The sequence below is a fragment of the Lactobacillus delbrueckii subsp. bulgaricus genome, from assembly GCF_046938665.1.
GTDB classification, from domain to species: domain Bacteria; phylum Bacillota; class Bacilli; order Lactobacillales; family Lactobacillaceae; genus Lactobacillus; species Lactobacillus delbrueckii_C.
This window is the reverse complement of the sequence record NZ_JBKZCD010000006.1, coordinates 1-57,671: the sequence shown is the minus strand read 5'-3', so window position 1 is coordinate 57,671 and position 57,671 is coordinate 1. Positions and strand designations below refer to the sequence as shown.

The 57,671-nt window shown below is 48.6% G+C and carries 53 protein-coding genes and 1 other annotated feature; of the genes, 29 read left to right on the top strand and 24 right to left on the bottom strand.

Going from position 1 to position 57,671, the window contains the following annotated elements; genetic code table 11:
- Positions 1-103 precede the first annotated feature (103 nt).
- Positions 104-406, bottom strand: a complete 303-nt coding sequence (locus tag ACLUXO_RS04975) for a hypothetical protein (protein WP_412136580.1) — start codon at positions 404-406, stop codon at positions 104-106.
- 36 nt (positions 407-442) lie between these two features.
- Positions 443-1,651: a YncE family protein gene (locus ACLUXO_RS04970; protein ID WP_412136579.1), complete on the bottom strand. Its 1,209-nt coding sequence runs from the start codon at positions 1,649-1,651 to the stop codon at positions 443-445.
- A 611-nt stretch (positions 1,652-2,262) separates the two neighbouring features.
- Here ACLUXO_RS04970 and cbpB point away from each other — a divergent pair.
- The 3 genes from cbpB to ACLUXO_RS04955 all read left to right on the top strand — a co-directional run bounded on the left by cbpB (position 2,263) and on the right by ACLUXO_RS04955 (position 6,028).
- Entirely contained in the window at positions 2,263-2,760 is a 498-nt protein-coding gene (gene cbpB, locus ACLUXO_RS04965) for a cyclic-di-AMP-binding protein CbpB (RefSeq protein ID WP_412136578.1), read from the top strand.
- Positions 2,761-2,892: 132 nt separating this feature from the next.
- Positions 2,893-4,707, top strand: a complete 1,815-nt coding sequence (locus tag ACLUXO_RS04960) for a heavy metal translocating P-type ATPase (RefSeq protein WP_412136577.1) — start codon at positions 2,893-2,895, stop codon at positions 4,705-4,707.
- A 60-nt stretch (positions 4,708-4,767) separates the two neighbouring features.
- Positions 4,768-4,816 (top strand) — a sequence feature (sodium ion sensor (DUF1646 type); this cis-regulatory element may regulate processes involved in with the transportation of sodium ions).
- Positions 4,817-4,867: 51 nt separating this feature from the next.
- The gene (locus tag ACLUXO_RS04955) at positions 4,868-6,028 is read left to right on the top strand and encodes a cation:proton antiporter (protein WP_412136576.1); all 1,161 of its coding nucleotides are present in this window, start codon (positions 4,868-4,870) and stop codon (positions 6,026-6,028) included.
- 91 nt (positions 6,029-6,119) lie between these two features.
- On the opposite strand, the gene ACLUXO_RS04950 is transcribed toward ACLUXO_RS04955, so the two are convergent.
- Positions 6,120-6,776, bottom strand: coding sequence for a CPBP family intramembrane glutamic endopeptidase (locus ACLUXO_RS04950; RefSeq protein ID WP_412136575.1), 657 nt, complete (start codon positions 6,774-6,776; stop codon positions 6,120-6,122).
- Between the two features lie 92 nt (positions 6,777-6,868).
- Here ACLUXO_RS04950 and ACLUXO_RS04945 point away from each other — a divergent pair, with 92 nt between their 5' ends.
- Positions 6,869-7,969: a YdcF family protein gene (locus ACLUXO_RS04945; protein WP_412136574.1), complete on the top strand. Its 1,101-nt coding sequence runs from the start codon at positions 6,869-6,871 to the stop codon at positions 7,967-7,969.
- A 205-nt stretch (positions 7,970-8,174) separates the two neighbouring features.
- Entirely contained in the window at positions 8,175-9,269 is a 1,095-nt protein-coding gene (locus ACLUXO_RS04940; RefSeq protein ID WP_412136573.1) for a BMP family lipoprotein, read from the top strand.
- 263 nt (positions 9,270-9,532) lie between these two features.
- On the opposite strand, the gene ACLUXO_RS04935 is transcribed toward ACLUXO_RS04940, so the two are convergent.
- The 6 genes from ACLUXO_RS04935 to ACLUXO_RS04910 all read right to left on the bottom strand — a co-directional run bounded on the left by ACLUXO_RS04935 (position 9,533) and on the right by ACLUXO_RS04910 (position 14,584).
- Positions 9,533-10,750 carry an MFS transporter gene (locus ACLUXO_RS04935; protein ID WP_412136572.1) on the bottom strand — a complete coding sequence of 406 codons (1,218 nt, stop codon included), beginning with the start codon at positions 10,748-10,750 and terminating at the stop codon, positions 9,533-9,535.
- A 127-nt stretch (positions 10,751-10,877) separates the two neighbouring features.
- Entirely contained in the window at positions 10,878-11,312 is a 435-nt protein-coding gene (locus tag ACLUXO_RS04930; RefSeq protein ID WP_412136571.1) for a hypothetical protein, read from the bottom strand.
- Positions 11,313-11,327: 15 nt separating this feature from the next.
- Positions 11,328-11,993 (bottom strand): hypothetical protein, encoded by a 666-nt coding sequence (locus tag ACLUXO_RS04925; RefSeq protein ID WP_412136570.1) that lies wholly within the window; start codon positions 11,991-11,993, stop codon positions 11,328-11,330.
- Between the two features lie 127 nt (positions 11,994-12,120).
- Positions 12,121-12,873, bottom strand: coding sequence for a LytR/AlgR family response regulator transcription factor (locus tag ACLUXO_RS04920; protein ID WP_412136569.1), 753 nt, complete (start codon positions 12,871-12,873; stop codon positions 12,121-12,123).
- Positions 12,874-12,885: 12 nt separating this feature from the next.
- Positions 12,886-14,124 carry a GHKL domain-containing protein gene (locus ACLUXO_RS04915; protein ID WP_412136589.1) on the bottom strand — a complete coding sequence of 413 codons (1,239 nt, stop codon included), beginning with the start codon at positions 14,122-14,124 and terminating at the stop codon, positions 12,886-12,888.
- Positions 14,125-14,173: 49 nt separating this feature from the next.
- Entirely contained in the window at positions 14,174-14,584 is a 411-nt protein-coding gene (locus ACLUXO_RS04910) for a hypothetical protein (RefSeq protein WP_412136568.1), read from the bottom strand.
- Positions 14,585-14,630: 46 nt separating this feature from the next.
- On the opposite strand from ACLUXO_RS04910, the gene ACLUXO_RS04905 reads away from it, so the two are divergent.
- The 4 genes from ACLUXO_RS04905 (at position 14,631) to ACLUXO_RS10500 (ending at position 18,108) form a co-directional block, all read left to right on the top strand.
- Positions 14,631-15,671, top strand: a complete 1,041-nt coding sequence (locus tag ACLUXO_RS04905; protein ID WP_412136567.1) for a serine/threonine protein kinase — start codon at positions 14,631-14,633, stop codon at positions 15,669-15,671.
- 95 nt (positions 15,672-15,766) lie between these two features.
- Complete coding sequence (locus tag ACLUXO_RS04900) at positions 15,767-16,357, top strand: DUF4352 domain-containing protein (protein ID WP_412136566.1); 591 nt, start codon at positions 15,767-15,769, stop codon at positions 16,355-16,357.
- A gap of 183 nt (positions 16,358-16,540) precedes the next feature.
- Positions 16,541-17,638 (top strand): BMP family lipoprotein, encoded by a 1,098-nt coding sequence (locus tag ACLUXO_RS04895; protein WP_412136565.1) that lies wholly within the window; start codon positions 16,541-16,543, stop codon positions 17,636-17,638.
- Between the two features lie 347 nt (positions 17,639-17,985).
- The gene (locus ACLUXO_RS10500) at positions 17,986-18,108 is read left to right on the top strand and encodes a DUF7675 family protein (RefSeq protein ID WP_459539848.1); all 123 of its coding nucleotides are present in this window, start codon (positions 17,986-17,988) and stop codon (positions 18,106-18,108) included.
- 167 nt (positions 18,109-18,275) lie between these two features.
- Here the strand turns inward: ACLUXO_RS10500 and ACLUXO_RS04890 are convergent, their stop codons facing one another.
- The 3 genes from ACLUXO_RS04890 to ACLUXO_RS04880 form a co-directional block, all read right to left on the bottom strand.
- The gene (locus ACLUXO_RS04890) at positions 18,276-18,575 is read right to left on the bottom strand and encodes a type II toxin-antitoxin system RelE/ParE family toxin (protein ID WP_412136564.1); all 300 of its coding nucleotides are present in this window, start codon (positions 18,573-18,575) and stop codon (positions 18,276-18,278) included.
- Positions 18,562-18,825: a type II toxin-antitoxin system RelB/DinJ family antitoxin gene (locus tag ACLUXO_RS04885; RefSeq protein WP_412136563.1), complete on the bottom strand. Its 264-nt coding sequence runs from the start codon at positions 18,823-18,825 to the stop codon at positions 18,562-18,564. The genes ACLUXO_RS04890 and ACLUXO_RS04885 overlap by 14 nt, the downstream gene beginning before the upstream one ends.
- 365 nt (positions 18,826-19,190) lie before the next feature.
- Complete coding sequence (locus tag ACLUXO_RS04880) at positions 19,191-19,679, bottom strand: S24 family peptidase (protein ID WP_412136562.1); 489 nt, start codon at positions 19,677-19,679, stop codon at positions 19,191-19,193.
- Between the two features lie 312 nt (positions 19,680-19,991).
- Between ACLUXO_RS04880 and ACLUXO_RS04875 the strand changes: the two genes are divergently transcribed.
- From ACLUXO_RS04875 to ACLUXO_RS04845, 7 genes are all read left to right on the top strand, one after another.
- Complete coding sequence (locus ACLUXO_RS04875) at positions 19,992-20,813, top strand: hypothetical protein (protein ID WP_412136561.1); 822 nt, start codon at positions 19,992-19,994, stop codon at positions 20,811-20,813.
- Positions 20,814-20,953: 140 nt separating this feature from the next.
- Complete coding sequence (locus tag ACLUXO_RS04870) at positions 20,954-21,922, top strand: helveticin J family class III bacteriocin (RefSeq protein ID WP_412136560.1); 969 nt, start codon at positions 20,954-20,956, stop codon at positions 21,920-21,922.
- Positions 21,923-22,325: 403 nt separating this feature from the next.
- Positions 22,326-23,411, top strand: a complete 1,086-nt coding sequence (locus tag ACLUXO_RS04865) for a BMP family lipoprotein (RefSeq protein ID WP_236155175.1) — start codon at positions 22,326-22,328, stop codon at positions 23,409-23,411.
- Positions 23,412-23,494: 83 nt separating this feature from the next.
- Positions 23,495-25,039: an ABC transporter ATP-binding protein gene (locus ACLUXO_RS04860; RefSeq protein WP_412136559.1), complete on the top strand. Its 1,545-nt coding sequence runs from the start codon at positions 23,495-23,497 to the stop codon at positions 25,037-25,039.
- On the top strand, positions 25,032-26,171 hold the full coding sequence (locus tag ACLUXO_RS04855; RefSeq protein ID WP_412136558.1) for an ABC transporter permease: 1,140 nt from the start codon (positions 25,032-25,034) through the stop codon (positions 26,169-26,171). The genes ACLUXO_RS04860 and ACLUXO_RS04855 overlap by 8 nt, the downstream gene beginning before the upstream one ends.
- A complete protein-coding gene (locus ACLUXO_RS04850; protein ID WP_412136557.1) occupies positions 26,171-27,127 on the top strand; it encodes an ABC transporter permease in 957 nt (318 codons plus the stop codon). The genes ACLUXO_RS04855 and ACLUXO_RS04850 overlap by 1 nt, the downstream gene beginning before the upstream one ends.
- Before the next feature lie 206 nt (positions 27,128-27,333).
- Entirely contained in the window at positions 27,334-28,734 is a 1,401-nt protein-coding gene (locus tag ACLUXO_RS04845) for an MFS transporter (RefSeq protein WP_412136556.1), read from the top strand.
- A 40-nt stretch (positions 28,735-28,774) separates the two neighbouring features.
- Here the strand turns inward: ACLUXO_RS04845 and ACLUXO_RS04840 are convergent, their stop codons facing one another.
- On the bottom strand, positions 28,775-29,272 hold the full coding sequence (locus ACLUXO_RS04840) for a hypothetical protein (protein ID WP_412136555.1): 498 nt from the start codon (positions 29,270-29,272) through the stop codon (positions 28,775-28,777).
- Between the two features lie 128 nt (positions 29,273-29,400).
- Positions 29,401-30,243: an aldo/keto reductase gene (locus ACLUXO_RS04835; RefSeq protein ID WP_412136554.1), complete on the bottom strand. Its 843-nt coding sequence runs from the start codon at positions 30,241-30,243 to the stop codon at positions 29,401-29,403.
- 222 nt (positions 30,244-30,465) lie between these two features.
- Here ACLUXO_RS04835 and nagB point away from each other — a divergent pair, with 222 nt between their 5' ends.
- The 7 genes from nagB to ACLUXO_RS04800 all read left to right on the top strand — a co-directional run bounded on the left by nagB (position 30,466) and on the right by ACLUXO_RS04800 (position 38,910).
- Positions 30,466-31,170 carry a glucosamine-6-phosphate deaminase gene (gene nagB, locus ACLUXO_RS04830; RefSeq protein WP_412136553.1) on the top strand — a complete coding sequence of 235 codons (705 nt, stop codon included), beginning with the start codon at positions 30,466-30,468 and terminating at the stop codon, positions 31,168-31,170.
- Positions 31,171-31,678: 508 nt separating this feature from the next.
- A complete protein-coding gene (locus ACLUXO_RS04825) occupies positions 31,679-32,326 on the top strand; it encodes a deoxynucleoside kinase (RefSeq protein WP_260268679.1) in 648 nt (215 codons plus the stop codon).
- A gap of 21 nt (positions 32,327-32,347) precedes the next feature.
- The gene (locus ACLUXO_RS04820) at positions 32,348-33,046 is read left to right on the top strand and encodes a deoxynucleoside kinase (protein WP_412136552.1); all 699 of its coding nucleotides are present in this window, start codon (positions 32,348-32,350) and stop codon (positions 33,044-33,046) included.
- A 244-nt stretch (positions 33,047-33,290) separates the two neighbouring features.
- Positions 33,291-34,748, top strand: coding sequence for an ABC transporter substrate-binding protein/permease (locus tag ACLUXO_RS04815; RefSeq protein WP_412136551.1), 1,458 nt, complete (start codon positions 33,291-33,293; stop codon positions 34,746-34,748).
- 19 nt (positions 34,749-34,767) lie between these two features.
- Positions 34,768-35,514 carry an amino acid ABC transporter ATP-binding protein gene (locus ACLUXO_RS04810; protein ID WP_412136550.1) on the top strand — a complete coding sequence of 249 codons (747 nt, stop codon included), beginning with the start codon at positions 34,768-34,770 and terminating at the stop codon, positions 35,512-35,514.
- A 217-nt stretch (positions 35,515-35,731) separates the two neighbouring features.
- Positions 35,732-37,042: an NCS2 family permease gene (locus ACLUXO_RS04805; protein ID WP_412136549.1), complete on the top strand. Its 1,311-nt coding sequence runs from the start codon at positions 35,732-35,734 to the stop codon at positions 37,040-37,042.
- Positions 37,043-37,329: 287 nt separating this feature from the next.
- Positions 37,330-38,910, top strand: a complete 1,581-nt coding sequence (locus ACLUXO_RS04800) for an ATP-binding cassette domain-containing protein (RefSeq protein WP_412136548.1) — start codon at positions 37,330-37,332, stop codon at positions 38,908-38,910.
- A gap of 80 nt (positions 38,911-38,990) precedes the next feature.
- Here ACLUXO_RS04800 and ACLUXO_RS04795 read toward each other — a convergent pair whose 3' ends face one another.
- From ACLUXO_RS04795 to ACLUXO_RS04780, 4 genes are all read right to left on the bottom strand, one after another.
- Positions 38,991-40,529, bottom strand: coding sequence for a ClC family H(+)/Cl(-) exchange transporter (locus ACLUXO_RS04795; RefSeq protein ID WP_412136547.1), 1,539 nt, complete (start codon positions 40,527-40,529; stop codon positions 38,991-38,993).
- A 71-nt stretch (positions 40,530-40,600) separates the two neighbouring features.
- A complete protein-coding gene (locus tag ACLUXO_RS04790; protein WP_412136546.1) occupies positions 40,601-42,298 on the bottom strand; it encodes an ABC transporter ATP-binding protein in 1,698 nt (565 codons plus the stop codon).
- A gap of 281 nt (positions 42,299-42,579) precedes the next feature.
- Positions 42,580-43,263, bottom strand: a complete 684-nt coding sequence (locus ACLUXO_RS04785; protein ID WP_412136545.1) for a zinc metalloproteinase — start codon at positions 43,261-43,263, stop codon at positions 42,580-42,582.
- Between the two features lie 214 nt (positions 43,264-43,477).
- Complete coding sequence (locus tag ACLUXO_RS04780) at positions 43,478-44,293, bottom strand: AraC family transcriptional regulator (RefSeq protein ID WP_412129264.1); 816 nt, start codon at positions 44,291-44,293, stop codon at positions 43,478-43,480.
- Positions 44,294-44,440: 147 nt separating this feature from the next.
- Here ACLUXO_RS04780 and ACLUXO_RS04775 point away from each other — a divergent pair, with 147 nt between their 5' ends.
- The 5 genes from ACLUXO_RS04775 (at position 44,441) to ACLUXO_RS04755 (ending at position 50,409) form a co-directional block, all read left to right on the top strand.
- On the top strand, positions 44,441-45,748 hold the full coding sequence (locus ACLUXO_RS04775) for a glycoside hydrolase family 32 protein (protein WP_412136544.1): 1,308 nt from the start codon (positions 44,441-44,443) through the stop codon (positions 45,746-45,748).
- 11 nt (positions 45,749-45,759) lie between these two features.
- On the top strand, positions 45,760-47,697 hold the full coding sequence (locus tag ACLUXO_RS04770; protein ID WP_412136543.1) for a sucrose-specific PTS transporter subunit IIBC: 1,938 nt from the start codon (positions 45,760-45,762) through the stop codon (positions 47,695-47,697).
- 58 nt (positions 47,698-47,755) lie between these two features.
- Positions 47,756-49,948 carry an alpha-galactosidase gene (locus ACLUXO_RS04765; RefSeq protein ID WP_412136542.1) on the top strand — a complete coding sequence of 731 codons (2,193 nt, stop codon included), beginning with the start codon at positions 47,756-47,758 and terminating at the stop codon, positions 49,946-49,948.
- 87 nt (positions 49,949-50,035) lie between these two features.
- Complete coding sequence (locus ACLUXO_RS04760) at positions 50,036-50,245, top strand: galactokinase family protein (RefSeq protein ID WP_412136541.1); 210 nt, start codon at positions 50,036-50,038, stop codon at positions 50,243-50,245.
- Complete coding sequence (locus tag ACLUXO_RS04755; protein ID WP_412136591.1) at positions 50,242-50,409, top strand: hypothetical protein; 168 nt, start codon at positions 50,242-50,244, stop codon at positions 50,407-50,409. Before ACLUXO_RS04760 ends, ACLUXO_RS04755 begins: the two co-directional genes overlap by 4 nt.
- Before the next feature lie 391 nt (positions 50,410-50,800).
- Here the strand turns inward: ACLUXO_RS04755 and ACLUXO_RS04750 are convergent, their stop codons facing one another.
- The 4 genes from ACLUXO_RS04750 to ACLUXO_RS04735 form a co-directional block, all read right to left on the bottom strand.
- Positions 50,801-51,583, bottom strand: a complete 783-nt coding sequence (locus ACLUXO_RS04750; RefSeq protein ID WP_412136540.1) for a hypothetical protein — start codon at positions 51,581-51,583, stop codon at positions 50,801-50,803.
- A gap of 11 nt (positions 51,584-51,594) precedes the next feature.
- Positions 51,595-52,104 carry a hypothetical protein gene (locus tag ACLUXO_RS04745; RefSeq protein ID WP_412136539.1) on the bottom strand — a complete coding sequence of 170 codons (510 nt, stop codon included), beginning with the start codon at positions 52,102-52,104 and terminating at the stop codon, positions 51,595-51,597.
- Positions 52,094-52,723, bottom strand: coding sequence for an ATP-binding cassette domain-containing protein (locus ACLUXO_RS04740; protein WP_412136538.1), 630 nt, complete (start codon positions 52,721-52,723; stop codon positions 52,094-52,096). Before ACLUXO_RS04740 ends, ACLUXO_RS04745 begins: the two co-directional genes overlap by 11 nt.
- A 101-nt stretch (positions 52,724-52,824) precedes the next feature.
- Positions 52,825-53,493, bottom strand: coding sequence for a beta-carotene 15,15'-monooxygenase (locus ACLUXO_RS04735; RefSeq protein WP_201330883.1), 669 nt, complete (start codon positions 53,491-53,493; stop codon positions 52,825-52,827).
- A 268-nt stretch (positions 53,494-53,761) separates the two neighbouring features.
- Here ACLUXO_RS04735 and ACLUXO_RS04730 point away from each other — a divergent pair, with 268 nt between their 5' ends.
- The gene (locus ACLUXO_RS04730) at positions 53,762-55,126 is read left to right on the top strand and encodes an ISL3 family transposase (protein ID WP_412136537.1); all 1,365 of its coding nucleotides are present in this window, start codon (positions 53,762-53,764) and stop codon (positions 55,124-55,126) included.
- Positions 55,127-55,273: 147 nt separating this feature from the next.
- On the opposite strand, the gene ACLUXO_RS04725 is transcribed toward ACLUXO_RS04730, so the two are convergent.
- Positions 55,274-55,822, bottom strand: a complete 549-nt coding sequence (locus ACLUXO_RS04725; RefSeq protein WP_412136536.1) for a hypothetical protein — start codon at positions 55,820-55,822, stop codon at positions 55,274-55,276.
- A gap of 247 nt (positions 55,823-56,069) precedes the next feature.
- A complete protein-coding gene (gene gndA / locus ACLUXO_RS04720) occupies positions 56,070-57,455 on the bottom strand; it encodes an NADP-dependent phosphogluconate dehydrogenase (RefSeq protein ID WP_412136535.1) in 1,386 nt (461 codons plus the stop codon).
- Between the last annotated feature and the right edge of the window lie 216 nt (positions 57,456-57,671).

Sequence of the window (57,671 nt, the reverse complement as noted above, 5' to 3'; positions counted from 1 at the left end):
CACATAATTCATATTTCGTTCACAGTCTTCTGACATTTTACCATTTCTTAACGTATTAAAAAACACAAAAAACCAGTCTTTCACTTTATATTTTTGTAAAAAGCTACTTCAACCCGGCCTTACGCTCCTGGCTGTAGCAGAACAAAAGCGGAATTGAAGGCAGGAAGCCGACGAAGAACATGGCGATCAAGCTCATCCGCAAAACGTAGCTTGGGGAATGCCACTTATCCAGCTTGGCAGTCGCCAGCACGTAGGCCGCGTACAAAACGACCAGAACCAGGCCCCACAAGAAGCTGGCGTAATGAGTGACCTGGTAGAGGTAGAGCAGGCCGCTGGCCGGGATCAGGCAGGACCAGCCGGAAATCTGCACGTCGATGATGATTTTCTTAGCAAGTTGGCTATCCATTTTTTATTATCTCCTTTATTTGATGTTCGCTATTTATCAGTTATTGTCCAGCAGGGCGTTAATATTGACCGACAGGGTCCGGTCCATGACCGTGATATCCTGGCGGGCATACTGGCTGGAGGCCGATTCAAAGAGGCAGAGCAGCTGGCCCTTATAGACTGTGATCTGCTCTAAGTAAGGCGGCATCCTGACCACCTGCTCGGCATTTGACTCGTCGAGGTTGTTCACGGCCGTGATCGGGAAGATGTAGAGCTTGGAATCCTGGCTGCCATATGACTGGCTGAGGAAGATTTTATCCCCGTAGATGGCCAGGCCCTGGATCTGCTTGTTCATACTGGTCGTCCCGTCCGGGTCAGACCAGGAAACGGACTCATTGATGCTGGAAATCTCACTGGTGGTGATGGTGTTTTTGTACTGGCCGGACCGGGCCAGCTTGTAGCTGGCGACCTTGCCATGGCCATTTTCATTGAAGTAGCCGACAAAGAGCTGGTCATCATAATAAGTCAGAGCTGAGGCCTTGGCGATTGAGTTGATTGGAATCTCATGGTCATAGACTATCTGGTCACTGGTCTTGGCGCTGGCCACGTATTCGATCAATTTGGCCAAGGAGAAGGACATCAAGGCTGACTGCCCGTCCTTTGACCCGGTCAGCCAGATCTGCATCCCCTTAGGGTCGTAAGCAATCCCGCCCAGGTGCTGCCGGCCGGGCAAGCGGACCGTTTTCAAAAATTTCCCCGTCTTTTTGTCTAAAACATAAATGACCGAAGCATGCCGGTGCTGGCCGTCATAGGCCGTGATCAAAAGATAATTGTAGGCCACGGCGATCCCCTGGGGGGTCATGGCGCTGGCTGAAGTGATCTTTTTCGCCTGGTAGTCATAGCTCCACGTTGAGATGAGGCCCGGGATGACCACGTCCTGGCCCACCGTCGTCCTTTTCGGGGTCTGGTAGGCGGCCTGGTAGACGAAACTGTAATTGTCCCGGATCGCCTTCCGGTAGGCCGCCAGCTTGTGCCAGGCCGGACTGGTGCTGGTCCCGTCCTTGGCCTTGGTCAGCTTGGGCCGGGCCGCCAGCATGGCCTGCTTCATCTGCCACTGCCTGTAAGCCGGATAGGCCCAGTAATAGCCCCAGGCTGCCAGGCCTGCCAGCAGGATCAGGTTAAAAATCAGCAGACGCAGCTTCCGGTGAAAATGGTGCTTCTTCCGGCTGACTAGTTTCTTTCCGCTTTTTCTGTCTTTTTTGCCCATTGGCCCTCCTTCCGGCCTTTTTTCTAAAATTTTTCCCCTAAAAAAGAAAATTCCCCTCTATCTTAACAAGCCTGGCCAGGGGCGAAGCAATTTTTTCGGCTTTTTTTGAACTTTTTCGCTAAATATCATAGTTTGTTCACATTTCCAGTATAATATAATGATTGTAGCAAGCGAGAGCTTGTTACTACACTCAACTTTTTGTTTTTCATTCATACTCCTCCAAAGTAAATGAAAAATATCGACTGACTCCATAGTCGATTCATATCTATCCCTTTCGGCTCACGTGCGTTGCGTGAGCTTTTTTGTTGCCTGAAGGGACCTTTTTCGGTCTTTATAGATCCGCAAACAATTCTTTACTCTTTGTTAAGGAATTCCAAACCCTTTATTGAGAATTACCCTGTATGATAAACAATGTAACGAGCTGGTAGAACTCGTTACAAATACTCCCACTTTTTTATTTCATTCATTCTTACTCCTCCAAAGTAGATGAAAACCAATTAGGCCTGCGCGAGCAGGCCTTTTCTTTTTTCTTTTCTTTTTCCCAAATAGTTTTATACTTAAATTATGTCAAAACAAAAATTAGCATAGAAAAAATATAAGGAATTAGGTTGATGATTTCAGCAGCTATTCAACGCGTTCTCGCGGAAAAGTCCGGCTCCTTTTTGATTCCGGCCAGCAAGATTGCCATCGTTGAAGAAGACAATCCCCTTTACCATGCCTTCTTGATCTTAACCAAAGTCAAGTACGCCAAGATTCCCGTCTTGAACAAGAAGGGCCAGATCACTGGCCTCTTAAGCCTGGCCATGATCACCGACAAGATGCTGGACCTGGATGGCATTTCCGTTAAGCCTTTGAACAAGTATAAGGTCAAGGATGTCATGGAGACTGACTTCGTTTCCATCAACTTTACGGAAAAAGACATCGAGACCCAGCTCCACCTGCTCGTTGACAACAACTTCCTCCCCGTCGTCGACGACCAGGGGGTCTTTCAAGGGATGATCACCAGGCGAGAATGGTTCAAGGCCTTCAACTACCTGGCCCACACTTTTGACGACCACTATGTCACAGTTGACAAGAAGCAGATCCTTAAATTAGAAGCCGGGAATTAACAATACAATCATAAGCATTTTCAGTGTAAGAAATCCAATTTGTGCTAAAATATATCTAATAAGATATATTGTCTTTTTAGATAAAAAAGTGTGTGTCCACACTCCTTATTTTTACTATTAGGAGGAATAATCATGAAACGCCAATGGAAATTCATTGTCGTCCTGGTTCTCGGGGCGATTGGGCTGATCACTGACAATGTCCTGCACATTCCGGGAATCGCGGAGGTCTTGTTCGACATTGCCGGTGCCTACGTCAGCATCTCCTTAGCCAAGGAAATGTTTGGGGACTTGAAAGAAGGGCACTGGGGCATCGACGTCCTGGCCCTGATCGCAGTCATCTCCATGATGATTACCCGGGACTACTGGGCTGAATGGATGATCCTGGTCATGTCTACTGGTGGCGAAAGCCTGGAAGACTACGCGACCGGCCAGGCCAACCGGGAACTGCGGGCCCTTTTGGACAAGAACCCGCGGGTAGCCGGCAAGCTGGTTGACGGCAAGGTAGTTGAAGTCAAGGTTGACGACCTGCAGATCGGCGACCAGGTCTTGATCAAGCCAGGTCAGCAGGTGCCAGTCGACGGGACCATCATTGAAGGCAGCTCTGCCTTTGACCAGTCATCTCTGACCGGGGAATCAGTTCCGGTGGACAAGACGGTCGGCGACGACTTGATGTCCGGTTCCCTTAACGGGGAAACCGCCGTAACCATGGAAGTCAAGAAGCTGGCCAAGGACTCTGAATACCAGTCCATCGTTGAACTGGTTAAGTCTTCTGCTGCCCAGCCGGCCAAGTTCGTCAAGATGGCGGACCGCTATGCCGTGCCATTTACTATCATTTCATTGATTATCGGGATCGCTGCCTGGGTAACGACCGGGGACTTCACCCGCTTCGCGGAAGTCATGGTCGTGGCCTCCCCATGTCCGCTCTTGATCGCCGCTCCAGTTGCCCTGGTAGCGGGGATGAGCTCCATGTCCAAGCACCACATCATCGTCAAGTCCGGTCCAACCTTGGAACAATTAGCCAAGGCCAAGACTTTTGCCTTCGACAAGACTGGTACTTTGACCCAGAACCAATTGGTCATCCAAGACGTTCTGCCGGAAAACGGCTTTGACAAGGAAACCATCCAAAGCTACGCGGCCAGCCTTGAGCAGCAATCCGGCCACATCATCGCCAACTCCCTGGTTCAAGGGACTGACAAGAACTTGATCCAAGCCGTAAGCGACCTGCAGGAATCAACTGGTAACGGGGTCAGCGGGACCGTTGACGGCAAGAGCGTTATGGTCGGCAAGCTTTCCTACGTGGCGCCTGACGCTAACGTAAACAAGGCCAAGACTACTGCTGTCTACGTTTCAGTTGACGGCAAGTACGCCGGCTGCATCACCTTCAAGGACCAGCTGCGGCCGGAAACTCCGCAAACTTTGGCCCGCCTGCGCAAGCAAGGCGCAAAGCACATCATGATGCTGACCGGGGACAACAAGGATGTGGCCCAAGCTATTGCTGACGTGGCCGGCGTCGATGACGTCCGGGCTAGCCTTTTGCCAGCCCAGAAGATTGAAGCCATCAAGAACGTGGCGCCTGAAAACCGCCCAGTCGTCATGACCGGGGACGGGATCAACGACGCGCCAAGCTTGACGGCTGCTGACGTCGGCATTGCCATGGGGGCCAAGGGGGCTACCGCGGCCAGCGAAAGTGCTGACGCGGTCATCATGGTCAACGACTTGAGCAAGATCAACGATGCCGTGGCCATTGCCAAGCACACCATGAAGGTAGCTGAAATCGACGTTATCACTGCCATCGTGGTCGTTATCCTTCTGGAACTGGTGGCCTTCACTGGTCTTATTCCGGCCTTCTGGGGCGCTGTTTTGCAGGAAGTGGTCGACATGATCACCATCTGCCTGGCCCTTTTGGCTAAGACCGAACCGAAGAATCCAAAACAAACGGGTTTATAAAATTTGTCTTTTCTCCAATTTCTTGCTAAAGTATTATTAGTTAACATAACATTTTTCAGAGGTTGGAGTTTCAAAACTTTCAAGAATTTGCTTCTTTGGGTCAAGAAGCTTTTTCTTGGGAGTTTTTTGTTTTCCAGCCCTTTTTGAAACGGAGGTCAATATGGAATTTATTGGACAACTGATACTGGTCTTGCTGATGACGACCCTGCTGGGGCAAGTCTTTGCCCGCTTCAACTGGCCCCCGGTCATTGGCCAGCTCTTATCGGGGATCCTGCTGGGACCGGCTCTTTTGGGCTGGATCCACCCTAACGAAACGATAACTCTCTTCTCCGACATCGGGGTTATCATGCTGATGTTTTTAGCCGGGATGGAAAGTGACCTGGACTTGCTGAAGAAGTACTTTAAGATCAGCTTCACGGTGGCCACGGTCGGGGTTATCCTCCCTATCCTCTTTATCGGCGGGGCCTCCCTGCTCTTCGGGATGCAGTTCCTGGAAGCCCTCTTTATCGGGATCGTCTTCGCGGCCACCAGCGTCTCCATTTCCGTGGAAGTCCTGCGGGCGACCGGGAAGCTGCAGACCAAGGCCGGGACGGCGATTTTGGGGGCAGCGGTGGTCGATGACATTTTGGCGGTGATCGTCCTCAGCCTCTTCACCACCTTCAGCCATGAAGGCGGCAAGTCAGGCCTGACCAACAACTTCTTCCTGAACCTGCTCTTTGAAGCCCTCTACTTCGTCTTCGTCTGGCTGGTTTACAAGTTCATCGCGCCGAAGTTCATGCAGCTGGCGGAAAAAATCAATGTCAGCTACTCTGTGGTCATCGCCTCTTTGATCCTGTCTTTGGGCATGGCCTACATTGCTGAATTAGTCGGCTTGAGCGCCGTGGTCGGGGCCTTCTTCGGCGGCCTGGCCATCCGGCAGACCAAGCAGGAAGCGGAAGTCAATTCCTCAGTCTCCGCGATCGGCTACTCAGTCTTCATTCCAACCTTCTTCGTCAACATCGGCCTGTCGATGACTTTTGCCTCCATCAGCCAGGACTTCCTCTTCATCGTGGTCATGACCATCCTGGGCGTTCTGTCTAAGTACTGGGCCGGTAAGTACTCATCTGAAATCTTCGGCCTTAAGCCGCTGGAAGGCAGCATTGTCGGGGCCGGGATGGTTTCCCGGGGGGAAGTGGCCTTGATCGTGGCCCAGATCGGGATTGCCCACCACCTTTTCCCAAAGGACATTTACTCCAGCTTGATTCTGGTCATCATCTTGACGACAGTTCTCTCACCAATCATGCTCAACCACTACATCAGAAAAGACGAAGCGCAAAACTAAAAAGCAGCGAAGCCAAGCTTCGCTGCTTTTCGTATCTCCAAACAGATTTCTCTTTTTCTCTTTTTGTTGTATTGTTGTTTTTCCTTTTGGCCTAGCCTAAAATGCTGAGCATGTTCCACATGATGTGGGTGGCCATGGAATAGCGCAGGTCCTTGGTGGTCATGTAGACCCAGGCCAGGACTGCCCCCATCATCCAGTAAACCAGGAGATATGGTGACCAGAAGGGATTGTGGGCAAAGGCAAAGAAGAAACCGGAAACCAGGATCCCCGCCCACTTGGCGACCTTGCCGGCATGGTTAAAGAGGAGGTTGAAGAACATCCCTCTGAAGATGATTTCCTCCATAACCGGGGCAACTAAGACCACCATGATATTGTAGGTCGGGCCCGCCGTCTGCTGGAGGTCATCCAGGTTCTGCTGGTTGACTGAGACCCCGCCGCCGATCAGATTCATCAAGAGGATGTAGAGCAGCTGCATCAAGAAGAAGCCCCCGACTGCGGTGGCCAGCTTCCGCCAGTCCCAGTGGAAGTCCTGGCTGAAGCCCCAGTCATTGTCATCATCCAGCTGCCCCTTATAGAGCCAGAAGCTGAACCAGAAGACCAGGACAGTCGAGAGGGCCAGGATGAAGGCCTCAGCCGACCCGAAGCCAAAGATGTCCGGGTAGAAGTAAAACTCCTGCAGGGTCGTGTACAGCGCGAACACGATTGCGATTTCGATCAGGTAAAAGAGATAATGCCCAATTTTTTTCACGTTTGTCACCTTGTTGTCTCAAAAAAATTCTTATCCTCTATTATAATAAAGTTTGACCAATTTTCTAAACGATATGGACGAGGACCTAAAAAATGCCATCCGGATTAAACACACTGCTATTTCTATTCAGCCAGAACCGGGCTTTCAGCTACTTTACCATTTTAGTGGCGATTGCCGCGGTAACCTTTATTTTTTCCTGGCTGAGCGACCCGCGCCGCTTGATCAACGGGGTCTTTTTCACCTTTTTCATCGCTTCGCTGGGGGCCTGGTTCACCTTCTTGGTCTATGCCACCAACCTGCCCAGCTTCCGCAAGGTCTACCTCTGGGTTTTAGCGATCTTGGCAGTAACCGTGGCCGTCATCGTCTCCTTCTCCTGGATCCTGCTTTTATGGAACTCCTATGTGGTCTTGAAGCATGAAAGCCATACCCTGCCCAACCTCCTGACCTTGATCCTGGCCGGGGCCATGCTGGGCCTCTGGGTCTTCATTTTCATCGGCCACTTCGCCCGCAGCACGCCGACCGGCCTGCGCCTCATCCTGGACATTTTCCCAACGGTCGCGGTCTACCTGGCAGCCGTCATGTACAACTTCCTGGTCAACCTCCTGCTCTACCAGATCGTTCCCCGCCGCTACCCGCAGAACTACCTGATCGTTTTGGGAGCGGGCCTGATCCATGGGGACCAGATTTCCAACATCCAGGCGGCCAGAATCAACCGGGCCATCCAGTTTGCCTACCACCAGCAGGAAAAGGGCCAGCCCTTGCCCAAGTTCATCATGTCCGGGGGCCAGGGTCCAAATGAGAAAATTTCTGAAGCAGCAGCCATGGCCGCTTATGCCATCAAGCGGGGGGTCCCGAAGGAACTGATCCTGCTGGAAGACCAGTCCAGAAATACCGAGCAGAACATGGAATTTTCCCAGATCGTGGCCTACAACGACTATGGCAATGACAACTTCAAGGCCTGCTTCTTTACCAGCAACTACCATGTCTTCCGGTCAGCCATCTACGCTAAAAAGGCAGGGCTGGATGCCAACGGGATCGGTTCTTACACCCGCCCTTACTACCTGCCCAACGCGGTTTTGCGGGAATTCGCCGGCATGTTCGTCATGAACCGCCTCCGCCACTTCACCGTGATGGCCCTGATCGTGGCCGGCTACATCGCCTTGGCAATTTGCAAACTACTAAATGTCTTTTAACTTTTTAAAAATTACCTGGAAAAATCCGGGTAATTTTTTATTTTTTCTAGTATGCCCTTCCCGCTTAGAGCCATATATCTTGAGGGCTTTTTGGCAAAAAAGAGAATCCCGTCAAATCAACACTTTATCTTGTGGGTGTCCTTTTGACACGACTACCAAATATTGATAAGATCGTAATCGTGTTAAATTTAAGGGGGATTTTATCGTGAAGAAAATCAAATTCAAGCAAGTTCTGGCTACTGGTACTGTTTTAGCAGCAGGGATTGCCCTGACTGCCTGCTCAGGGGCCAAGCAAAATGGCGGCGGCTCCAACAAGAAGAGCTCAGCCAGCGTGGCCTTGATCACTGACATCGCCGGGGTTGACGACCACTCCTTCAACCAGTCCGGCTGGGAAGGGATGGTAGCTTACGGCAAGTCCCAGGGCTTAAAGCGGGGGACCAACGGTTACCAATACTTTGCTTCCGGTTCAGCTTCTGACTTCACGCCAAACATCAACCAGGCAGTTTCAGCTGGCTACAAGACGATTTTTGGCGTTGGCTACTCACTTAAGGGGGCAATTGCTTCAGCGGCCAAGAAGCACACTGACAAGAACTTCGTTATCATTGACGACGTGATCAAGGGGCAAAAGAACGTGGCTTCCGCCAACTTCAAGTCTCAAGATGCTTCCTACATGGCCGGGGTAGTTGCGGCCCGGACCACCAAGACCAACGTGGTTGGCTTTATCGGCGGGGTTCATGGGGACATTGTCGACTTGTTTGATGCTGGTTTCACCAAGGGTGTCCAAGACACGGCCAAGAAGATGGGCAAGAAGGTCACGATTTTGAACCAATACGTCGGCTCATTTACAGCCGCTGACAAGGAAAAGTCAATTGCCAAGGCCATGTTTGCCAAGAAGGCGGACGTGATCTTCCACGCTTCCGGTTCAGCCGGCCAAGGCTTGTTCAGTGAAGCCAAGTCAGTCAACGAAGAACTGCCTGCTAACTCCAGCAAGAAGGTCTGGGTCATCGGGGTTGACTCTGACCAATCAAACCTGGGCAAGTACAAGTCCAAGGATGGCAAGAAGTCAAACCTCTGCTTGACCAGCGTTATGACTGGGGTCAACGTAGCGGTTAAGGACATTGCCACTAAGGCAGCCAAGGGCAAATTCCCAGGCGGCAAGCAGCTGGTTTACGGCTTGAAGCACAACGGGGTCTACTTGACCCGGGGCTACGTGGCTGACTCAATTTGGAAGCAGGCACAAACTGCCCGCAGCCAAATTCTGGCTGGCAAGATTTCCGTCCCAAGCCACCCAAGCAAGTAAGCAAACAAAAGAGTCTGGGAAAAAAGACTCTAACGAATAAAAAAGGCTTCTAGAAGTGAAAAACTTCTGGAAGCCTTTTTGCTATGTATCTCAAATCACTCATCTTACTAAATACTGGAGCAGAGAGCTGCTAAAGATCTCTTTTTGTCATGTATTGAGAATCTTCCAGCCAATCAAAAAAGATGAAGCTCGAAATATTACATCGAGTTTCACCTTTTTCAATTATCTAAAGTCCAGTTTTTTCCCAGACTCTTTTTTGCGTATCAGGCGTTTTTTTCGCGGCCAGACTGGAGCAAGACCAGGCAGAAGATCACGAGGAGGATAATGGCGCCAGCTGAGAAGTAGAGGGCCACACTGCTCTTTACCCGGCCTTCAAAGAAGCCCAGGACCAGGGCCATGATCAAGGTCAAAAAGATGCCCACGAAGCAGAGCAGGGCCGTGCTCCGTCCCTGGTAGGCGGCGGGAGTTTTCATGATCCGGCTGGTTTCCAGGTAGGTGTAGACGGGGATGCCGGTACCAAAAATGCTGCCAAGCAGGAGGCCGAAAACAAAGGGAGAAAGTTGGCGGCCTGCCCCGCCGCTTAGGTAGGTTGCCCCGGCAGAAAGGACGATCAAGGCAAGGACAGAGAGCTTTTTAAGACCAGCAGGCAGGCTGACCACAGCCCGGTTGAGGCCAGCACCAACAGCCACGGCCAAGATGATGCCCAGGCCAATCACCAGGATCGACTTGAATTTGGGATCATAGCGGCCGATTTTTAAGATTACCAGGCTCATGACCAGTTGGTTCCGGCAGGTAAACAGGACTTCAGCAGCAAAGATCAAGGCGATACCTTTTTTAAAGACGATGCTGACTGATTCACGGATGTCGCGGACCAGGATGGAAAAGCTGAAGCTGGGCTTAGAGTCAACAGCAACCTGGTCAGCCGGTACCCGCAGCCAGATTAAGAGGGCCAGCAGGTAAAGGGCAACACAAAGGTAGAGATAGTTGGGCAAAGCCACAAAGCTGAGGGTCACGAAAACCAGCAGATAACCGACAATTGAAGCGATAGAGTTCAGCGAGCTGATCCCCTGCTGCACCAAGGGGATGGCCTCCCGGTTCTCCTTGCGGACGATATAGACGGTTCTGGCGGCGTTGTCGAACTCACTGATAACAGAAATAACAATGTCGACAACAATCAAGACGCCGATGAAGGCCGCCTTGTCCAGGTCAAAAATCAGTGGCGGAAGCAGGCAGGCTATTCCAGAAAGCAAGGTGGTGAAAAAGAGAATCCGCCAGGCACCATGCTGGTCAACGAAGCTGCCGATAGCCAAGGCAAAGGCTACGCTCACGGCAACGCTGATGTTGTTGACCAAACTGTTGACCGCGGGGCTGGAGACGTACTCCTGGACTATGAAGGACAGGGCCACGCTATAGATGCTGGCGGCCAACATGATCATTCCTTGCGAGGAATTAAAGGGCAGGGTCGGAATTTCTTTTTTCATTGTTCATTCACCTTGTTTTCACTTTTCATTCTTTACTGAAAGTATACTCCTTTTTCGCTTAAATGGTATTTTTTCTATAAATTGGATATAAAAAGTGCTGGGCAGAAGCTCAGCACTTTTTCATCTATTAAGCTTTTCTCCCAGCTTTAACGGCCCAAGTGACCAAGACCAGGCCAGCGAGAAACATTGCCTCTGGCAGCAGCATGCTGGATAAATTAAAAGTCGCATCCCGCAAAAAGTAGAAGGCCAGCAAGGCACTGATGATCAAGACGGCCGCGAAATCGCGCCAATCTGCACTCGTGAAACGTCGGTGGTCTTTGTTAACAAATATCATGACCAGGCCAGCAAGACCCAGCAGCAAATAGAGAGCCGCAATCACAAAAAGTACCAGCGCCGTTTCAAATTCCTTTCTGATTAGTACCCCTTCAACTAGGAGCAGACTCCCGCTTGCCAGAAAAATTACCGCTAATTTCCGCCAGCTAAAAGTCACCGGCAGCTGCTTAAAGCCGCTCAGCAGCATCCCGCCGCCAATCAACAAATTTACCAAAAACAAGCTATTCATTTCTTTCCTCCACCTTTACTTCAAAATGTGCAAAGAATATTGACAGGAAAAATTGAAGTCCAGATAAATTCTATTCTTACGGTGCTTATTGTTATAAGCAACAAGGTCTGATGCAGCACGGTTAAATCTGTTTGCTACACCTTGAACACCCAACGATGCCAAGTTTGCTGCTAACGTATACCATGGTGAAATATAAGCAACAGCATCGCCAACTGCACTCCAAAAGATGGAATCATTTCCACGATCATTAGCAATCTTTCTGAAATGAGCGGCGCCTCTCTTCACAGCTTCATTTGAAGTAAAGTAATATCTCTTTCCCCACCAAAATGTTTTAGTCGTGTAATTACTGTTGTGAACTGCAAAAGAAAAATACTTGACAGGCGTATAAATTTCTTTAGATTCCGTATCAATTTTCATTGAATTCGACGCAATCTGTTGATTAACTCTAGCTATTTGATCATTGATGACTTTAACATCTTCACTAGACAGCTTTTCCCTAGCTTTTTGTTCATCGAATACAAACCGATTTCCTTTGACGCTCACGTACTCATCGGCTTTATGAACATCATCTATAGTAACTTGATCATTCTTTTCAGTATCTGCATGCACAACCGTGGTATTAATACACCCTAAAAATACTCCTATACATGCTACAAAAAATAGTTTTTTAAACAAATTCATAATGTGCTCCTCCTTGCGAAACTACCTTTACATCCGAACTATCCTTTCGGCCTAATCAGAATTATAGTTTCAACGTAAAAAAGAAGGGCAAGAAATTCAAATCCAGTTATTTATCCGTCATAAGCGGTCAATTCTGCTTCAGCTGTCGCAGCTGACGGCTGCAGCTGCGCGCGTATTTCAGCCTCTCCCCGTCAACTAAAGAGATAGTCCTGGCGCGCAAGTCTATCTCAGCAATATTTTTCGGATTAACTAAGCATGATTGGGAGATTTTCAGCAAAAAATCACATTCCTGATCAAGCTGCTTAAGATTGCCGACAAACTCCGCCCGCAGATTTTTCGCGACCAGCTGCAGCTTATGTGGAAATGGCGTCGTCGCGACGTAGTAGACATCATCAGTGTTGATATTTCTAAGCTGCCGGCCGACTTTATAGGTAAAAGTCTGCTTTTTAATCAAATTAAGTTGCGTCAATCTTTCCATTGCCAGGCGCAAAGTCGCCACAACCCTCTCCTGCAGACTGTCCAAATCAGCATTTTTGACGATATAGTCCAGCGTACCGATTCTTCGCTGAAAAGTCTGTAAGGCCAACTCCGAATGCGTGGTTACAAAAATGATCTGTCCCTGTGAATCAAGACGCAAGAGCTCTTCAGCCAAGTCCAAGCCATCCATTTCTGACTTGGCAAATTCAATATCCAGAAAGTAGATTCCCCGCTGAACCTGCCGGTCAGCCGCGTAAGCCAAAGCTTCTTGCGGGGATCCCATTGCTGAAACAGAAACGCTTTGTCCGTAATCCTCCGCTAAAAATTCTCCCGCTAATTTAACGACCTTTGTCAAAGCCTGAGCCTGAAGCAGGTCATCATCACATACCAAAATTTCAGTCATCTTTCCCCCTAATTATGCGACAGTCAGCCCAAAAATGAACTTGTCTCCTTCAATTCGATACTCAACAAACAAATTCGCGTATTTCTTCTGCAGTTCTTGTACATTGCTTAAACCCAAACCGGCATGCCCTTGCTTGCTGGTAAAATTCTTTTGGCCAAAGGCCGGCAGATCAGCTTTTTGCTGGTCTCGCAGCTTGTTTTTTATGGTAAATTCAAAGGAATTTCTCTGATCGCGATAAAACAAAATCTCAACAATAGGGCTCTGACCACTTGCTTGGTAAGCCTGGCTTTCCTCAATAGCATTGTCAAAAGCAATCCCAATGATTCTGATCAAATCATATACATCAATCCCTGCTGGTATTTCGATCATCTGCCGGGCTTCGAAAATATAGCGAATTTGCAAGCGGCGGAGTTTCTGCAGCTTGGCGATCACCAAGCTCTGCAGCTGCAGGTCAGCAATCCGGTCAACGTCCTTGAACTGCCATAACTCTTCTCTTTCCAAAATGTCATCAGAATACTTTTTCAAGCTGGTCAAAGCCGCTGAAGCCTGGTCATTCTTTAAAGAAAGCTCCAAGCTGCGCAGCATGTTTTGATAGTCATGCTTAAAGCGCCGCAATTCTTCCTCGCTATTTCTGACGCTCTGCAGATAGCTGCGCAAATTCTCTCTTTCCTGGTCAGCCAGCTGCCGTTCATAGTCCCGCTGGTTGGCCAATAAAACCAACAGGGTCAAGCAACCCTGCAAAAGCAGCAAGATCAAAAGGCTGGCCTCTGACCAGCCAAAAAGCCACAAGCTAAAATCCCAAGCTAAAAGACTAGAAAGCAGATAGATTTTCAACAGATAATCCAGCTGCTTGTGCCTTTTTTCATTCAGCCGCCGCCAGCCTTCTGCCACTAGCGCCAGAACAGCATAGGTGAGCAAGACCAGGAGCAGACTGCCCCTTCCAGCTTTGAGAAACGATTGTAAAAGCAACAGATTTGCCAAAGACACGCTCAAGCCATAAAACAGAAGCATTTGCCAGTTTTGCCGGTGATAAAAGTAAAAAGCCGACAGCAGCAAAACAATGTTTGCCAGATACAAGGCGACCTGCTGGTCTGCTTCTTTCGCGAAAATGAATTCAAAAGTTAAGACACCCAAGCCCGCGGTCGTCAGCAGGTCTTCTTTTTCCCAACTTACATGCATTAATCTAGCCAAACTTGTCAGCTCAAACAAAGCTGAAACAGTGGCTAAAGCAATCAATACCAGCTCTTCCATTTTCACCCTTTCCTCCTCCAACAACTAATCTTTGCCACATCTTACCCCCTTACTCCTCCTCGTTCAAGCTCTGGTAGCCATATTGGGCCAGCTGCTGGTCAGTATCAATCACTGACATCCCCCGGACCAAGCAGTAGATCAAGACTGCATCCCGCTTCACATTGGCATAAAGCGCCCCGTTGTCGCTCAAAGACAAGAGACGGTTAGTTTCTTTCAATGACAGCTTCAAGCTGAGGGCCAGGGACAAAACCTTGTTTCTCGTCGGCATTCGCCGCCCTTTCAAGATCTGATAGCCATAGCTGCGCTCAATCGCGGCCTCATTGAAGAGGTCACTCTTCTTAACCCCCTTGTCTTCGATCAGCTTGTTCAAGTAGCCGGCAAAATTGTAATCTGCCACTTGATCTAGTACATTAGAAATATGGTCTGCTTTTAAAGCAGCAAGCAATTTATCGGTTTCCATTTTTTACCCCCGTTGTTACCATTATGGCAGAAAGATTTTATATAAGATGAAGCAAGGAAAAATAAGCGACTATGTAAATCCTATTCCGATTAAAGTAACGGATGACAAGGCAATTTTCAAAGTTGAAAAGCTGGTCCCGACTCCTTACATCGAACGAATTCTTCCTTTAGAATACGCTCCTTTATATGAGCAGCTGGCCCAGCTGGACACTGCGATTCCCAAGATTGTCTGCCTGGAAAAAAGCGACCGCCTGACCGTCGTTGAAGAATATATCACTTCTCCCCGCCTCGACCAGTACTTGGAGAACCACCAGCTCACTTCCCCTGAAATCCATGACTTGATTTGCCAGCTCTTGGACGTCCTGGAAGTCTTGCACAGGCAGACGCCCCCGATCATTCACCGGGATATCAAGCCGGAAAATATTTTTTATGATGGCAAAAAGCTGATTCTGGCCGACTTCGATATCGCCCGGAACATGCAGGAAGACGCTGACCGCGACACCCGCATCCTGGGGTCAGTGGGCTACGCGGCCCCGGAACAGTTCGGCTTCAGCCAGAGCGGGCCAGCCAGCGACTTCTATGCAGTCGGGGTGCTGATGAACGTCCTTTATACCGGCTGCCTGCCCAGCGTCCGCCTTTATAAAGGGCCAGAACGGGAAATCATTGAAAAAGCTACCCATATCAACAGCCAGAAGCGCTACCAAAGTGCCCGGGAATTCAAGGAGGCGATTACTGGCTTAGGCCGGTCCAGCTGGCTTTTGCCAGGCTTCCGCAGCCATCAGCCCGCCCGCATGCTTACAGCCGCTTGTGTCTACTTATTGCTGCTGTTTAGTTCCTTTAGTATGGACGCCAAGAGCGACTCAGCAGCTGACAGTTTCCTGCTCCGCCTGTCCTTTTTCATGGTTCTTTTCTTGATCGTCCTTTTTGCCTGCAACTACCGCAATATCAAGAGCATGTGCCTTTTCCATTCATCCAAGTCCAAATTTACCCGGGCCTGCGGGATCATCATCAGCTACCTGCTCGTGGCCACGGTTTTGACCACGGCTTTAGCCGCCTTATCGGTAGCGATTTCATCTTTTGGCCTCTAGTGGGCTGCCTGCCCACCAATCCTTCTCTTTAAAAGTCTACACTTAAACTGTCGCTGGTTTATGTGAGAGTAAAAAAATTTGAAGGAATAGGAATCATGGCAAAGCAAATCAAAGATGAGAATGGGAATGTGTACGTACAAAAGAAGAAGTTCTATAAGCGCTGGTGGTTCTGGCTGTTAGTCGTGCTGGCTGTCGTTTTCCTCGGAAGCGGGGCCCTTGGCGGGTCAAGCGACAGCAGCTCTGACTCAGCCGCCAAGTCCCAGACCAGCTCTAAGAAAAAAGCTGAAGCCAACCCTTTGAACAAGGTTTACTCAGTCGGCCAAAAAGCATCTTACAAGGGATATGAAATCAAGGTTAACAGTGTCAAGTTCAGTCAAGGCAGTGAATACAACCGGCCAGACAGCGGAAAGCAGTTCGTGATCATCAATATTACGATTACCAACCACACCGATGAAAGCCAGGACTACAATCCGTTTGACTTCAAGCTGAACGCGGACGGCAACAACACCGACCTCGACGCATTTGACACGGATGTTGACAACACTCTGGACGCCGGCTCCTTGGACAAGGGCGCTTCAGTTTCAGGAAATTTGGTTGGCGAAGCAAAGACTTCCGCCAAAAAGCTGCAGCTGCAATACAAAACCTCAATTTGGAACGATAATACGGTTAAATTCAAGCTCAAATAAACCGCGAAAGCAAAGCCTGCGAGAGCCAGGTTTTGCTTTTTTGTTAACCGCTATCAAAAAACAGTTCGGAATTTCGCTTATATTGTTGCTTTTTTCTGTTTTTACACTATAATAAACTAAGATAAAAATAAACATCTTTCGCGATTGTCACACAAACATTCGTGTTGTAACGGAGGAAATCACGTGTCTGTTTCTAAATTTAAAAAGTTAGCAACCATCGCTACTGCTGCTGTTTCAGTTTCAGTTCTGCTGACTGCCTGCCAAGGCAAGAAGTCATCATCTTCAACTGGTACTAAGACCACCAAGCACAGCATCGCGCTTATCACTGACAACAACGCCATTGACGACCACTCCTTCAACGAAGCTGCCTGGAATGGTTTCAAGGTCTTCGGTAAGAAGCACGGTCTGAAGCAAGGCAAGGGTGGCTACCAATACTTTGAATCTTCATCAGCCGCCGACTTTACTCCTAATGCCAACGAAGCTGCCAGCTCCGGCTTTGAAACCATCTTCGGTGTTGGCTACCAACTGACCAGCGCTATCAAGTCCGCTGCCAAGAAGAACCCTAAGAAGAACTTCGTGATCATCGACGACGTGATCAGCGGCCAAAAGAACGTTGCTTCAGTTACCTTCGAAAGCAACCAGGCATCATACCTGGCAGGTATCGCTGCTGCTTACACTACCAAGACCAACCACGTAGGTTACATCGGTGGTGCCAAGTCAGCTACCCTGGAACTGTTCGAAGCCGGCTTTAAGCAAGGTGTTGAAGCAGGTGCCAAGGCTTTGGGCAAGAAGATCAAGATTGATGACCAATACATCGGTAACTTCACTTCAACTGACAAGGCCAAGTCAATCGCTCAATCAATGTACGCCAGCGGCGCGGACATTATTTACCACGCAGCCGGCAACGCTGGTAACGGGGTCTTCACTGAAGCCAAGGACATCAACAAGAACCGCAAGGCTTCCAAGAAGGTTTGGGTCATCGGTGTTGACGTTGACCAATCAAACCTGGGTAGCTACACTTCCAAGGACGGCAAGAAGAGCAACTTCGTTCTGACTTCAGTTCTGAAGGGTCTGGACGTTGCTGTTGAACGTATCGCTGAAAAGGCATACCAAGGCAAGTTCCCAGGCGGCAAGCACTTTGTCTACACTCTTGAAGGCAACGGTGTTTCTGTAACCAAGGGCAACATCGACTCCAAGACTTGGAGCAAGGTTCAAGCAGCCCGCAAGCAAATCTTGAACGGCAAGGTTAAGGTTGCTGAAAGCGTAAGCGACTTGAAGTAATCTCAAACAACAATTTTTTCAAAGGTACTCATCATCGATGGGTGCCTTTTTTCGTATTGGCTGCCATATAAGAAAATTAAGGGTCACTACTTCTACTACATTGGCTATGGCGCCTACATCAAAGCAAGAAATGTTTCTTTCATTAACGATATGCCACAATATTCAAATGGTGAAAAAGCCATGGTTGCTGAAATCACATATCCTTTCATATTCAATAGCAAAAGTCTTGGTAAAAAATACAAGGACGGTGATTATGTAACGGTTGATGGCATACGGCAATTTACTTGTGAGGATGGATATGAATTTAGAGATGCTGACCAGCCGGTACCAAGCGCACATTCTTCCACATTTCTTATAGCACAGTTTATAACCTTTGGACTGACTACGATAAGCTAACAGTGGAACAGAAAGCAGTCCTCAAAGATGAAGAACCGTTTTGGTTTGAGTTTTTTGAACGCAGAAGAAAATAAAAAACAGCATCCCTCCTGTGTAGGAAAGATGCCATTAGCAGCCTACTAGTAGGGGATGCAAAATAGCAAAAAGAAAACGAGATCTCTAAAACAGGGATCTCGTTTTTACGTCTGTTAAGTAATTGTATTAATGGTTGTGCAACTAATCTAGGATCTTCTCTTGTACTCTATGTATGTATTTTTCTAGACAGGGAATCATGATCTCCCAGATCGAGTAAAATTAATACTACTTCATCTGTTGTTTGGTCTATGCGATAGATTAACAACCAATCATCATTGTATTGTCGATGGACATGTAGTTCCCTCAGTTCGCCGATTAGCACATGATCTTTATGCGACTTTAAGAAATCAGTATCATTCTTGACAATTGCAGCTACACAGTCATCGACCAATGACATTTGATAATGCTTTTTCTTGTATGCTTTATAAGCACGATAAAAATGATTAGTTGGCTTAATTTTCATCATTCATTGCCTTGACGAAACTTTCTACGGAATCATATTCACCAACAAAGTTTCCTTCCTTGGCATCTTTAATAGCTTGACCAAGTTCAGTGTCTTCCATAGTCAAATCGAGTGGGATAGAGTAGCTGTGTTGAACCTTCTTCAAATACATTTTAATTCCAGTAGATAAATCTAAGCCATAGTAGTTAAAAATGGCGGTCACTTCTTTTTTATCTTCAGAGTCCATTTTGAAATTAACTTGTGAACTAGCCATAATATTTTCCTCCTTCTAATCTTATATATATTATACGGCGATGCCTGTGAAAAGTAAAGCAACATATATACCAACACGGGTGATCGCTACATATGACATATAATATAGATAAAAAACGAGATTTCTAGAACAGAGATCTCGTTTTGCGTCTGGTTAAGTAATTGGATTAATGGTTGTGCAAATAATCTAGGATCTTAGAAACAAGCTCACTAGTCAAGCACTTGGAATTATTGGTGATGATCTGCTTGAGAAACGCATCATCACTGGTTATATTCTTCAGAAGTTCGTTGTGTTTAGGAATCGGAAATGTGCCTGCTTCGTACAGTGCAATGGTGCTGACTGTTATTCCTGTCAGCGCCGCTAAATCAAGTGTACTGGATAACCTTGCCTAAGATCTGGTCTCCTTGGCCTTCATCAAGAAAAATTGGATCGAAGTCAATGTTCATAGGCCAGAGAATCAGCTTGTCTTTATCGTATGAGATTCGCCGCAATATTATCTGTTTTTGCTTCTTCCCCTCCAAAAGTACGGCTACAATATCACCGCTTTTGATTTCTGCCCGAAGCAGGACGACAGCACTTGTTCCTTTAGGCATTTTAGGCTTCATTGCGTCATCTTGACAGCAAACTGCTACCAATTTGCCAACAGGTAGTTTACCACTAGGAAAATGCGCTGAACGGAAGCCTTGGATATTTTCTTTTGCATCGATCCTGTCACTGTCTACGACATTGCCGATAATAGGAATATTGTCTACAAAGCCTTTAATGACAGGGCCTTTTTTGCTACTGTCAGCCGCATCACCGGATGTTCTTTTTTGCATCAGAGCAGAGCTAGGAACATGGAAATATTCCGCCATTTGTTCTATCCGGTTGACTCAGCGATTGGGACAAAATTGACCATAAAGGCCACCATTCTGAAGTCGAAGGCTTACATGAAGATCATGTTTATCTCACCGTTGCCTATCACGCATTAGATTCAAACGGCGATCCTTGCACTGCGTACAACAAACTCTACGAAATTTACTGGTAAAAACTAATTAACTAACTTTCCTGATTCGTTAATTTTGCCAAGAACACAAAGGTACTCATCATTCGATGGGTGCCTTTTTTCTTCGCCCTTGCGTTATAATTATATTAAGAAAGCGCTTTTACAAAAAGAGGTGACAATCATGTTCAAAAGACTACGTAACACACTGTTTGCTTTAGCTACCCTACTAGGATTTTCTACTTTAATTGCAAACACTGTGCAGGCCGCATACGATACGCCCTACTTAAAAGGCCAAGTCGTTTTGAAGTTAAATTGGAACAGCTATGTCTATGACCGTTATGGCAACCGAATGCCTTGGTTTAACGGACTTTATGGTCCCCTCGGTTACCTAAAGAAGGACAGTTATGTCTACACAACCAGAAACAGAATTGTACGGACTAACAAAGACGTCCGCTATTATTTCCTCCATAGTACAAAATATCATACCTATGAAATTGACAAAAAATACTGGCTGCCTTATAAGAAAATCAATGGACACTACTTTTACTACATTGGCCATGGAGCCTATATTAAAGCTAGAAACGTTTCAGAGATCAACAACCATTCTCAATATTCAAATGGCGAAAAAGCCATGATTGATGAAACTACATACGCATTTAAATTTAACAGCAAAACCAAGAAGATCACCAATCTTAAAAAGAAATATAAATACGGTGATTATGTCATGGTCGACGGCCTTAGACAATTCACCGCTGATGATGGATCTCCTTGGCGGGATGCCGACCAACCATACTATGCGCGTTTAAAAGGTAGCGGTCATGGCTACACAGGAACGTATATCCTTTTGGGCGATTTACGAGATAAAGATAGCGATATGTTTTTTTGGGATATCGAAGAAGATAACCATCCTAACTATCGAATCAACATACTCGATATCAATTGGCAAGAAAGTAATAAAACAGCTGAGAAAGCTAAGGCACAAAAGAGTAAGCAAGACAACTGATCCATAACTAGCAAGTCACCTTATCGTGACTTGTTTTATTCTTTCGAACATATGTTGCCTAGGTGAAAACTTTGTGCTAAAATCATATTGTACCTGGCAGAAGCCAATGTACAAATTTGTAAATAGGAGGACTAATTTTTATGGTTAAGTTTAAAGAAACCACAAGCATTTCGCTCAAGAAGACAGTAGAGCTGAATCCACACCATCATTCAGCCGTTCAAAAAGCTAATGTTGGTTCAACTTACATTTATTGTCTTCAGTTGAGAAACAAGCAAGAAGACACCTATGTCGTACGCGGTAAAACGGGTGATATGACTGATACCATCTTACACTTAAGCGATGTCGCAGCGGGACACACGCAAACTTGGGAATATGCTGGTATGGCGAACAAATGGTTTATCGGTGTTAAGAAATATAAGAGGAAAGAAACTAATATCAAATGGGATAAGCAAATCGCCCGTGTCGATATTAAAGCACAGAAAGGAAGCCACAGCAGTCATTTAGATTTTCCGCGTTTGGCTTACCTCAACCGTGCGGGCAGTCATCCATATCCCGGGGAGAATTTTGTCAGAGCGGAAGCCGCCGTATCACCAAACCATCAAAAGTTTCTCTTAGCAACCATTGACAATTCTGGCAACGGCTACTTCACGATCTACTCTCTGAATGTGATCAACAAGGCCCTGGACCAAGTTGCCTCACTTAGCGATGGCAATAACTACGTCAATATGGGTAACATCGCCTATCTTGAGTCGTTCTACTACCCTAACTTAAGCAGTTTGATCAACTCTTACCAAGGTTTTGATATGGATGATTACGGCAACATCTATATCTCTAGTCAATTGGCTCCAAAATATAAAAACAAAAAATGGACAACCCACCACAAACAGATCATCAAGATTCCAGCCAACAAGCGCTCCTTTGCAGACCAGTGGATCAGCGTCAACTTGAGCGATTGGGGTAAGATCGACCACAAGGGCTGCCACTCTGAAGTCGAAAGCTTGCAAGTCATTGGTGAAGACCATGTCTATCTCACCGTTGCCTATCACGCATTAGATTCAAACGGCGATCCTTATACCAAGTACAACAATCTCTACGAAATTTCCTGGTAAAAACTAATTAACTAACTTTCCTGATTCTTTAATTTTTGCCAAGAACACAGAGGCACTCATCATTCGATGGGTGCCTTTTTCTTAACTGTTAAAACTGTAGCAAAAAAGGCAACCTCGCGGCTGCCTTAGATTAGCTAACTTTCCTGATTCTCTAATCTGCTACTAATTGTATCACAACTGCCTAAAACTTCCCAGTCCGGGAACCGGTCTATACAAAGCTGCTGCTTTGTTCGTGAATCAACCGTTTTCTTAGCCTCTGAAAAATTTTTTCTCCAAATCCGTCCAAAAAAACGAATATTCGCCTATCTATCCTCTTGCTTTTTTCCAAACTAAATGCTATCTTTAATACATAATCGTTCGTCTATAAAAAAGAAAAGAAGAAAAAGAAAGAAGTAATTTCGCTATGCGCTTTAATTACAAGAAATTGGTTGCCGCTGGGGCAGCCACCCTGTCAATCGCTGCTGTATTGACTGCCTGCTCCGGCAAGAAGTCCAACACCTCCGTCAACAAGGACACCAAGCACGGTATCGCCTTGATCACTGACGGTAACGGTGTTGACGACCACTCCTTCAACCAAGCCGCTTGGTCTGGTTTCAAGGACTACGGCAAGGAACACGGCCTCAAGCAAGGCAAGGGCGGTTACCAGTACTTTGAATCATCATCTGCTGCTGACTTCACCCCTAACCTGACGCAAGCTGCCCAAGCCGGCTACCAAACCATCTACGGTGTCGGCTATATGCTGACTGACTCAGTTAAAGCCGCATCCAAGAAGTACCCTAAGAAGAACTTCGTCTTGATCGACTCAGTTATCACTGGCCGCAAGAACGTTGCTTCAGTTACCTTCAAGAGCAACGAAGCTTCTTACCTTGGCGGTCTGGCTGCTGCCTACACCACCAAGACTAACAAGGTCGGCTTCATCGGCGGGGCCAAGTCCAGCGTCCTGGAACTCTTCGAAGCCGGCTTCAAGCAAGGTGTCAAGGATGGTGCCAAGGCCTTAGGCAAGAAGATCACCGTTTACGACCAATACATCGGCAACTTCACCTCAACCGACAAGGCCAAGTCAATCGCCCAGTCAATGTACACTGACGGCGCTGACATCATCTACCAAGCTGCCGGCAACGCCGGTAACGGTGTCTTCACCGAAGCCAAGACCCGCAACAAGGCAACCACGGCTGCCAAGAAGGTCTGGGTCATCGGTGTTGACGTTGACCAGGCAAACCTGGGTAACTACACTTCAAAAGACGGTAAGAAGGCCAACTTCACGCTGACCTCCGTATTAAAGGGGCTGCGTTTCGCATGCAAGGACATCGCTGACAAAGCCTACAAGGGCAAATTCCCTGGCGGTAAGGTAATTTCCTACGGCTTAGCTCACGATGGCGTCTCTGTCACTAAGGGGAACCTTGATGCCAAGACCTGGAAGGCAGTACAAGCTGCCCGCAAGCAAATCCTGGCTGGTAAAATTAAAGTTGCAACTGCTCCAAGTAAGTAGCACAATATATAGTAGTCAATCTGAAACACTCCGCAATATTACGGGGTGTTTTTTGTAAAAGTAATTACAGAAAGTTTTGTCATATGGAAAAAGAGATCAAAAACATCATTGAGATGCGCCATATCGTGAAAGACTTTAACGGTTTTAAAGCCAACAACGATATCAACCTCACGCTCCGCAAGGGCGAAATCCTGGCGCTTCTTGGCGAAAACGGCGCCGGCAAGTCTACTTTAATGAGTATTCTTTCCGGCCTGCTCGAACCAACCTCTGGTGAAATCTACGTGCGGGGCGAGAAAGTCAACATCTCCGGCCCAAACGTCGCTACCAGCCTGGGGATCGGGATGGTGCACCAGCACTTTATGCTGGCCCAGGCCTTCACTGTCCTGGAGAACATCATCTTAGGCCACGAAACCACCAAGGGCCTGGCCCTGGACTTCAAGACCGCCAGAGAAAAGATCCTGGCCCTGTCCAAGCAATACGGCCTGGCCATCGACCCTGACGCTAAGATTTCTGACATCACCGTCGCTCAGCAGCAAAGAGTTGAAATTCTGAAGGTCCTCTACCGCGGAGCCGACATCTTGATCTTCGACGAACCAACTGCCGTTTTGACGCCGCAGGAAATCACTGAATTCATCAAGATCATGAAGAACCTGGCCAAGGAAGGCAAGTCCATCATCTTGATCACCCACAAGCTGAAGGAAATCAAGGAAAGTGCCGACCGGGTCACCGTCATCCGGGCTGGTAAGTCCATCCAAACCGTCAGCGTTGCCGATGCAGATGACGAACAATTGGCCGAAATGATGGTTGGCCACCATGTTAACTTTAAGCTGGACAAGGCTCCCCTCAATCTGGGCAAAAGTATCCTGGAAGTCAAGGACCTGCACGTCAACGAAGACCGGGGGACCGAAGCAGTCAAGGGTCTCTCCTTCAATATCCGCGGCGGGGAAATCCTTGGTCTGGCCGGGATCGACGGCAACGGCCAGGACGAACTGGTCGAAGCCATCACTGGCCTGCGCCATGTTGAAGGCGGCCAAGTCGTCATCAACGGCCAGGATTTGACCAACAAGCCAGTCCGCCAAATCACGGAAGCCGGCGTCGGCCACATCCCTGCCGACCGGCAAAAGTACGGCTTGATCCTGCAACTGCCTTTGTCTGAGAACATTGCCATCCAGACCTACTACAAGGAGCCTTACTCCAAGCACGGGATCATGAACGAAAAGGCCATCCGGGAACACGCCCGGGAACTGATCAAGAAGTTCGACGTCCGCACGACCAGCGAACAATTGCCAGCCAGCGACCTGTCCGGTGGTAACCAGCAAAAGGCCATCATCGCCCGGGAACTTGACCGGGACGCTGACTTGATCATTGCCTTCCAGCCAACCCGGGGCCTGGACGTCGGGGCCATCGAATACATCCACAGCCAGCTGTTGAAGCAAAGAGACGCCGGCAAGGCCGTGCTCCTTGTTTCCTACGAACTTGACGAAATCCTGCAGCTGTCTGACCGGATCGTCGTCCTGCACGACGGGGCCGAATCAGGTGAAGTCAAGCCTGACCAGACTAGTGAAACTGAACTCGGTTTGCTTATGACCGGGAAGAATACCAAGAAGGAGGCTGCCGCTAATGATTAAGGTGAGCCCTAAAGCCAAGCGGCTTTTAGTGCCGATCGTTTCTGTTATTGCCGGCTTTTTAGTCGGGGCCATCATCATGCTGGTCTGGAGCTATGACCCATTCCAGGCCTACAGCTCAATGTTTGAAAGTGCCCTGGGCTCAGCCAACGGGATCGGGGAAACCATCCGTAACGCCACCCCGTTGATCTTTATCGCCATCGGCTTCCAGATCTCTTCAGCCGCTGGCTTCTTCAACATCGGTCTGCCGGGCCAGGCGCAAGCCGGCTGGCTGACCGCCATCTGGATCGGCCTGGCCTTCAAGGGCCTGCCCGTCTACATCCTCTTGCCATTTGAAATCATCGCCGGCATCCTGGCCGGTGCCTTGGTTGCCGGGATTGCCGGCTGGCTGCGGGCCTACTTCGGGACCAACGAAGTTATCTCAACCATCATGCTTAACTACACCGTCCTCTACCTCTGCCAATACCTGCACCAGGACGTCATGAGCAAGAGCCTCCGCGTTGACACCGACACCACCAAGTCAGTTGGGGCCAACGGCAGCCTGCGGATTCCGTGGCTGAGCGAAATGTTCGGCGACTCCCGGATCAGCGGCGGTATCTTCCTGGCCATCATTGCCCTGGTCATCTTCTGGTTCTTGATGAAGAAGACCACGGTCGGCTTTGAAATCAAGGCGGTTGGTTTGAATCCATTCGCCAGCCGTTACGCCGGCATGAGCGACAAGAAGAACATCATCATCTCCATGCTCCTGTCAGGTGCCTTCTGTGGCCTGGGCGGGGTTGTACAAGGTCTGGGGACCTACCAGAACTACTTCACCCAAACGACTACCCTGGACATCGGCTGGGACGGCATGTCCGTTGCCCTTTTGGGCGGCATGAGCGCCATCGGCATCCTGCTGGCTTCCCTGCTCTTCTCTATCTTGAAGATCGGTGGTCTGGGGATGCAGACAGCAGCCGGGATTCCATTTGAAATCGTTTCTATCGTCATCGCTGCCATTATCTTCTTCGTCGCCATCAGCTGGGCTGTCGGCCTCCTTTTCAAGGAAAAGAAGTCTGACAAGACCGCGACCTATATTGCCACGGCGGAAACCGCCAGCCGGCAAGCCGCCAATGACCAGCAAAAAGGAGGGGAAGCATAATGAACTTCGTGACTGTATTAGCCTTAATCGTTTCATCAACTTTAGTTTATTCAGCTCCCTTGATTTTCACCGCTTTGGGCGGGACCTTCAGTGAAAACTCAGGGATCGTCAACGTCGGTTTGGAAGGGATCATGACCATGGGGGCCTTCACCTCCATCGTCTTCAACCTGAGCTTCGCCTCAACCTTCGGCGCCGCTACTCCATGGCTGGGTGCCCTCTTGGGCGGGATTGTCGGGATCATCTTCTCCCTGCTGCACGCCGTTGCCACGGTCAACTGGCGGGCTGACCACGTTATTTCCGGGACGGTCTTGAACTTGATGGCGCCGCCATTGGCCGTCTTCCTGGTCAAGGCCATCTACAACAAGGGGCAGACCGAAAACATCAACCAAAACTTCGGCTACTTCTCCTTCCCTGGCCTGGCCAACATCCCGGTTATCGGGCCAATCTTCTTCAAGAACACTTCAGCTCCTGCCTGGGTGGCCATCATCTTGTCCATCTTCCTCTACTGGGTACTGTACAAGACCCGCTTTGGCCTGCGCCTGCGGTCCAGCGGTGAAAACCCGCAAGCTGCCGACACTTTGGGGATCAACGTCTACAAGATGCGTTACGCTGGCGTCTTGATCTCCGGTTTCCTCGGCGGGATCGGCGGGGCCGTCTTCGCTGAAGCAATTGCCGGGAACTTCTCAGTTTCCACTATTGCCGGGCAAGGTTTCATGGCCCTGGCGGCCATGATCTTCGGCCGCTACAACCCAATCGGCGCTATGCTGTCCTCCCTCTTCTTTGGCTTCGCGCAAAGCTTGAGTATCATCGGGGACCAGATTCCAGGCATTTCCAGCCTGCCATCCGTTTACCTGCAGATCGCGCCTTACGTCTTGACGATCATCGTTCTGGTGATCTTCTTCGGCAAGACTGTCGGGCCAGCTGCCGACGGGCAAAACTACATCAAGTCGAAATAAAGAAAACAGGGCTTTGGCCCTGTTTTTTACTGACATTTTTTCCGAAAAAATGCTAAAGTAAATTAATGACAAGTTTTTAAAACAAGCTTTGTGGAGCTTGGTTCACTGGAATATTAGAGTATGACTCCAATTCTGGCTAAATCCAAAGACCCTTTCGGGCCCGGATTCGCTGAATTGGAGTTTTTTTTATTGGAGGTTTGAATTTAATGGAAGCTCATGAAAAAGTCGCCCCTTCCGTGATCTGGTCGATCATCGGGACCGCGGGCGTGGCCTGCAGCGGGGTTTTGGTCGAAACGTCAATGAACGTGACCTTCCCAACCCTGATGAAGGTCTTCAACCAGTCTTTGAACAACGTGCAGTGGATTACCACGGCCTACCTGCTGGCCGTTACCTTGACGATCGTTCTGGCGGCCTACCTGCAGCGCAGCTTCAAGTTCAAGAGTTTGATCATCGCGGCGGGCACGGCCTCAGTCATCGGCGGGGTGATCTGCATGCTGTCCAATACCTTGCCAGTCATGCTGCTGGGCCGGGTCATTCAAGGGATCGGGACGGGGATCGCCATGCCCCTGCTCTTCTCAATCATCATGCTGGAGGTGCCCCGGGCCAAGCAGGGCTCTTTCGTCGGGACAGCGGGCATGATCGTCGCCCTGGCCCCGTCACTGGGGCCGACCTACGGGGGGATCTGCCTGGCAGCTCTTAACTGGCGGTTCAACTTTATTTTTACCCTGCCGATTACCATCATCTTCTGCATCATCGCGGCCCGCTTCATGAGCGACAATGAAGCTCACCGGGACCACTTCAACTTCAGCGAGTACCTCTTGATCGTCCTGGCTCTGGTTGCCTTGACCCTGGCCGTTAACAACTTAAGCTCCGGCTTTGCCAGTCCGCTGGTTTGGGGCGGGCTTTTGGTCACGGTCATTTCCTTTGTCATCTTCTTCAAGCTGGCCAAGCAGGAAGGCAAGGCCCACATCATCAATATTGCTGTTTTGAAAAATACCAGCTTCAACCTGGGCCTGCTCATCTACACTTTCCTGCAGTTCATCCAGATCAGCTTGACCTTCGTCATCCCTAACCTGGCGCAACTGGGTCTGAAGACCAGTGCCTTGACCAGCGGGATGCTGCTGCTCCTGGGCAGCCTTTTGTCAGCCTTCTTCGGGCCGGTAATGGGCCGGCTCTTGGACAGCCAGGGCTTCAAGAAGCTCTTCTTAATCGGCAGCTTCCTGGCCATGGCCGGCATCCTGCTCTACATCATTTTTGCCCAAAAGCTCTCCATTGCCTTGATCGTGATCTTCCACGTCATGTTCATGACCGGCTTCAGCATGATGTACAATAACTCCATGACGATCGGCCTGCAGCAGCTGGAAGTCATGCATATCGCCGACGGCAACGCCCTCTTCAACATGCTGCAGCAGTACTCCGGCTCAATTGGAACCGCGGCCATGTCCGTGATCATTGCCATCGCCGGCAGTCCTTACCAGGGGCAGAGCAAGCAAGTGGTCATGGGTTCACAAGCCGCCTTCATCGTCCTCTTCGTCTTCACCCTCTTGATTTTTGCCTGCGTTTTGCGCTTGATCAAGCGCGACAAGCAAGGTATGGTCAAAAACTAAAGCAAGCGAAAAGCCTTGCTCCGTGTGGAGTAAGGCTTTTTCAGATCTTAAAAAGCAATGTCGTCAGCAGGCGCAAAAGCGCGAAGACCGCGAAGACCCAGATGCTGTCTTTGATCCCGCCTAAATAGCGGCGCTGGTAGAGAGTCATCCCGGCAGCCGCGGCAAAGAGCAGGATAAGGGATACGGCGGCCAGCCAGCTGCCCGGCCAGTAGATCAAATGGATCACAAACAGGCAGGCCAGGTAGGGCCAGGACCACTTCAGCCGCAGCAGGGTAAACTGCTTCCGGCTCAAGTGCCGGGTCAGCAAGAGCGGCTCAACCCCGGCCAGGTCCAGCCGCGGCAGCATGACGCTGACCCAGTCAAAGAAGAGCAGGTCTCCGGACAAAATCTGGTCTCTGACGGAGTAGGTATAATAGCCCGTGTTCGCCAGATCCAGGCTGCTCCCCTTCAGCTCAACGAAATGCTTTCTGGCCAGGACCAGAATCGCTGCTGTTAAAACAGCGTAAATAAAATAAGCAATATTCTTTTTATTTTTCATGCAGTTACACTCTTTTCTTTCCCGATATTTTTACAAACTGCATGATAGTGTTCTCTTTAGCCGCTGTCAACCGTTATCCGTTTATTTATCAGCTTTCCGCGGGAATTTTGCTTCCTGTATGCAAAAAATTAAATGCTCTCCAAAGGCTGCTTGCTCTTCGGTGGCAGGTAATCCCGGTCCAAGGCGGCCAGTTCACCGGCGGTCAAGACCAGGTCAGCGGCGGCCAGGTTGGCCCGCATGTGGGCAACTGAACTGGCCTTGGGAATGGTCAAGACCTGCCCGGTCCGCATGGTCCAGGCCAGCAATACTTGGTGAACGGACACGCCCCGCTCGTCAGCGATCTGCTTTAAGCTGGCCTTAACGGGGATGGATTGTCCGTCGCCGGAGTTAAAGGGTGAGTAGCCAATAAAGGCAATGTCGTGCTGCTTTTGCCAAGGCAGAAGGTCATATTCAACGCCCCGCTTATCGAGATTATAGAGGTCTTCATTGGCAAAAACGGCCCCTTCTCCAGCGATATCTACCAGCTCCTGCATGTCAGCCGTGTCAAAGTTGGAAACGCCCCAGTGGCGGATCAGGCCGGCTCTTTGCAAATCCTGCAGGCCCTTGACGGTTTCTGCCAAAGGATAATCGCTCTTCCAGTGCAAAAGATATAGGTCCAGATAGTCTGTCCCCAGCCGCTTTAAGCTGGCGGCCAGGCTTTTTTTCTGGTCATCAGGACTGGCATGCCAGGGGTAGAACTTGGAGATAAGGAAGAGCTTGCTCCGGTCCAGGTCCTTGATGGCTGCACCGACCAGGCTTTCAGCCTGTCCTTCCCCGTACATTTCAGCAGTATCGATCACGTTGACCCCGGATGCCAAGCCGTACCTTATGGCCGCGATTTCCTCCTCCCGCCGGCTGGCATTTTCCCCCATGTTCCAGGTGCCCAGGCCCAACTGGCTCAGTTTTTCTCCTTTGACGGTCATGTATTTCATGCTTTTGCCTCCATATATTTCCTGTTTTCCTGTTTTTCTGTTTTGCTTTATTCTTTCTATTTCTTCTTCCCTCTAAGCATAGTACATAGGGAACAATTTTTGGAAAAAAGAACTTGGATTTTACCAAGATTTATTGGTCTATACCTTGACAAAAAATCTCCACGGAACTAGAATGGACTATACCAATATGAGTGAGTAAAAAATCAAGGAGTCGTGATTATCATGAAAGTTATCGTTGTGAAAAATGCCAGTGAATTAGGCAAGCAGGCCTTTGACCTTTTGGCAAAGGCAGTTGACGAAGGGGCCAAGACCTTAGGCTTGGCAACCGGGTCTTCACCAGTTGAGCTCTACCAGGAGATTGTGGCCAGCCAACTCGACTTCAGTCAAATGACCAGCGTCAATTTGGATGAATACGTTGGTCTTAGCCCGGAAAACCCGCAGAGCTACCACTACTTCATGAACCAGCATCTCTTCCAGCACAAGCCATTCAAGCGCTCTTACCTGCCAGACGGCCAGGCAAAGGACATCCAGGCAGAGTGCGGCCGCTACAATCAGATTTTGGCAGAGAACCCGGTAGACTTGCAGGTCTTAGGGATCGGGCAAAACGGGCACATCGCCTTCAATGAACCGGGGACGCCGTTTGACAGCGTGACTCATGAAGTTGCTTTGACGGAAAGTACGATCAAGGCCAACGCCCGCTTCTTCGACAGCATTGATGAAGTGCCAAAGAGCGCCATCTGCATGGGGATTGCCAATATCATGGCGGCTAAGGAGATCATCCTTTTGGCCAAGGGGGAAAGCAAGGCTAAGGCCATTAAGGCCATGGTTAACGGGCCAGTGACTGCGGATGTCCCGGCCAGCGTCCTGCAAAAGCACCCGAACGTTACGGTGATTGCCGACCAGGCAGCTGCGAGCTTGCTTAAATAAGAAGTAAAACAGGAGTATCTTCTCAGTAAGAAGATGCCCCTGTTTTTTACTAAAGCTTTGGAAAGCGATTGCAAAAACAAAAGCAATGATAATATAATATGTAACAGATATTATGGATTTAACATTGGGAGTGATTAAAATGCCTTGGTTTACAATCATGACGGTCATCGTAGTCATTTTGGCAGTCTTCGGCCTAATTGCTTTGGCCAAGTATCTGATCAACTACTCTAAAAAAGGCCGCTAAACAGCATATACGAAAGGATCTGCCTCAACAGAAGGCAGATCCTTTTAGTTTATTTTTTCCGAAATCACCACATAGACGACTGGATTCCTAATCCGGTAGGGTTCTTTCATGTTATTGTTCCACGTGAAACACCATCCCTCCTCCAGGCAAATTATTCCTTTATCATATAAAAAATCTTTTTGGACAAAAAGCTTGCTAAGGCACTATATCTTGCAATAAACTATTAGAGCAACGTAGATCTAGTATAGTATGAATAGAAAGAGTGTGATCACCGTTATTGTCTTAAGTGGCCCAATTGGAGCCGGAAAATCCAGTTTAACCAGTATCCTCGCCAAGCACCTTGGCTCAACAGCATATTACGAAGAGGTCAACAACAATCCGGTTCTGCCTTTGTACTACAAAGACATGAAACGGTACACCTTCCTCTTGAACACCTACTTCTTGAACAAGCGGCTGGCTGAAATCAACGCTGCCGCCGGCAACCACAACGACGTTTTAGACCGGTCCATCTACGAAGACCTGCTCTTCTTCAACATGAACGTCGACAGCGGTGTGGCCGACCCGACTGAATACCAAATCTATCACGATTTGATGGACAACATGATGGAAGACGTGCCAGGCAATCCGCGCAAGAAGCCGGACCTCCTGATCTACATCCACGTCTCCCTTGACACCATGCTCAAGCGGATCGGCAAGCGGGGCCGGGAGTTCGAACAGCTCGACTCCGACCCGGGCTTGAAGGAATACTACCAGAACCTCCTGCGCTACTACGAGCCCTGGTATGAACAATATGACGTTTCACCAAAGATGATGATCGATGGTGACAAGTACGACTTTGTCGACAACATCGATGACCAGGACCTGGTTCTGGACATCATCGACAACAAGCTGCGCGAAATCGGTAATTTATAGTTAGTTGTTAGAAGGAACGTGATGACCGTTATTGTATTAAGTGGGCCCGTTGGAGCCGGTAAATCCAGCCTAACCGCAATTCTTTCCAAATATCTGGGGACCAAGCCTTTCTACGAAAGCGTCGATGACAACCCTGTCCTCCCGCTTTTCTACAAGGACCCCCTCAAGTACACCTACCTGCTGCAGCTCTTCTTCTTGAACACGCGCTTCCACAGCATTAAAAAAGCCCTCAGCGACGACAACAACGTCCTGGACCGGTCCATCTATGAAGATTCTCTTTTCTTCCATATGAATGCCGACATCGGCCGGGCCAATGACCTGGAAGTCCAGACCTACGATGAGCTGCTGGAAAGCATGATGAAGGAACTGGAGCGGATGCCTAAGCGCCATCCTGACCTCCTGGTTCACATCAATGTTTCCTATGAAACAATGATCAGCCGGATCCAGAAGCGGGGCCGGTCCTACGAGCAGCTCAGCTTCGACCCGACCTTGGAAGACTACTACAAGCGGATGCTCCGCTACTATGAGAAGTGGTACGACGACTACGACTACTCACCAAAGATGATGATCGACGGCGACCACTACGACTTCATGGCCAGCGAAAGCGACCGGACTGAAGTCCTGGACCAGATCACCCAGAAGCTCAAGCAAGTGGGCAAGCTGCCAAAAAACTGGCAGGCCGGTGAAATTGCCACTGAATCAATCGAATTTTCATCTTAAGAAGCTCCCCTGACGGGGGCTTTTTTATTTAGGCTAAATTCCTTGTTTAGTTAGTTTTCAGCCTTGCAGAACGAATTTTTTTAATTCTATATGGGATTTCACTTTAAAAAGAAAATTGGTACCGGTTGCTTTTAGCCAAAGATAAGTTGCATAAAATGAACTGTTTCTTAAAAACGTGATACAATATTGACAATCTGTTTTTTTAGCGGAAGAAACTATTTATGAAAAAGGGTGAAAAGATAACATGCATTTAAAGAAACTTCGCAAACTTCTCCTGCTGCCAGTCAGCCTGCTCATCGCCGCGCTGTTCTTAACGGCGCCCAAGGCCCAGGCTGCCAGCAAGAAGACTTACATCATCGGTACCGACCAGACTTTCAAGCCCTTTGAAATCCAAGACAAGGATGGTACCTACAATGGCAAGAACCCGGGGATTGACATCGAAATCCTCCGGGAAATCGCCAAGCACGAAAAGTTCAAGTACGAGCTGAAGATCATGTCCTTCAACGCCGACGTCCAGGCCCTGCAGTCTGGCCAGATCGACGGGATGATCGCCGGCATGAGCGTGACTGAAGAAAGAAAGAAGACCATCGACTTCAGCAACTCCTACTACACTGACGGGGTCTGCCTGGCCGTGGCCAAGGACAGCAAAATCACCAGTATGAAGGACCTCAAGGGCAAGACGGTTAACGTCAAGACCGGGACCACTTCTGCTATCTATGCCAAGTCCGTCCAAAAGAAGTACGGCTTCAAGCTGAAGTACTACACCAACTCCAACACTTCCTGGGCTGACGTCAAGGCCGGCAACGCTGACGCCTGCTTCGATGATGGTCCGTCCCTGCGCTATGGGATTGCCAACGGGACCGGCCTGCGCATCGTCGGCAAGCAAGTGGCTAACGCCCCTCTGGCTTTTGCTGTTAAGAAGGGGAAAAACCAGGAACTCCTCAAGATGTTCAACGACGGTCTGGCCTGGCTGAAGAAGACTGGCCGCTTAAAGAAGATCGTCAACAAGTACACCAGCAAGAAGGCGGTTAAGAGCCAAGTCGTAGCTGATACTTCAATTTTAGGCTTGATCAAGGACAACGCCGGCGCTCTGCTGCAAGGTCTGTGGATGACCATCGAACTGTCAATTGTCGGCATCCTGGCCGCCCTGGTCTTCGGCTTGATCCTCGGGATCATGGGGATCGCTGAGCACAAGTTCTGGCATGGCCTGGCCAACGTAATCATCTACATCTTCCGTGGTATTCCAATGATGGTTCTGGCCTTCTTTATCTACATCGGTATGCCGACCCTGCTGGGCCACAAGCTGCCCCTCTTTACTGCCGGCATCCTGACTTTGATGCTGGACGAAGGGGCCTACATCGGGGCTATCGTCCGCGGGGGCTTTGAATCAGTTGACGTGGGCCAGTGGGAAGCGGCCCGGTCCCTGGGTCTGCCTTACTACAAGGCCCTGTGGAAGGTTGTTGCCCCGCAAGGCTTCAAGCTGATGATTCCATCCCTGGTCAACCAGTTCATCATCACTCTTAAGGACACTTCCATCCTTTCCGCCATCGGGGTCATGGACTTGACGCAAACTGGTACCACCTTGATCGCCCAGAACTTCCAGGGCTTCAAGATGTGGCTGATCATCGCCGTAATGTACCTGATCATCATCACCCTGCTTACCTGGCTGTCCAACTACATTCAAAAGAAGATGCAACATTAGTTAAAAGGAGGCTTTTTCCATGGAAGAAAAATACAAGGTTCAGGTAACTGACCTGCACAAGAGCTACGATGGCGTTCACGAAGTCATCAAGGGCGCCAACTTGAACGTCCTGCCCAGCGAAGTAGTCTGCATCATCGGTCCTTCCGGCTCCGGGAAGAGCACCTTCCTGCGCTGCATCAACAAGCTGGAAGAATTCCAAAAGGGCCACATCCTCGTCGACGGGGCCGACCTGGCTGACCCAAAGGCGGACATCAACAAGATCCGGGAAAATATCGGCATGGTCTTCCAGCACTTCAACCTCTTCCCGAACATGACCGTCCTGGAAAACATCATCCTGGCTCCGGTCGAACTGGGCAAGGAAGACAAGGAAACGGCCATCAAGGAAGCCCACAAGTACCTGCAGATGGTCAACATGGACGACAAGGCCGACGTCAAGCCGACCACCCTGTCCGGCGGCCAGCAGCAGCGGGTAGCCATCGCCCGGGCCCTGGCCATGAAGCCGGATGTCATGCTCTTTGACGAACCGACCAGTGCCCTGGACCCAGAAATGGTCGGCGACGTTTTGAACGTTATGAAGGAACTTGCCCAGGAAGGGATGACCATGATCGTGGTCACCCACGAAATGGGCTTCGCCAAGCAGGTGGCTGACAAGGTTGCCTTCTTCTACGGCGGCGTGATCAAGGAACTGGGGACGCCAGAGGAAATCTTCGACCACCCGCAGGAAGAAGAAACCAAGAACTTCTTGAACAAGGTTTTGAATATCTAAGCTAAGTTTAGATTTTTTAAAAGCAAGTGAAAAAATAAAAGGAAAGCGCTTGAGTTGCCATGCTCAAGCGCTTTTTAGCGGTTAAAAATAATGGAAGCATACTTTATAATCACTAATAAAATTATGATTCGTATTTACATCTGGTTAATTCCATGTTAAGGTAGAAATATCTCCTTCTATTGGAGGAAATTCCGAACATTACCTACTGGAGGATCAAATGGAATTTATTAACAAGTATTTCGAGCTCGACAAGCTCGGTTCAAACCCTAAGCGGGAGTTCATCGCTGGTCTGACGACCTTCTTCGCGATGTGCTACATCCTTTTCGTCAACCCCAGCATCTTGGGCGCCAGCGGGATGGACAAGGGTGCGGTCTTCACGGCAACTGCCCTGGCCAGCGCGCTCGGCTGTCTTATCATGGGTATTTTTGCCAACTACCCGATCGCTACTGCCCCGTCTTTGGGTCTTAACGCCTTCTTCGCTTACACTGTCTGCCTCGGCATGAAGGTGAAGTGGCAGACTGCCCTGGCGGCTGTTTTCGTGGCCTCAATCATCTTCATTTTGATTACGGTCTTCAAGCTGCGGGAACTGATCGTGGACAGCATCCCTAACGACTTGAAATTTGCCATCTCCGCCGGGATCGGGATCTTCATCGCCTTCCTGGGCCTGCAAAACGGCAAGCTGGTTGTCAACAGCGCTTCTACTTTGGTAACTATCGGTTCCTTCAAGGACCCGGCTACCTGGGTAACCATCTTCGGTCTGCTGGTAACCATCGTCTTGATGATCCGGCGGGTGCCAGGCGCAATCTTCATCGGGATCGTCCTGTCTTCAATCTTCAGCATCCTGGTTGGCCAAAGCAAGATGCCGACCTCTGTCATTTCTTTGGCGCCAAGCTTGAAGCCAAGCTTCGGCCAAGCCATCTTCCACCTGGGCGACATCAACACGGTGCAGATGTGGACGGTCGTTTTAACCTTCCTCTTGGTGGCCTTCTTTGACACCACTGGTACCTTGATCGGTCTGGCTCACCAGGCTGGCCTGGTTGACAAGGACGGCAAGATGCCAAGAATCGGCAAGGCCATGGCGGCTGACTCAACGGCCATGATGGCTGGTTCCATCATTGGTACTTCACCGGTTGGCGCCTACGTTGAATCTTCATCCGGGATCGCTGCCGGCGGCCGGTCAGGTTTGACTGCCGTTTGGGTTGGTATCTTCTTCCTTTTGTCCATGTTCTTCAGCCCGCTTTTGAGCGTGGTAACGACTACGGTTACTGCTCCAGCCTTGATTATCGTCGGCGTTTTGATGGCCGCTAACCTGGCCAAGATCTCCTGGGACAAGCTGGAAATCGCTGTTCCAGCCTTCTTGATCGTGATCGGCATGGGCTTGACCTACTCCATCGCTGACGGGATGGCCCTGGGTCTGATCATTTACCCGATCTCCATGACTGCTGCCAAGCGGACCAAGGAAGTCAGCCCAATGATGTGGATCCTGGCTGTAGTCTTCGTGATCTACTTCCTGATCTTGAACGTCTAAACCATAACAATAACAATTTTTGCCAAGCTAAAAAGGCGCCTCAAACGTATCTGCTCTTGATACGCTCGGGGCGTCTTTTTTGATAGATTTGTCTTAATATTTCTAACCCGGCCGTTTATAATAATTTTGCTATAAAATGTAAATCTGCTAAACCTGCTATTTTTTCAGTATTTTTCATAAAAAAGGTTGACTTCAGTAAAAATTGTAGCATGATGTGAGTAAGATGAGACGAGTTAATCAAAAATTAACGAACGGATCGTAAAAATTTCAAGAAAGTGTATATATTAGTGAAAAAGCAGTTTATCTATCATGTAAAAAACGCTAAGCTTGTCGTTCTATTGCTGATACTGTCAGTTTCTGTAGGATCAGCAACATACATCCAGTTCCTAAAAGGGAGAATGTTCCAGCAAGCTGTATCCGGCAAAAGCTCCCAGTTGTTAGTCAGCTTCTTATTGTTCGCGTTGGTAATGACAATTGAGGTTTCCTTCTACTACGTGGAATGGCAGTATGAAAACAAACTGGTTTCAGAGACCTTCTTTGAGTTAAAGAAATCAGTTTTAAGTACTGTTACCAAATTCAAGCCATATAAGCAAGCCAGTTCAGATAAAGAGGCTACCCAGCTCTTAACCAATTCTATCGACAGCCTGGAATATCCATACTACAACGCGTGGTTTGACAATCTTTACCTGTCTCTCAGGGTCGTTTTTGTCTTTGTGGCAGTTGCCGCAATCAACTGGATTATAGCAATTATCATCCTTGCTCTCATGTTCATTCCTCTGGGCGTAACCCAAGTGTTCAAAGAGAATATTTCCAAGCTGAACAAGAAGTACATGGATCAAGTAGGGGTGAATCTGAAGAAATATGAAGACATCATTTCAAACATTCTTCCAGTTCATATTTTTAACCTTCGCTCCTTTGTACTAAAAAATGCTCAAGCATCACTTGAAACTGAACGAAATTTAAAAAGAAGCTCAAAGGGCAAGCAATACGCGCTTAATGCTTCATACTCCTTTATCTCCTATTTTTCTAGTTTTGTAGTTTTAGTCTTCTCCTTGCTGCTGGTCAGCCATGGAAAATTAGGACTGTCGTCAGTTATCACCTTGCTTGGCCTAGTTGATCAGCTCAGCATGCCTATTCTTTCCTTATCCCGCAACAGCTCTTCAATAAACAGCACCAAGGCGGTAAGAAATGATATCGATCAATACGTGCTTCAGAACGCCAGTGCCAACCGTGAGCCAATCGGATTTTCCAAGAAAATTTCTTTGGAAAATGTGGCAGTTCAATTAGCCAGCCAAGAAGTCTCATACCGAGATATGCAATTCGACTTCGGTCATAGCTACATCATCCGTGGTAAAAGCGGGGTCGGGAAAACTTTGTTCCTGCATTTGCTGACCGGCCTGCAGCCTTACGATAGCGGAGACATTGCATACGACAACGCTCCACTTGGGCAAGCCGCCGATAAAAACGTCTTTCAGGACATCCGTTTTGTGCAAGCGGAGAATACCCTATTCAATAGCTCAGTTCTTGAAAATATATTTTTTGACCGCACACCTTCAGATGATGAATTAGCATTATGTGCCAAACTATTGAAAAAGAGCACACTAGATTCAGCTGATGCTGCAAGTATCTCAACAGGTGAAAAAAGAAGAGTCCTTCTGCTTAGAGGGTTACTATCAAACAGCAGAACCCTTATCTTTGATGAACCTACCGCGAACCTTGATGAAAATACCAGTGCTGTTTTCTGGGATATGCTCTTTGACTGGTTCAATCAAGGCAATCGAACGATGATTATCGTGTCACACACCATTGACGAAACTAACCTCAATCGCTTTGACAAGCAGCTAGATTTTAACTCGCTGATCAATTAGCTTTTACAAGACTCCGCTTATTTTTGCCAAGCTAAAAAGCCTCAACTCCGGTCGAGGCTTTTTCTGATGCATTTTCTTCTTTATTCTTTGGCTTCCTGCAGGATGGCCAGTTTGTCATAGACCAGGCCCCGCTGGTTTTCATCGATTTCCAAGACTAAAAGGTCGCCGGCTAGCAACTTGGTATTCCCATCAGGGATAATATCCTTTTGCCCCCGGTGAATAACCTTGACCAGAGTCCGGTCCGGCCAGGCAATCTCCTTGACCTGGTGGTCAGCCAACTGGCTGCCTTCATAGATGGAAACAGTCAGCTGGTCTGCTTCACCAACATAGTCGTTGTCTTCTTTGGTCTGCATCCGGCCAGCCAGGCTTTCATAGATCGGCACCCCGCCCAGCAGTTCGTTGACGACATAAGCGGCAACTGAGACCACGGCTAAAGGCATGAGGTGCAGCAGTGACCCGACCATTTCCGCGATCAGCATGATGGCAGTAAAAGGCGAGCGGACGATGGCTGAAAAAAGCCCGGCCATAGAGAAGATGATCAAGTTGACGACCAATTTTTGGTCCAAAAGGCCCAGGTCAACCATAAACTGGCCATAAACCGCCCCCAAGAGGGCCCCCATGGTCAAGATCGGCAGGAAGATCCCGCCCGGCAGGCCAGAATCGTAAGACACGATGGAAAAACTGATCCGCAAGAGGAAGATCAAGACCAGGACATTTACGGCGTGAATTTGGTTCAAGCTCAAGATCAAGTTGTTGCCCCCGCCGATATAGCCTGGGAAGTAGTACATGACCGGCACTAAGATAAGGGCCGGGATGATCCCGTGCAGCCAGCGCGGTAGGATGGTGATTTTTTGATAAACATGGCTGAAATTGAGCAGGCCCCACTGGTAGAAGCGGCCGATCAAGCCCAAGAAAGCCCCCAATAAGAGCAGCTGCCAGTACTGGAGGATGGGGAAGCTGTGCTTGTAGTCGATCGCTAAGACCGGAGTCTGGCCAAAGACATTAGAAACCACAAAGTTGGCCATGATCGCCCCAGCTAAGGCGTTCAGCCAGACCCGGGGGGAAAAGTTGTGAAAGACTTCTTCCACGATGAACATGGCCCCGCCCAAAGGTGCCCCGAAGGCCGCGGACAAGCCGCTGGCCGCCCCGGTTGCCAGGAGGACCCGGGAGTCGCTCTTTGAAGCCTTGAAGCCCTGAGCCACCCCCTGGCCGACCGTTGAACCCAATTGGATTGATGGACCTTCCCGGCCTAAAAAGAGGCCAGACCCGATCGACAGGACCCCGCCGATGAACTTCCGCCAAAGGATTGGCCACCAAGCTAGTTGCAGCTTGCCCTGCAGCTGGAGCTCTACCTCAGGAATCCCGGACCCGCCGGCATGGGGCTGCTGCTTGACTAAGAAGCCGGCCACGATCACGCTGGCCAGAACGCCCCCGGCTAAGAGCCACAAGAGGGCTGGGTTAGTATGCGCTGCCTGGTAGCCTATTTGCCACATGGCCAGGGTCTGCCCGATCAGCCAGCGGAAGCTGCCGACAACGATGCCCGCCACCAGGCCCACGACCAGGGCTTCGAATAATAAGCGCAGGTTGGATTTGCGCGTTTGTCTGTCTTCACTCTCCATACGATTTTTGCCCACCTTTTTTTGCATATAAAAAAGCATAACCCTTTTAGGCGGACATGTAAAATCTACTTTCACCTGCTTTCCAAAGGCCGCAGCTGGTCTTCAACATAGGCCCGGTACTTCGGCAGCTGCTTGAGCAAGTCTTCATGCCGGCCAGCCGCTTGAATCTGACCTTGATCTAAAAAGTAGATTTTATCAGCATTGGCGATCGTCGACAGCCGGTGGGCGATGATGATGACAATCTTTTCCCGGGCAATCCGGTCAACGGCTTGGCTGACCTTGGCTTCAGACTCGGGATCCAGGTTAGCCGTGGCTTCATCCAGGATTAGGCAAGGGGCATCCCGCAAGTAGGCCCTGGCCAGCTGCAGGCGCTGGTTTTGCCCCAGAGACAGCTTCCAGCCGCCCTCCCCCGTTTGGGTGTCCAGGTCCAGTTCCGGCCAAAGGTTGGCTGCTTGCAGGGCCTGGATCATGTCCGACCGGCTGACGGATTTTTCCAAGCCAAAGAGCAAATTGTCAGCGACTGTACCAGCAAAAATATTGTTGTCCTGGGCCACCACGCTGAAGAGGTCCCGCCAGGCAGGCAAGCGGCAGTTTCTGGCTTCCAGGTCACCCAGCAGGATCTGCCCTTGATAGCCAGCTTCTAAACGGGTTAAAAGGTTGATCAAGGTCGTTTTGCCGGCCCCGGATGGGCCAACTAAAGCTGTTTTCGCCCCTTCTTTAAAGTCCAGGGATAAGTCCCGCAAAACCGGGCTCTGGCTGCCTGGATAGGCAAAAGTCAGGGCGCGGACCTTGAGATCAGCGGCTTTTTTCGGCAGCTCCTGGCCGGGATCAGCTTCATCCGGCTGGGCCAGGATGAAGCTGATCGCTTTCAAGGAGCCCCGGGCTTCAGCGTAGCTCATGTAAAAGTTGCCCAAATTGTTGATCGGAGAAATGATGCCGAACATGTACATGATAAATGAGCTCAGCATCCCCAAAGACAGGCTGCCATTAGCCAGGCGCTGGCTGCCGTAGAGCAGAATCAGGAGAAAGCCAGCCAGGGTCAAGACCGTCTGCAGAGGGCCAGTCACGCTGAAAACCGCGTCAGTCTTTCGGGACAGGGCAAACAAGTCCTGCAAGTCGCCGCGGAATTTTTGCAAAACGCCGGCTTGGGCATTGGTCAGCTTGATCAGCTTGATATTGGCCAGATTTTCATCCAAATCAGCAGATACCCGGCTGAGCTTGGATTGGCTTTGATAAGCAAAGTGCTCGTTGATTTTTCCTAAAGGAAAGGCGCTGCTGGCAATCAAGGCAAAAGTCAAAACGATAACCAGAGTCATTTTGACGTCCAGGCTGAGCAGGATCCCCAGGCTGGCGGCAACCGTTAACAGGCTGACCAAAGCGGATGGCAGGACGCTGACGGTAAAGTCCTTGACCACTGAGCTGTCGTTTAGGACATGGCTGAGCAGGGAGCCGCGGCTGTTTTCCTTATAGTAGTTCCAAGGCAGGCGGAGGAGTTTTTCCTGCAAAAGCAGGCGCAGGTCTCTGATCCGCTCATCTCCGGCCAAGCTGAGCAGGTACTGGCTGCCGGCTTCCAAGAGGCTGGCAATGAGCAGGCAGAAGCCGATCTGGCCCAGGCTGCTTGTCCGGGAAAGCATTTTTCCATGATCGATCACTTGCTTTAGCAAGAGAGGAATTTTCAAGGACAAGGCAGTGGCCAGGCAGCTCAGCAGGATTGCCAGGATTTGCCGGCGGTCGAGGGAAAACAGGCGGATTTTTCCAGCTTTAATCATTGCCGTGGAAACAGATGAAGCTGTATCTGTGCTGTCTTCTGCGGTGCCGCTTGGCGCTTTTGCCGTCACGTTCCAGGATTTTTTCCATTTCCAAAATAAAGTTAAACATTGTTTTTGCTCCTCATCTAATCAACTTACAAGGCAATTGTAGGCCAAGGAGCGGGCCGTAAACGAAAGCCGTCAAATTTGCCGCTTTTCGCGTCATTTTCGTCAGATAAAGGGCAAAAGAAAAAGAGCGAAGCTCACGGATGGAGTCTCGCTCTCTAGAGTTATATTCGCTTTTAGTAGTTGGTTACAGTTGCCTGGCCAACGCCGATGATCTTGAATTGGGCAGCTTGGCTGCTCTTCTTGCCAGCAGCTGAGGCAATGACCTTGAAGTTTCCCTTCTTGCCCTTCAGTGACTTGGCTGAGAAGAAGACCTTTTGCTTATCCTTGGTCAACTTAGCCTTCTTGACCAGCTTGTTCTTGTAGTAGAACTTTAAAGTAGTTTTCTTCTTGGCATCGGTCGTAAAGGTTAGGCCCTTCTTGGTCCGGTCAGCCTTAAGCAGGGTTGGCTTAGCGGCAGCGTAGTTGTCCTTGGTCAAAACGTAGGCCTTGGTTACCGCCTTTCCCTTGGCGTTTAAGCCGGTAAGAGTGAAGTCCTTGTAGCCGGTAAACTTGACGGCCGTCTTGAATTGCCCCTTCTTGGTTACCTTGACCGGCTTAAGTGCCTTGGCATTGTAGCTGACAGCCACCTTGCTCGCGCCTTTGGCCTTGCCAGCAATTGTCAATGACTTGGTCTTGGCGTTATAGCTGGTTTTAACGGCAGTTACGGCTGACTTAGCCGGAGTATAGTTCACAACCGTTACGATGTCAGCGGGATCATCATTGTCCGCGGCATTGACTTGCTTTTCACCAATGACTGTCAACATTCCCAAGGCTAAAGCAGCCGTTGAAACTGAAGCTAAAATCTTGTTTCTTTTCATATTTTTCCTCCTAAAAAGCATTAATCAGCTTACGCGATCATTATAAATCCAGGAGACATTTTCTGCTGAACAAACGTCAAATTTGGCTTATTTTGCATCATATTCGTCCATAAGAAAAAGAGCGAAACCCAACACGGAGCTTCGCTCTCTAGAGTTATCTTTGCTTTTAGCAGTTATGCTAGGCGCTCAATTTATTCTTGCAATTGGTGATCAGCTAACAATATTGGTCGCGGTACAATTTCGGCGCGATGCCAGTCTCCTTCTTAAAGAACTTGGAAAAAGCACTAGAATCATCAAAACCGACCGAGGCAGCAATAATATTGACCGGATCCCCGGTCTCAACCAGCAGCTCCTTAGCTTTGCGGACACGCAGCTCAGTCAGGTAGCGCTTAGGCGACTCTCCCCGCTCTTTATGAAAAGCCGTTGTCAGATAATTGGGATGCACGCCAATAAACTCCGCCACATCAGTAATCTGGATCGGGTTTTGATAGTTGAGGTCCATGTAGTGCATGGCCAATGTTGAGATGGACTGCTGCTGCATCCGGTTCAAAATGCCAATCTCATCAACCACATTTCCCAGCAAGGTATACATTAAGCCATTAATCTTTAAGAAAGAGCTGAAACTGTTGTCCGAAGTATCCAGAATCTGGCGAATAATGTTCTCATATGCAACCGCGCTATGGCAGTCAAACACATACTGCTGCTTCTTGGAAACATCATAAATAAAGTTTGACCTGATGCCCAAGAAGCCAAACCAACAATATTTCCAAGGATCATCACTAGCCGCCGTGTACTTGAAGGCGTAGCCCGCGGGAACAATAAACAGCTGATTCTTGGAAACATGATACTCCTTTCCGTCGATTTCCAAGGTGCCCGTTCCTTCTTTGACAAAGTGGATAAAGTGATAATCCCGACTCTTCAAGCTATAGCTGTGATTAGGCTCGCAATACTCGATCCCGCAGCTATACAAAATCAAGTCAGAAATGTTTTTATTGCTGAATTCGGTAAACCGGTCCGTGTATTGTCTCAAGTAATGCTTCATTGTCCCTTGATTATATAACAGATCTGAGAAATTTACATGTTTATCCGTGTTTTGGCTATTTTTGAAAGCGAAATCTCAGGCTATGATATCAGTGTAGATTAAATGAAAGCGCAAACCAAAGGAAAGGGCTAAAACGTGAAAAATACATATAAAAATCAATTTCACCTTGAGCCTGAACACGGTCTGCTGAACGATCCCAATGGCTTGACCTGCTACCAAGGGAAGTACTACTTCTTCCATCAATGGAACAGGTTTGAAACAAATCACTGCTACAAGGCTTGGGGCTTGTTCACGTCAACCGACCTCGTTCACTGGCAAAATGCCGGTCCGGCTCTATTGCCTGACACTGCAACTGATCGAGATGGGGTTTATTCAGGCAGCGGCTTGGTTGATGATGATCAGCTCTGGCTCTTCTATACCGGCAACACTAAGCCTGATGGCCAACGCAAGACTTATCAGAAAATCGCCGTCTCCCAAGACGGCCGGACCTTCGTCAAGCTTGACCGAGTCTACCCAACCCCAGTTGGGTATACCGAACATTTCCGTGATCCGAAGGTCTGGCGGCAAGCTGGCCGCTTCTGGTGCATTATCGGGGCTCAAAGCACGCAAACCGAGGGTCTAATCCATCTCAGTTCTTCCATGAACTTGGTTGATTGGACTGACGAGGGCGTCTTTTTCAAAGATGACACTCTCTTGCAAATGGTTGAATGTCCCGATTACTTTGAAACAGATGGGCAAGGAGTCCTTCTTTGCGGAGTTCAAAAGCGATCCCCAATTGATCAAGGCGACCTAGAATTTGGCAGCCGTGCTCTTTATTGGCTTGGCAGCTTTGACCCAGAAACCAAGCAGTTCAGTCCGCAAGCCGCGGCTCAACCGCTCGATGATGGCTGGGACTTCTACGCTCCGCAGACTTTCAAGGACGACCAAGGCCGGCAGATCATGACCGCCTGGATGTCACGGATGGATGAGGATCAAGAAGCGCGGTGTCCAACCAAGCAATTTGGCTACATCCACTGCCTGACTTTTCCCCGTGAGCTCCATTTCAAAAACGGTCACCTCTATCAGTACCCGGTTGCCGAAATCAAGCAATTGCGTCAGAAGGCCCAGACCGTCACCGGCGAGGTCACTGCTGGCCAGGCTTTCGAACTGGAATGCCTGGTTGAGAATCAAGACTTCACAATCAAGATTTCTGATCAGATCGCAATCTGTCGGCAAGGAAGCCAATTGCAAATCCAGCGCAAAAACTGGGCCGATGGTACTTGGCAAGAAAAATGCCTCACGGTTGATCAAGTAGCTGAGCTCAGCATCTTCTGCGATGCTTCCGCTGCAGAAATATACGTCAACCATGGCCAGCACTGCTTCTCTTTGCGATATTTCACAACGGAGGAAACGCGCCGGATCACCATCACGCCAACCCTTAACAGCACTTTATACTCATATTAAGGAGAACAATCATGGACAATAAAGAATTAGCCAAACAGATTTTGCTCCATGTCGGAGGAAAAGAAAACGTCAAGTCCGCCATGCACTGCGCGACGCGGCTGCGGATCATCACCAAAGACCAAAACAAGGTTGACGTTGACGCGATTGAAGACCTGCCAAAGGTTAAAGGCAGCTTCTACAATGCTGGTCAATACCAAGTCATCTTGGGGACTGGGCTGGTAGACAAGGTCTACGATGAATTCGCCGCCCTGATCGGCGGCGGGGATGGCTACGTTGAAGCTGATGACGATGCCCCTAAAGAAAAGATGACTTTCCAGCGGGCTGTCCGGATCTTCGGTGACGTCTTCGTGCCAATCATCCCCGTCCTGGTTGCGACCGGTCTGTTCATGGGCTTGCGGGGGCTCTTGACTCAAGATGCCCTCTTGCACATGGTTGGCCTCTCCAGCAAGACGATTCCAGCCAACTTTATCACCTTTACCCAAGTACTGACGGACACGGCCTTTGCCTTCCTGCCAGCCTTGGTAGCCTGGTCCACTTTCAAAAACTTCGGTGGCTCGCCAGTCTTGGGGATCGTCTTGGGTTTGATGCTGGTCAGCTCATCCCTGCCAAACGCTTACGATGTTGGTTCTGGCAAGGCTCAGGCCTTGATGTTCTTCGGTTTCATCAAAGTCACTGGCTACCAAGGATCTGTCCTTCCTGCCTTTATTACTGGGATCGTGGGCTCACAGATTGAGAAATGGCTCAAGAAGCACATTCCTGACTCATTGGACTTGATCTTAACGCCATTTTTGACCTTGCTGTCCGGTTTGATCTTAGCCCTCTTCATCATTGGGCCAATCTTCCACTCCGTTGAAAATGCCGTTTTGGTCGCTGTCCAATGGCTGCTCAACCTGCCATTCGGCATTGGCGGCTTGATCTACGGCAGTTTCGGCCAATTGTTGGGGATCTTCGGGATTCACCACATCTTGAACTTCCTGGAAATCACGATGCTGTCACAAACCGGCTGGGACTACTTAAACCCAATCGGTACCTGCGGCAACATGGCCCAAGCCGGTGCCGTCCTGGCCGTTGGTCTTAGAGTTGCTTCAAAGAAAATCAAGCAAGTTGCCTACCCATCAGCCTTGTCTGCTTCTTTGGGGATTACTGAACCAGCTGTCTTCGGGGTCAACCTGCGCTTGATCAAGCCATATGTTTGCGCCATGATCGGCGGTGGCGTCGGTGGTTTCTTCGCCTCAATCCTCCACTTGAAGGCTACTGGGATGGCCTTGACTGGTATTCCAGGGACGCTCTTGTACCTTAACAACCAATTGCCTTTGTACATTCTGGTTAACCTGATTGCTTTCGGCGTAGCCTTCGTCTTGACTTGGATGTTTGCCGTTAAGAAAGACACCAGCTTCGAATCAGCCAGCGCTGCCAAGCCAGCCGCTTCTGCTGCCAACAACGCTAGTGAACCTGCAGCAGAAGCCGCAGAAGACAACAAAGTTGCCGCTCTTAAGTCAGAAAACGTCGCCGCTCCTGTTTCCGGTCAATTGGAAGACTTGTCTGAAACCAATGACCCGGTCTTCTCTCAAAAACTGATGGGCGATGGTGCTGCTATCATTCCTACCGATAACACGATCTATGCTCCAGTTTCTGGCGAAGTAACCGTTGCTTTTGAAACAAAGCACGCCTATGGAATTCAATCCGATAACGGCGCCGAAATTCTCATCCACGTCGGAATCAACACCGTTGAGCTGAAGGGCAAGAATATGGAAAGCTTCGTTAGCCCAGGCCAACGGGTCAATGCCGGCGACAAGCTGGGAACGGTCGACGTTCAAGCCGTCAAGGATGCCGGTTATGATCCAACCGTCATGTTAATCGTTACCAACTCTGCTTCATACTCCTCATTAAACCGCAAGGCTAACCAACAAGTAGAGCACGGTGACGACGTCCTGACATTAAACGCTTAATCTTGAAGAAAGGCCTTCGCACCCCGTGAAGGTCTTTTTTTCATAAAGGAGAAAAATCATGAGCTTAATTTCCTTTGACCAAAAGAGACAGCTGTTTCATTTAAACAATGGCCACGTCTCCTACATCATGAAAATTACTGAAGGCCTGCTTTCATCAGTCTACTTTGGCCAGGCCATCCCTGACTACCACGGCAGTCTTTCCTACCCGCTGATCAAGCGCGACTTCATGCCCAACCTGGCCGACGTCAGTGACCGTGCCTTCTCGCCCAACGTCCTGCCGCGTGAGTTTTCCGCAAGTGGCGATGGGGACCTGCGCGAGCCTGCCCTGCAGGTCAAGCATGAGAATGGGGCCAATGCCCTCCAGCTGCGGGTCGCAAACTGGACGATCACTGACGGCAAGCCCCAGCTCTCTGGCCTGCCAGCCGCATATCTCAACGATCCTTCCGAAGCACAGACGCTTGAGATCGTCTTGAAAGATCTTGCGGGCAGCGCGAAGGTAATCCTGTCTTACACGATTTTCGCCAACTATGACATTATCACGCGGTCCGTCCGCGTCAAAAATACTGGCTCAGCAACCCTCACTTTGGACCGCGTCGCTTCGATGCAAGTGGACCTGCCGGCAGCCGATTTTGACTTGCTGACCCTGCCTGGCACCCATATGGGCGAGCGGCAGCTGCAGCTTGAGCCAATCAACATCGGCCTCAAGAAAATCTCCAGCAACGGCGGTGTTTCCAGCCACCAGGAAAATCCCTTTATCGCCCTGACTTCACCTCAGGCAACTGAAGAAACGGGCACTGTTTACGGCTTTGCCCTGGTCTATTCCGGCAATCACGGCTTTTGGATTCAAAAAGACCAATTCGGGCAATTGCGCATCCTGGCTGGCATCAACGATGAGAATTTCTCATGGACTTTGCCAGCCGGCTCAGAATTCCAAACGCCTGAAGTCTGGCTGACATACTCACATGAGGGGCTTGGCGCCATGAGCCGGCAGTTCCATGGTCTGGTCAAGCACAACCTGGTTCGTGGCCAATTCAAGCAGCAAGCGCGACCAATTCTGGTCAACAGCTGGGAAGCAGCCTACTTTGATTTTGATGAAGACAAGCTCAAGCCCCTGGCAACAGAGGCTGCCAAAGAAGGAATGGAGCTGTTTGTCTTGGACGACGGCTGGTTTGGCCACCGCAATGCCTCTGACAGCTCGCTTGGCGATTGGGTTGCCAACCCCGCGAAATTCCCGCATGGACTGCGGCATTTCAGCGACTTCGTGCATGATTTAGGGCTTAAGTTTGGCATTTGGGTTGAGCCCGAAATGATCTCAATTGACTCAAACCTCTACCGTACGCATCCTGACTATTTGGTCAAGGTGCCGCAATACGCCCCGCTCCCTTCACGGCGGCAATACATCCTCAACCTGACTTTGCCAGAAGTCCGCGAGAATCTGTTCACCCAGCTAAAGACCTTGATTGTTGAAAATGGTATCGACTATGTCAAATGGGACATGAACCGGCCTTTGGTTGACCTCTATGCCGCAAACCTGCAAAACCAAGGCGAATTCAGCCACCGCTACATCTTAGGCGTCTACCAGCTAGTAGACCGGCTAGTAAGCGCGTTTCCAGAGGTGCTGTTTGAGGGCTGCGCCAGTGGCGGCGGGCGCTTTGACTTAGGCTGGGCCTATTACATGCCGCAATCTTGGACTAGCGACAACACGGATGCCATGGCGCGCACGAAGATCCAATATGCCACCAGCCTGGTCTACCCGCCTTCAGTCATGACGGCCCACGTTTCAGACGTGCCCAACCAGCAAACCGGCCGCGTCGTGCCCCTGAAGACCCGCTACAATGTTGCCGCGAGCGCCATGCTGGGCTATGAATTAGACTTGACCAAGCTTGACTCTTCCCAACAAGCCGCGATTGCCAACCAGATTGCTGATTACAAGAGAATCCGTGACTTGATCATGAATGGTGAACTATACCGCCTAAGTTCACCATTTACCAGCCAAAAAGCCGCCTGGGAATTCTTGGCTCCTGACCGCAAGACCGCGCTGGTAACCGTGGTCGTCAACCAGATTCAAGCACAGCCGCGCGTCTCAATCACCAAATTGGCGGGGCTGATTCCTGAAGCAATCTATGAAGAGCAAGCCAGCGGCTGCCGGTTCAGCGGCGCGGAACTGATGCGTGCCGGCTTCTTCGACAAGATTTTCAAGCATGACTATGACAGCGTTCGGTATCTATTTAAAGCCGTTCACGTAGAATAAACAGTCGCCTTAAAGGCGCCGGTTTATCCGGACACGCTCGGGCTTGGAAGACTATCAACTGACAGACCATAACGAAGGGTATCAAGAATGAACACAGCTTTTTTAAAAAATAATTTCGAACAAATTTTTAAGCAACCAGCAGCCGATCTGTTCTTTTCTCCAGGCCGGATCAACATTATCGGCGAACACACCGACTACACTGGCGGCCACGTCTTCCCTGCGCGATCAGTCTGGGAACCTATGCTGCCTACGGCCCTAGAGCAGACAAGAAGATCGCCGTTTGCTCCGGCAATATGAATGACGACCTGGTCGTCTTTGACCTCAACGAGCGAAACGTTGACCAAATCCTCGAGCAGGAATTGCTTGACGTCTTTGACCAGGTCCTGGCCGACGCCGGCGTTTTCAAAGACGATGCTGCTGGCGAAGCAGGCTGGCAGAATTTTTTAGCAGAAATTGAGTAAAAAAGAGCGAAATTCCAACATGGAGTTTCGCTCTTTAGCGTTATCTTTGCACTTATTACTCATGTTTGCGCTGATCTTCATCATATCTATCTATAAAGATCTCATATGCAATGGCCAGTACAATTATGATCCACCTAAGGATTATGCTGATCGCAGACTTAACGCCTAGCAGCTTAAGCAAAGCATCAATACACTCAAAATCAAATAGAATATATAACCCACCATCAATTACTATAAAAAGGTATACCAATGCCTTTACACGCTTTTTTATCATTTTCCAACTACTCACAATTTGTTAAATAAAATATACCGAAAAAGTATATTTTCTATCAAGCCATGGAAACAAGTCATACTGACTAGTCATTTTGATTACCTACTTCATCTGCGAAAGTTACAGCACGGCCCGGCGGCAAGCCAACTTATACATCCCCATACAGTAGGCAGCTAACGCTATCGTCATCAAAGCTGTCAGCCATAACAGCGGACGGCTGCCATTCTCTGGCAAGAAATCAGTAGGTGATATGCTTGGCATATCATCAATTGGTAAAACGGCATCCAATTCCATTAAGATCAGCTCTAAAACCAAGGCTGTACTTAATGAGGCAAAGCGATTTCTAATCCAAACCGAATTGACTAAGACAAATACCGAGAACAAACCACCCCAGATAGAAGCCAGCAAAATATTCAGACACGCGTGAACAAATGGGTGACTATAGTACAAGGAAACCAGCATGGTGTTGAAGTTAAAAATCCCAATATTGATATTCAGCAAATTATCCGGCTTAAAATTGGGAAGAATCAACAGATACCCCAGCAAGTTAAAAAGCATAGGAATCATGATGGTCACAAAACCAGTCACAAATGCCATAACCGCATATTGCTTAATCAAACGAGCTAAAGGTACCTGCAGTTTAAACTTATTGAATAGACCGCTGTCTAAGTCCTCTTTTAACATGTTTCCTGCTGGAATACTAGCTAAGAAGGGCAAGAGGATAAAGAAAATTGTCGTTGCAGATGAGTCAGTGTTAATTGACAGCCAGCGGGTGTAAGGAGAGTCGATATTCGCCATGCCAGTGTAGCAGTTGACGATTATCTGCCCCAAGCTTACTGCCATTCCAACAGCGATTGCCGCGACAAACCAGCGTTTATTTAATCTTGACCATAATAAACTCATTCTGTCTTCCCTCATTCCAAAAGCAGTGAATATTTCTTATACCCATTGCCATCCCCAACCAAAAAGCTGAATCTAGCCGGTGCGTTTTCTGTATCGTACCAGTCTCTCAGATTGGTAAATGTTAGTGTCAATGGCTGAGGCGTCTTGTTTGTTAAATTCCAAGTAGATATTTTATGCCCTCTCCCATCAATCGCTACGTTATTTGATGAATTGCTAATACTGTATGGCATATTGAAATACATGTTGTTAACCACGGCGATTATTCCATGCTTGCCATCCGCGTAATAGCCACGATCCTTCAGATCAACCTTTACAGTCAAATAGACGTTTTCTTTCCCTTTGACCATCTTGGCGGACAAAATCTTAAAGTCGATTCCCGGAGCATGAACCTCCTGCCCTTTTTTGACAAAAATTTCCTTGTCTACCCCGCAGCAAACAGGATTAGCATTTACTTGCCAATAGCGCAGGCCTGCCAACACGCACAAGACGATGGCTGCTGCCAGCCACACTTTACGCTTCATGAACCACACCTTCTTCAACTTTAAAGCGCTTGGTTGCCACGTGCTCAACAAAATCCCGGTCATGTGAGGCGATGACAAAAGTGCATCCCTTGCTTTGCCGCAACTTGATCAAATCCACCAACTTATCAATACTATCGCTATCCAAAGCGTTGGTCGGTTCATCTAATACAATCAGCGGATATGAGCCTAAGAAAGCTTCAGCAATACCCAGCTTCTGCTTCATCCCTAAAGAAAACTTCTTGACCTTTTCATTAGGAAAGCGGCTTAAGTCAAAGTATTTCAGCAGTTCTGCGATTTCAGTTGCAGAAATATGCTCATCAAGCTTGGCTAAAAGCTCCATATTCTGCGTTGCCGTGAAGTCTGTAATCAAGCTGGGATTTTCAATCAGAATCCCAGCCTTGACCGGATAAGCATCTTGCGGCTTGACCTGCTTGCCAGCTACCAAAACTTCTCCATCAACCTTCATCAAGCCCAAAATCGTCTTTAAAATCAAGGTCTTCCCAGATCCGTTGATCCCTTCAAAAACCGCGATCTGGCCAGCCTCAATCTTGCAGTTGACTTGACTGAGTAGCTGCCGGCCTGAGATGACCTTATTTACATTCTTTAACTCAATAAACATTCTTCCTCCTTTAGACCCAGCCGTGCTTACTGTCAACTAACACGTACAGCAAAGCCCAGATCAGGGTCCACACAAACATAATTATAATTTCAAGTTGTGGTTTACCAATCCTTTCTAAAGATCTCTAACCGTACGATAAATACTAAGATCAAAATCAAGACCAGTAACATTGGGAACATAACTAATAGCAAAAAATATGTATTTGGAATTAGGAAATCATAGAATAAAGATAGATGGCGATTAACGTTTAAACCAAAAGAAATACCATTCAAAATAAAGCCAGATAAAAACGCCCAAGTTTGATTACTTACCAGCAAGAAAAAGCTAGTAATCAGTAGCGTCGCCAAGCAAGACAAGGCCAGATACAAATAGCGAATCAGTATCTCACCTGCTATTGCTTCTAAAGTTGGTCCCCAGCCATTGAGACACATGCCCATTAGACAGCCGACTCCCCATGGCACAAGAGTCACGAGCAAAGCCATCGCCAAATGGTACTCCAGCTGCTTCCAAATTATCCGCCTGCTCCCAGTAACATAAATATCCTGCAACCGAATTCGAAAAGCGCACAGTAAAAGCAACATTTGAGCAGGGACTAGCAAGCTGAAAACAAGAAAGCGCGAGAATATAGTCAATTCCAGCCACTGGCTTTGTGGAGCATTTCTCACTCCAATCGCATTGCTGCATCCCCCAAATAAAATTAAAATGGCTGCTAGGAAATACCACTTACGTATAGCATTGTCCTGCAGCCATTGTTGCCTGATAATATACATATATACGGCTCCTCCCTTATATTTTTTCTTCCCCTTTAATCGCTTTCAGTATAGTTCCACATATAATTACTGTCAACATGAATTTAAACAAAAAATTCAAGCAAAAGTCATTGACACATGCTCTAGCATCATGCCAGACGCGGCTTTAAGGCTATTTTTATTGGTTCAGTATAAATTCGTGTGTAAATAGTAAAAAATAGACAACAAAAAAGAAGGGTTGTCCCTTACAATGTTAATAACCACAAAAACATGGGGGGCCCTTCTTACTATGAATTATACAGAACAGACAGTTTTTACTCAAGACTTTGAAGCTAACAAAGGTGTCTTATTTTTCGAATCTGGTTTAACCGACTTTATTCAAGTGGGTATGCCAATTCAAAATGATGATGAGAAAATCTTTGTTGGGAAATTAGCTGAGTGTGAACCTGGTTTCTGCCCTGATTGCTCAGCGAAGCTAGTAAAGAATGGGACCTTAGTCACTACCCTTAAGCACGTTCCTCTGGGAATAGAACATACTAAGATTAAGGTATCTTACGCACGTTTTCGTTGTCTCAACACCGATTGTAAATTCAATACTAGAAGTCAGCCTATTTCCTTTAAAGCCGATGGTTATCGAATTACCAAGGCTTTAAAAGAATGCACTGAGCACTTACTAAGCGATGGATACACTCTAAAACAAGTCGCTGCACTTACTGGCCTTGATAAAATGACAGTTAAGTCAATTCACAAGGAACTCCTATCTAAATTTACAACCGATGGAAAGACGCTCATTAAACCTGAAAGACAGGCAAGATACCTAGCCATAGATGAATTCAAACTGCATGATGGTTATAAGTACGCCACTGTAATCATTGACTGGGAAACTGGGCACATTCTTTACTTAGCTCATGGCAAGAAGAAGGCCGTTGTTTATGAGTTTATGGATCATGTTGGCGATGAGTGGATGTCTAAGGTTGAAGCAGTTGCTTGTGACATGAACTCAGATTTTGAGGAAGCCTTCAAAGAGCGCTATCCCAAGCTAGACATTGTCTATGATCGCTTCCATATCATCAAGAACTTCAACGATAAAGTTGTTTCTGAAATCCGTAAGGATGAACAAAAGCGACTGGCTGAAGAAGGTACTCCAGGAGCCGCCAAAGTGCTTAAGAACTCTCGTTATATCTTGATGTCTAAACGATCCACCCTAGTTCAAAAGGACGAGAACGCTCGACAAGGAAAGCTAGTATCCGTGCCTGGTGAAATCTTCAATAAGCCAGAGATTAGGGCTCACGGTGATAATGAGAGCTGGTATGACGAGCTGCTAGAAGAAAACAGATTGTTCTTCACAATAGACATCGTCAAAGACCTATTGGATCAGGCATATAGCTCAAATGACGAAGTGGAGATGTGCGTTAAACTCGAGTACATCATTGATATTTGTATCGAGACTGAGAATAGCCACTTTAAGTGGTTTGCCCGGCTCTTACAGCGCCACCTGTCAGGAATCTATTCATTCGCTAAGCACAGGATATCTACGGGCAAATTAGAGGGTATTAACAACAAGATCAAAACTGAGAGACGCAAGGGTTATGGATATCCAGACGATGAATATTTCTTCCTGAGATTAATGGAATTATCTAGGAAGAAGCCATAAGTCTCTCAGTCAATTTACACACGTTTTTATACAGAACCTTTTTATTCAGTCATATATTTATCTCGCCTTTTTAAAAAGGGAGAAATCATTAAAAATATAATTTTATTTCCGCCAGTATTTTTTCACCAATGACTGCTTTTTACTCGCTCATTTTTTCTTTAAGCCCGATATTTTGCCGGAATCAAGAGTAGCCACTTTGGTCAAGCTACTCTTGTACTGATAAAGGCTGCCCTCATCTGAAAGCCCGGCATTGTATTTTAGAAAGACATAGTAGTCATCGCCAAGCTTAAACAGGCTCAGCATCGCAATAGCGTGCTTGCTTCTCTTGGCGATCAGCTTAGTTAGCTTGACCCAGTTTTCATCAGAAGAGACCTGTTCGTTTTTCCTCAGCTCTTTCTCGTTTACCGTTAAATAAATATTGTTTTTCTTGTCCGTATGCTCCACAAAAACTTGTGGATCTACTTCAATCGGCTTAACAAACTGCTTGTTTTGACTGGATCTGCTTTTTTCGACTTTCCCGTTATCATAGATGGTCGCGAATCTAGTTCCAGAGTCATCGTCTGCCGTTATTCTAGCTTCCAAAATCGTGCTGGCGCTGTTATCGACGTGCTTTAACAGCAACAATGTCCCAAGCAGCAGAACGACAATTAAGCCAGAAATAGTCAATAACTTTTTGTGCGATCGAATAAACTCCATAACATGCTCCCCCTATATCTTTTTTAACCGCTTTCAGTGTATTTCTGACAGATTTATTTGTCAACTATATATTAAAACGCTTTTCCTAGTAAAAAGAGCAGCATAAGATAGCCGTGGCTAGTTTTATATTCCAATTTAATAATAACTTCCCCTAATCCATATTCCTTGTATCTAGCTTTATTAGCTATGCAAGCAAAAAGAGTGAAACTTTCCAACGAAGTTTCACTCTTTTCATCAATACTGTTTGTTATTTTTCTTCATACCATTCGGTGTGGTAAACGCCCTCGCGGTCGTTTCTGTAGTAAGTGTGCGCACCGAAGTAGTCTCTTTGTGCCTGAATCATGTTGGCCGGCAGGCTTGGGTTGAAGATTGATTCCAGGTAGTTCAGAGCCGCGCTGAAGCTTGGAGTCGGCACGCCAGCTTCCGCTGCCAGCTTAACGACTGCTCTCAAGGCTGGCAGGTTCTTTTCCATCACGCCCGCAAAGTATGGGTCTTGGAAAAGGTTGTCCAGTTGCTTGCCGTCAGCGTAAGCATCTTCAATGTGGTACAGGGTCTTGGCGTGGATGATGCATCCCGCTTCCCAGTTCTGCGCGATCGCCGGGTAGTTCAGTTCCCAGTCGTAAGCCTTAGCAGCCATGGTCAACTGCTGGAAGCCCTGAGCGTAAGCTACGATCTGCGCCAGGTACATTGCCTTGCCCAAGTTGTCGATCAAGTCGCTGGCAACTTCACCGTCGTAAACGACTTCCTTGCCTTCACGGGTCGTTGCCTTGGACATGAAGCGGGCCAAAACGGCTTCCGCTACCACCGTAATTGGAGCGCCCAGCTTGATGGCATCTTCCAGCATCCAGTTGCCAGTCCCCTTGTAGGAAGCAACGTTCAAGATGTGGTCGATCACATCGTCGTCAGTCAAGTCGTCCTTTTGCCGCAAAACTTGTGAAGCAATTTCAATCAAGTAGGCGTTCAAGTCACCCTTGTCCCATTCGGCAAAAATATCTGCCATTTCCTGGTTGGACTTGTGAGCTGCCTTGCGCATGATGTCATAGACTTCTGAGATTTCCTGCATGATCGCGTATTCCATCCCATTGTGGACCATCTTGACGTAGTGGCCCGCCCCTTCTGGCCCGATATAGGACACGCAGGCGCGGCCGTCTTCAGTCTTAGCGGCCATCGCGGTCAGGATTGGTGCTGCTTCTTCATAAGCTTCCTTGTCCCCGCCTGGCATCAAGGCCGGGCCGTTCAAGGCACCTTCTTCACCACCGGACACGCCCATGCCGATGAAGTGCAGGCCGTGCTTCTTTAATTCATGGTAGCGGCGGTTGGTGTCGTGGAAGTTGGAGTTCCCGCCGTCAATAATGATGTCGCCCTTGTCCAAAAGCGGGATCAGCTTCTGAATGGTTTGGTCAACCGGGTCACCAGCCATGATCTGCACCAAAATCTTGCGGGGCTTTTCCAAAGAATCAACGAATTCTTCCCAAGTGTAGCAAGGCTTCAGCTTGTCGTCCTCGTACTTGGCCAAAGCATCGACTTCCGGCTTGTCGATGGAGAAGCCGGAGACTGAAAAGCCGTGATTTCTAACATTGAGGGCTAAGTTCTTGCCCATGACCGATAAACCGATCACACCAAATTGTTGCATTTATTTACCTCCTAGTATGTCTGCCTCTTTTATTATACTTGCAAGCAAGAAAAAAGCGAAACCAAAAGGTTTCGCTTTCTTCTTTATTTATATCTCTCTTAGTGAGAAGCACCTGAAGTAGTGTCTGGTGCGTTTTCAGGAACTGAAGCACTTGAAGTTGCTTGAACTTGCAAAGCTTCTGCCTTGTCTTCTGAGTGACCAGATGCACCTGAAGCT

Bases quoted from the DNA above. Each gene is read 5' to 3' on its own strand.
- ACLUXO_RS04975 (WP_412136580.1), bottom strand. From the start codon at position 406: ATGGATAGCCAACTTGCTAAGAAAATCATCATCGACGTGCAGATTTCC.
- ACLUXO_RS04970 (WP_412136579.1), bottom strand. From the start codon at position 1,651: ATGGGCAAAAAAGACAGAAAAAGCGGAAAGAAACTAGTCAGCCGGAAG.
- cbpB (WP_412136578.1), top strand. From the start codon at position 2,263: ATGATTTCAGCAGCTATTCAACGCGTTCTCGCGGAAAAGTCCGGCTCC.
- ACLUXO_RS04960 (WP_412136577.1), top strand. From the start codon at position 2,893: ATGAAACGCCAATGGAAATTCATTGTCGTCCTGGTTCTCGGGGCGATT.
- ACLUXO_RS04955 (WP_412136576.1), top strand. From the start codon at position 4,868: ATGGAATTTATTGGACAACTGATACTGGTCTTGCTGATGACGACCCTG.
- ACLUXO_RS04945 (WP_412136574.1), top strand. From the start codon at position 6,869: ATGCCATCCGGATTAAACACACTGCTATTTCTATTCAGCCAGAACCGG.
- ACLUXO_RS04935 (WP_412136572.1), bottom strand. From the start codon at position 10,750: ATGAAAAAAGAAATTCCGACCCTGCCCTTTAATTCCTCGCAAGGAATG.
- ACLUXO_RS04930 (WP_412136571.1), bottom strand. From the start codon at position 11,312: ATGAATAGCTTGTTTTTGGTAAATTTGTTGATTGGCGGCGGGATGCTG.
- ACLUXO_RS04925 (WP_412136570.1), bottom strand. From the start codon at position 11,993: ATGAATTTGTTTAAAAAACTATTTTTTGTAGCATGTATAGGAGTATTT.
- ACLUXO_RS04920 (WP_412136569.1), bottom strand. From the start codon at position 12,873: ATGACTGAAATTTTGGTATGTGATGATGACCTGCTTCAGGCTCAGGCT.
- ACLUXO_RS04915 (WP_412136589.1), bottom strand. From the start codon at position 14,124: ATGGAAGAGCTGGTATTGATTGCTTTAGCCACTGTTTCAGCTTTGTTT.
- ACLUXO_RS04910 (WP_412136568.1), bottom strand. From the start codon at position 14,584: ATGGAAACCGATAAATTGCTTGCTGCTTTAAAAGCAGACCATATTTCT.
- ACLUXO_RS04905 (WP_412136567.1), top strand. From the start codon at position 14,631: ATGAAGCAAGGAAAAATAAGCGACTATGTAAATCCTATTCCGATTAAA.
- ACLUXO_RS04900 (WP_412136566.1), top strand. From the start codon at position 15,767: ATGGCAAAGCAAATCAAAGATGAGAATGGGAATGTGTACGTACAAAAG.
- ACLUXO_RS04890 (WP_412136564.1), bottom strand. From the start codon at position 18,575: ATGATGAAAATTAAGCCAACTAATCATTTTTATCGTGCTTATAAAGCA.
- ACLUXO_RS04885 (WP_412136563.1), bottom strand. From the start codon at position 18,825: ATGGCTAGTTCACAAGTTAATTTCAAAATGGACTCTGAAGATAAAAAA.
- ACLUXO_RS04880 (WP_412136562.1), bottom strand. From the start codon at position 19,679: ATGGCGGAATATTTCCATGTTCCTAGCTCTGCTCTGATGCAAAAAAGA.
- ACLUXO_RS04875 (WP_412136561.1), top strand. From the start codon at position 19,992: ATGTTCAAAAGACTACGTAACACACTGTTTGCTTTAGCTACCCTACTA.
- ACLUXO_RS04870 (WP_412136560.1), top strand. From the start codon at position 20,954: ATGGTTAAGTTTAAAGAAACCACAAGCATTTCGCTCAAGAAGACAGTA.
- ACLUXO_RS04865 (WP_236155175.1), top strand. From the start codon at position 22,326: ATGCGCTTTAATTACAAGAAATTGGTTGCCGCTGGGGCAGCCACCCTG.
- ACLUXO_RS04860 (WP_412136559.1), top strand. From the start codon at position 23,495: ATGGAAAAAGAGATCAAAAACATCATTGAGATGCGCCATATCGTGAAA.
- ACLUXO_RS04855 (WP_412136558.1), top strand. From the start codon at position 25,032: ATGATTAAGGTGAGCCCTAAAGCCAAGCGGCTTTTAGTGCCGATCGTT.
- ACLUXO_RS04850 (WP_412136557.1), top strand. From the start codon at position 26,171: ATGAACTTCGTGACTGTATTAGCCTTAATCGTTTCATCAACTTTAGTT.
- ACLUXO_RS04845 (WP_412136556.1), top strand. From the start codon at position 27,334: ATGGAAGCTCATGAAAAAGTCGCCCCTTCCGTGATCTGGTCGATCATC.
- ACLUXO_RS04840 (WP_412136555.1), bottom strand. From the start codon at position 29,272: ATGAAAAATAAAAAGAATATTGCTTATTTTATTTACGCTGTTTTAACA.
- ACLUXO_RS04835 (WP_412136554.1), bottom strand. From the start codon at position 30,243: ATGAAATACATGACCGTCAAAGGAGAAAAACTGAGCCAGTTGGGCCTG.
- nagB (WP_412136553.1), top strand. From the start codon at position 30,466: ATGAAAGTTATCGTTGTGAAAAATGCCAGTGAATTAGGCAAGCAGGCC.
- ACLUXO_RS04820 (WP_412136552.1), top strand. From the start codon at position 32,348: ATGACCGTTATTGTATTAAGTGGGCCCGTTGGAGCCGGTAAATCCAGC.
- ACLUXO_RS04815 (WP_412136551.1), top strand. From the start codon at position 33,291: ATGCATTTAAAGAAACTTCGCAAACTTCTCCTGCTGCCAGTCAGCCTG.
- ACLUXO_RS04810 (WP_412136550.1), top strand. From the start codon at position 34,768: ATGGAAGAAAAATACAAGGTTCAGGTAACTGACCTGCACAAGAGCTAC.
- ACLUXO_RS04805 (WP_412136549.1), top strand. From the start codon at position 35,732: ATGGAATTTATTAACAAGTATTTCGAGCTCGACAAGCTCGGTTCAAAC.
- ACLUXO_RS04795 (WP_412136547.1), bottom strand. From the start codon at position 40,529: ATGGAGAGTGAAGACAGACAAACGCGCAAATCCAACCTGCGCTTATTA.
- ACLUXO_RS04790 (WP_412136546.1), bottom strand. From the start codon at position 42,298: ATGATTAAAGCTGGAAAAATCCGCCTGTTTTCCCTCGACCGCCGGCAA.
- ACLUXO_RS04785 (WP_412136545.1), bottom strand. From the start codon at position 43,263: ATGAAAAGAAACAAGATTTTAGCTTCAGTTTCAACGGCTGCTTTAGCC.
- ACLUXO_RS04770 (WP_412136543.1), top strand. From the start codon at position 45,760: ATGGACAATAAAGAATTAGCCAAACAGATTTTGCTCCATGTCGGAGGA.
- ACLUXO_RS04765 (WP_412136542.1), top strand. From the start codon at position 47,756: ATGAGCTTAATTTCCTTTGACCAAAAGAGACAGCTGTTTCATTTAAAC.
- ACLUXO_RS04760 (WP_412136541.1), top strand. From the start codon at position 50,036: ATGAACACAGCTTTTTTAAAAAATAATTTCGAACAAATTTTTAAGCAA.
- ACLUXO_RS04755 (WP_412136591.1), top strand. From the start codon at position 50,242: ATGAATGACGACCTGGTCGTCTTTGACCTCAACGAGCGAAACGTTGAC.
- ACLUXO_RS04750 (WP_412136540.1), bottom strand. From the start codon at position 51,583: ATGAGTTTATTATGGTCAAGATTAAATAAACGCTGGTTTGTCGCGGCA.
- ACLUXO_RS04745 (WP_412136539.1), bottom strand. From the start codon at position 52,104: ATGAAGCGTAAAGTGTGGCTGGCAGCAGCCATCGTCTTGTGCGTGTTG.
- ACLUXO_RS04740 (WP_412136538.1), bottom strand. From the start codon at position 52,723: ATGTTTATTGAGTTAAAGAATGTAAATAAGGTCATCTCAGGCCGGCAG.
- ACLUXO_RS04735 (WP_201330883.1), bottom strand. From the start codon at position 53,493: ATGTATATTATCAGGCAACAATGGCTGCAGGACAATGCTATACGTAAG.
- ACLUXO_RS04730 (WP_412136537.1), top strand. From the start codon at position 53,762: ATGAATTATACAGAACAGACAGTTTTTACTCAAGACTTTGAAGCTAAC.
- ACLUXO_RS04725 (WP_412136536.1), bottom strand. From the start codon at position 55,822: ATGGAGTTTATTCGATCGCACAAAAAGTTATTGACTATTTCTGGCTTA.
- gndA (WP_412136535.1), bottom strand. From the start codon at position 57,455: ATGCAACAATTTGGTGTGATCGGTTTATCGGTCATGGGCAAGAACTTA.